Below are 57671 nucleotides of genomic sequence, written 5' to 3'. Positions count from 1 at the left end.
CCTGGACCCCAGCACCGCAGGCTATTCGGCCCTGGTGGTGCAACGCGCCAAGGATGCCGCCCAGGCCCAATTGAACTGGATCCCCGGCTCACTGAAATTCTTGCCCGGCTATATCACCGCCACCTACACCAATAATTTGCTGACAGTGAAGATCACCTACCCCTCGGCCAATATCAAAGCGGTCTTGCCGGCCCTGGTATTGCCCGGGGTGGGCACCGTACCCAACCTGCCCACCAACCTCACTGCTACCTCGAGCCTTCAGTTTTGACGACGGGGGATAAATTGTTCGCACGCCTGCGCGGACGCAGCAGCGCCCTGGCCTTGGACGCGCCAGCAACACCCGCGCCGGGCCTGCAAGTGCAATTGGACAACCTGGGTCGGGTGCTGAGCATCTCAGGCACCTTGAGGCCTTTGCTTGCCCAGCATCTTGCCAACGCGCCCAACCCGCCCTTGCAGACCTTGCTGTGTGCCGATAGCGCACTGAGTGTCGAGGGCACGCCGCAGGAGTGGCAACGACACGGCCTGGACCTCGACTTTCAGGGCGCTGCCGGCCAGGTCCTGCATACCCGCGGCTGGATCGAGCCGGAGGGTGACGGCTGGGCCCTGCACCTGCTGGACATCACTGACCTGCTGGCCGACCGAGTACGGGTGCAGCAACGCGAACAGAACCACCAACTCGCCGCCCTGATGAGCGAACAGCTGCGCGTGTGCAGCCTCAACCGCTTACCCCAGGTGTTCAGCGAACACCTGCGCAGCGTGGCCCAGCGCTGGCGCATCCCCTGCGTCGCCATGGCACTGCTCGACGAAGATGACCAGGGCTGGCGCATCTACAGCCACTACGCCGCCCACGACGCCCCGGCCTTATGGCAAACCGGGCAACACCTGGGCACCAGCCTGGACAGCATCAACGGCAACACGCCACTGAGCCTGGACATTGTCCAGGGGCGCAGCGACAACCCGCGCCTGCACGGTGTATTTGGCAATGCCGACGGCTTCCTGGTGCCGTACCGCGACAGCCATGGCGCCGCCGCGTGGCTGCTGTGTGGTTTTTATAACGGCCAGGCACACCACACCGGCGAGCGTGACTGGCTGAACCTGTGCGCAGCACTCGCCGCGCCGCTGCTGGGCCGCCTGCGCGAACAGCGTCACCACCAGCAACTGGAACGGGTTGAAGCCCTGCAAGGCCTGCTCGGCACTGGCTGGTGGGAACTGTTGCCCGCCACCCAGGAGATCCAACTGGCGCCACAATTGCTGCGCAACCTGAGCCTGGACGAAGGCCCCACCCGCCAACCCCTCGGCACCTGGCTCGAACTTATCCACCCCGCCGACCGCCAGGCCCTCAACAGCCGCCTGCAAGACCTGCAAGCCCTGGGCAAGCCACTGCTGACCAGCGTGCGCCTGCAACGCACCGAAGCTGAACAGGCGCCCCTGTGGTACCGCATACAAGGCCAAGTGCTGGGCGTCGGCAATGAACGGCGCTGGATCGGCTTCATGCTCGACATCAGCGACATCCAGAACCAGCAACTGCAAGCCGCCGCCGCCCATGCGCGCCTGGACAACCTGATCGCCAGCTCACCGGCCGTCATCTATGTGCAGCGCTACGTCAACGGCGCGCTGCACCCGGCGTTTTTCAGCGCCAGCCTGTTGCCGCTGCTGGGCTGGACCTTGGCCGATTGCAACCACGACACCCTGGCGGCGCTGATTCACCCCGACGACCGAGAACGCTACTTCGAACGCACCCGCCAACTGCTGCGCGAAGGCAACGTGCGCAGCCGCTACCGCCTGCGCGATAAACAAGGCAACTACCACTGGCTGCTCGACGAAGCCAAGCTTTTGCGCGACGACCTCGGCCTGCCGGTGGAAGCCGTAGGCCTGTGGCTGGACGTCACCGAAGCGACCCTGGCCGCCGAGCAGGTGCGCCAAAGTGAAGAACGCTACCGCATCCTGGTAGAAGACTCGCCAGCGATGATCTGTCGCTACCGCCCCGACCTGATCCTCACCTTCGGCAACACGCCGCTGGCCAATTACCTGGAATGTCGGCCCGAGCAATTGCCAGGCATCGACCTGGGCCAGTGGCTGTCGGATGAACAACGCGCCGCCTTTGTACAGCGCATCCAGCAACTGACCCCGGAATTCCCGGTGAGCACGGCGGAAATCAGCCTGCAACTGCCGGGGCGCGAACATGCCTGGTGGGTGTGGTCGGACCGTGGCGTCTTCGATGAACAAGGCGCCCTGATCGAGGTGCAGGCCGTGGGGCGCGACAACACCGAAGTACGCCGCTCCCAGCAGCAACTGACCCAAAGCGCGAAAATGGCCACCCTCGGCGAAATGGCCACCGGCCTGGCCCATGAGATCAACCAACCGCTGAACGTGATGCACATGGCCGTCGTCAACGTGCTCAAGCGCCTGGGCAATGGCGATGTGCAAATCGACTACCTCACGGAAAAACTCCAGCGCATCGACGCCCAGGTGCAACGTGCAGCACGGGTGGTCGACCATATGCGCGTGTTCGGCCGCCGCTCGGAAATCGAGCAGCAACCGTTCGACCCGGCGCAGGCGCTGGAGGGCACCCTGTCCCTGCTCAGCGAAGGCCTGCGCGGCAAAGGTGTGGACGTGCGCATCAGCCCTGCGGACTTCTCGGTGCAGGTCAAAGGCTATGTCGACCAGCTGGAGCAGGTGCTGATCAACCTGATGGTCAACGCCCGTGACGCCCTGCTCAGCCAGCGAGAAAAAGACCCTGCCCTGCGCCCCTGGATTGCCCTGCACAGCGAGCACGACAGCCGCCATGTGCGTATCTGGGTCGAAGACAACGCCGGCGGGATAGACCCGCGCTTGCTGGAGCGGATTTTCGAGCCCTTCTTTACCACCAAACCGATAGGCGTGGGCACCGGGCTGGGCCTCTCGGTGAGCTATGGGATTGTGGAAAACATGGGCGGACGCCTGAGCGTTACCAACAGCGAGGCCGGCGCGAAATTCTGCATCGAACTCCCCATCGCGCAGAACTAATTCAACGCTAACCACGATGCGAAGCGAGCTGCTCTTGATCTGCTTTTGATCTTGATCTTAAGCGCCCCGTCAAACCACGCTGGCCGGAATTCGCCAGGGATTTGGGGGGCAAACCGGCAGGGATGCCGGTTTAGCCGCCCCGCGCCATGGATGGCGCGTGGCGGCGGCCCCCCAAATCACTGGCGGATTACGGGCACACCGAGCCTGGGCGAGGTGCCGAGTGGTGGGGCAAGAGCGTTTTGCTTACTTTTGGGCTTTTCAAAAGTGAGCCGCTGTAAAAGCGGAACCATAAGTGGCCGTTACCGCAGGAATGGATATGTACTCGGTATACCTGTGTCGGCTGTCAGGCTGCTATCGCAGGCAAGCCAGCTCCCACATTTGGAACGCGGGGTGTCAGCCAGATCGGCGTCGGCTGTCAGGCCGCCATCGCAGGCAAGCCAGCTCCCACATTTGGAACGCGGGGTGTCAGCCAGATAGGCGTCGGCTGTCAGGCCGCCATCCCAGACAAGCCCCCACATTTGGAACGCGGCGCGTTAGATAGACCAACAGGCTAAATCACCAGATAAGCCCGGCCCATATGGCAAGAGAGATTGGCACCGACTTCGGCGTTACCCAGGTTGATGCCCAAGGCGCTGAGTAAAGTGTTGACGACAGGGTCGAGAATCGGCGACAGCACGTTCTGGATCAACCCCACCACCGCCGTAGTGATAGTCGCCAACAGCCCGGCAACCCCTGCCAGCGCACCATTGGAAACACTGCCGCTGGGCGGTGCATAAGTCACCTGCAAGCCATTAAGGGTCGCCGCCAGGCTGCCGACGATATTGGCGGTACCCGGCGCGAACTTGTAGGTGGGCGGCGCATTCATCTCGGCCACCGGCGCAAACACCATCGTGCTGGTTTGCGCGGCAATGGTGGAGTTGGCTTTCAACAGCAAACCGCCCCCCACATTAGGCGTACGGTTGGGGCTGCACAGCAGCGTCAGGACGACGCAGTAGCGCTCGCCAAAATCGATCAATCTGACGGGCTGTACATTGACTGCTGCGGAGGAAGAAAAAGCCGCCGCCGGATCCACCGTACCGACGGCCAAGGTAGCCAGGGACGTGGTGGTTTTCACTGTCAAGGACTTGGAAGCCGGCGAGTCGCAATTGAAATCCGTGACATTGGTTTGCGCACTGCCGGCTTCGATGTAAATGCCTAGCGATGTTGTGACATCGACGTCAGCCACATTGCAGGCCACCAGGCACAACACACCGCCAACCACCGCCGGCAGGTTGAGATTCAACAAGCCCTTGACCACCTGGGACACCGGCGTGCCCAGGCCTGTCAATATGGACGCCACGCCAGAAACCGCCTTGATGATCGGCGCCTGTACAGTCACCAACGTACGCACTTGCGCAGTGCGTACAAAAATCTGATCGGTCGGCGGGGTATTCAATAAGCCCTTCTTCGCCAACGCTGGATTGCCAATGGCCGACAGCTGCGGCGGTTCGATGACCTTGGTCTGGATCGACACATTGCCCACCAGCGGAATCGCGACCTGCGCCGCCGCGCTCACCGCATTCTTGCTACTGGACAACTGCGCCACCGCCTCCAGCAACTGAAACAACTGCACGTTACTGTTCAGCGCCGCCGTCGGCGTGCCGGTGGCGATGTCGATCAGGTCACCCACGGTCAACAGCTTGCTGTTCGGCGCAATCGCTTGAATCGAAATCACATCATTGATGACCGCCGTGGCCGCTGCGCCGTTTTTCTGCAAGACCTTCACCGCAGCGTCGATCAGTTGAGTAGCCGAGACTGCGGTACTGAGCAAGGCATCGTAGTCACCGGCCTTCACGTTCAGGTTGATCGCCAGTTGGTCCAGGTAACTGAGCAGGTTGACGTTGGTCTGCAGCAAACCGTTCCAACCCGCCGCCGTGAGCGACAGGTTACCGCCGAGCAGGTTGCCGATGACCAGGTTAAGTAGTGGGGATTTGCCTGAATCGACGCTGGCCAGGCTGCTGCGGATCGACAACTGCGCCACGGGCGGCGGTGTCGCCGCGACGGCGGTGGCGCTCAAGTTGATCTGCGGGTTGATCGGCGCGCCGCTGAACAGGTTCCACAGGCCATTGGCGATGCTGGTCAGGACGGTGCGCGAGGCCACCACGCGGATTGCGTCACTCTTGGTGGCATCGGCGCTGAACACACGGGTGTTGAGGGCGTTGGTCGCCAGGGTGCCGCATGTCACCGCCAGGGTGCTGCCATTACCGACCACAAAACCGTTGCGCGCCGCATTTTGCGTGGCATAGGCGTTCGCGGTGGTGTTGGTACCGCACTGGCCACCCAGACCAGCGGCTTCCAACGCCGAGGTGTCGGCGACGGATTGCAGCTTGCGCTTTTCCAGATACAAGCGCCCGCTGTCGACCGCCAGCAACGTGAACACCAGAGCCAAGGCCAAGGTGCCTGCCGCCATCAAGCCTATTGCACCACGCTGTCTGGAACCGAATCGGGGAGACATCGAAGCACTCCTGCGCTAACTCTCCGTTGCACTGGAGTGTAGACAAGGCTTCGACAGGTTGCTGGCAACTCGCCACATTGGCGACTGGCGGAGATGCCCTGAATGTCGGCCCCCTAATACAACTCAGCTAAGCGAACGCTATGCTCAAAACACTGAAGATCAAATGTGGGAGCTGGCTTGCCTGCGAAAGCGGTGTGTCAGTCACTGAAGCAGTGAGTGACACACCGCTTTCGCGAGCCAGCTCCCACAGGGGTGAGGGGGGGGTGATCAGCGCGGCGGGTAGTTGGAGAGGATCTTGGTCACAGTGCTGCGGATGGCCTTGTTGCGATCCTCGGGGTTTGGCGTGCTGGCCATCATTTGTTCGTCGCTGCCGCGCCACACCAGTTTGCCGTCCTTGCCGTCGAGCAGGTCGATCTGGATGGTCGCCACTTTGTAGGTGATATTGCGCGTTTCGTTGTACATCGGCGCGCCCCAATAACCATTCCACGGGCCGCCCCAGGCACCGCCATAGTTGGTGGTGACTTGCTGCTGGCGGTCTTCGACAATCAAATAGGCCTGCACATTCAGGTCTGCCTTGGTACCCGCCGCCGCAGGACGCAAACCGCGCTGATCCAGCTGTTCGCCCACGGCCTGGCGGATGCGTTGCTCGGTGAGGTCGCTCTTGATTCGCGGGTCATCGGGACGGTACTGCAACGCCGGGTCTTTCCAGGCCCAATTGCGATAGGCGCCGAAGTCTCGGCTGGCGTCGAAATCATGGTTGACCTGGTTGCTCTGGCAACCGCCCAGCAACATGACAACAGCGAGTGCAGCGATGCGACGAAGCATGGTGTTCTCCAAAAAACAACGTGGGCCTGTAATGAGAATAGCTGCTAACTGGGCGGATAGGCGGCCATTGCCTTCTGCATCGCCTTGCGCAAGCTATCGGCGCGTTCGCTCAGGCTGCCCTGGCTGGTGGTTTCGGCGCTGGTGCTCCACACCGGCTGGCGGGTGCGTGCATCGAACAGGCTGATACGCGCCACGGCCACTGTCACTTCATAGGTACGCACCACAGGCACGCTGTTGTACATGCCATAACCATTGCCATAACGGTTGTAGCCACCGTAGCCATACCCGTAATCATCCTGGACCTGGCGCAGGCGTTTTTCCAGGCGTACATCAGCGCTCACCAGCAGGTCGGGCGCACGCTTGTCATGCAAGGGACGCAAGCCACGCTGGTCGAGAGCGCTGCTGACCGCCTCGGCAATCTGCGCCGAATCGGCCCAGGCCGTACCCGCCGGCAACTGGCCGTTGAGCCAGCCCCAACTGCGGTAGGCGCCATAGTCGCGTACCGGCGCGGGGTAAGCGCTGGCATCAAAGGTAGTGGCTGCCTGGGCGGGCGCCGGCGGCATCGGTGCCGAACTGGCGACGTAAGGGTTGGGGCTCGAACAAGCCCCAAGACCTAAAGACAACAGGATTAAACCGAGACGACGCATGTCGACCTCCCACGCTGGGCCGCTTAAACCGGGCGGCAGATCCAGTGCAAATATCGCCCAAGCCCGGCAAAGCTTGGGTGACGACGGTGAGCGAGCTCCATCTCCAACAAGTCCTGCAGGTTGGCGCGCGCCTGGAATTCCACCGGCATATAGTCGTGGAACACCCGCACGCCACTTTGGCTTTCGACCTGCCACAGCCCTTCGAGTTGCGTCGCCAACTCCCGTGGGTCCAGGGGTTGTTGCGGCGTCAGGCTCTGCTTTTCGCCGGCCATGTCGTTCTTGCGCATTTTGCGGAAGTGGCCTTTGAGCAGGTTGCGGTAGATCAACGCATCACGGTTGTAGAAGGCCAGGGACAACCAGCCCCCCGGCAGCGTCAGTTGGTGCAGCACCGGCAGGATGGCGTGGGGCTCGGCCAACCACTCCAGCACGGCATGGCACAGCACCAGATCGTAAGGCTCGGTGAGTTGGCCGAGCAAGTCCTGCCACGGTGCATGAATAAAGGTCGCGGTCTGGCCGGCGTCAGCAAAGCGCTGACGCGCCCCTTCAAGCATCGGCGCAGCGGGTTCGGCCAGGGTTACCTCGTGGCCCTGCTCGGCCAGCCACAGCGACATATGCCCCAGGCCTGCACCGATATCCAGCACGCGCAATGGGCGTTGCGGCAAGGCTTCTACCAGGTCGGCCTGGAGCACCGCCAGGCGAATCGCGCCCTTGGCGCCGCCGTAGATTTTTTCGGCAAAGCGCGTGGCCAACTGGTCGAAATGACGATCACTCATGGGCAAACCGCCGTTCGCTATCGGCCAGTTTGGCGCGCACCACTTCGTTCATATCCAGGCCCAGTTCACTGCACAGCAACAGCAGGTACAGGACGATATCACCGACCTCCTGGCCCGCATGGGCGAGTTTATCGGCGGGCAGTTGGCGGGATTGGTCTTCGGTGAGCCATTGGAAGATTTCCACCAGCTCGGCCATTTCCACGCTGGCAGCCATGGCCAGGTTTTTCGGGCTGTGAAACTGTTTCCAGTCATTGGTATCGCGGATGCGGTGCAGCCGTTCGGTGAGGTGTTCGAGGTTCATGCGCGGGCTCCTGAATGGGTATAGCTTACCCCATGACGGGACGCGGAGCGTCCCAGGCGGCGTTCCCACGCAGAGCGTGGGAACGATCAGCAACGATCAGTCGACAACGCTGAATTCGAGCCTGGCGGTTTGACCGGCTTCATCCAATACGCTGAGCTGATAACGGCCCAGCCGTTCAAAACTGGCATTGATGCTGTCCTGATTGGCGCTGTCGCCCAACGGCGCACCATTGAGGAACCACCAACGCCGGCCACTGCCGCCCAGGGCGGAGATGTTCAGGCGCAAGGCTTGCTGACTGGCAGCGGGCAGACGCAATTGATCGCCCTCGCGTACGCCTACGATGGACAACGGCGATGACGCGGCCAGCGCCGGTGGCGGGCAGTCCGGGTCAGCCGCCGGGATGCGCGCTTCGCGGCGTTCAACCCTGGGTAACCAAGGCTCCAGCGGTGCCGGCCATAGGGCAATGCTTTTGGAGGTTGCGCCAGGACAATGGGCATCGACCCGCAAGCCTTTGGTGTTAACCCAGATGCTTTCCATCAAGCCCACACTCAAGGGTTGATCCAATGCCTGCAAGGTCGGCGGCGTGGTGTTGTCCAGGGTCCAGGCAAAACGCTGGCGGCGGCAGTTGGGGTCGCTGCGGCTCATGGGCTGGCCCAGCGGCCAACAGATCGCCGCCACGCCGATATTGGCAGGCACCGGTTTGACCGGCGCACTGATGCCGCGCTGGCTGTCGCGGTTGGTCAGCACGTCGTGCACCTGCAGCATCAACGGCGCTGCCGACGCCAGGCCGAATTGCCCGGGTACCGGCGTGCCATCGGGCCGGCCGATCCATACGCCGATCAGGTAACGCGGGCCTACGCCAATCGCCCAGGCATCGCGAAAGCCATAGCTGGTACCGGTCTTCCACGCCAGCACCGGGCGTTGGACCAGCTCGGCACGCGGGTCGCGGTCGGGCCGCGCCTGGCCGCTGAGGATGCGCCGCACAATCCAGGCGGCGCCGGGCGACAGCAAAGGCCGCTCCCTGAGCGCATCGTCCGGTTGCAACCGCAGGGTGGCGCTCTTGCCATCGCGGGCCAGGGCGCTGTAGCCACTCACCAGGTCCTCCAGGCGACTGCCCGCACCGCCGAGGATCAGCGCCAGGTTCGGCTCGGCCAATGCCGGCAACGCCAACGGCACGCCACCGATGCGCATCTGCGCGGCAAAGCGCTTGGGCCCGTAGGCTTCCAGCAGCTGCACCGCCGGCAGGTTCAACGAGCTGGACAACGCCGTGCTCGCCGGCACTGCCCCGGTAAAGCCCATGGAAAAGTTGCCAGGGCGGTAGTCACCATAACGTCGAGGCACGTCCTGCAACAGCGATTCGGAGTGAATCAGGCCGTCGTCCAACGCCATCCCGTAGAGAAAAGGTTTCAAGGTGGAACCGGGCGAACGCAGCGCGCTGATCATGTCCACATGGCCAAAGCGCTTGGTGTCGTTGATATCCACCGACCCCAGGTAGGCGCGCACCGCCATGCTTTCTTCTTCCACCACCAGGATGGCCGCCGAGGTGTGTTCCGGCAGGCGTGCGCGCCAGCCCAGCAACAGGTCTTCCAGACGGCGTTGCAAGGTGGCATCCAGGGTGGTGCGAATCAGCGGCGGGCTGTCGGGGCGGTTCAGCCGGCGTGCGAGCAGAGGCGCCAGGCTAGGTTCCAAGCGTGGGGCGAGCAGCAGGGGTTCTTCCAGGGCTTCATCAACCGCCGATTGCGGCCATACCTGAAACTCGGCCAGGCGGCGCAGCACTTTGTCGCGGGCGTCCTGGGCGCGCTGCGGATGACGGTCCGGGCGCAAACGGCTTGGCGCCTGGGGCAACACCGCGAGCAACGCGGCTTCGGCGTGAGTCAGCTGAGACGGTGACTTGCCCAGGTACGCCCAGCTTGCCGCCGCCACGCCCTGCAGCGTGCCGCCGAAAGGTGCGCGGTTCAGGTACAGGTTGAGGATTTCGTCCTTGGACAGGTGCCACTCCAGCTGCGCGGTACGCCACAGCTGGCGTAACTTGCCGTGCAGGGTGCGTGAATGTGGGTCGAGCAGGCGCGCAACCTGCATCGACAAAGTGCTGCCGCCGGACACCACCCGCGCGCCGCTCAGGTTTTGCCAGGTCGCACGCACCAGCGCCAACGGGTTTACGCCGGGGTGCTGGTAGAACCAACGGTCTTCATAGGTGAGCAACGCGTCGAGGTAATAAGGCGAAACTTCGCTGGTGTGTACCGGGTAGCGCCATACGCCATCGGCATCGGCGAATCGCCACAGTGGTGTGCCATCTTCGGCCAGCACTACCCGGGCCAGGCCGTCCTGGGGCAGGGGCAAGGGCCAGATACGATCGGCCAGCCATAGCAGGGCAACCACCAACACCACACAACCCAAAGCCCAGCGCAATAACTGTGGGAGCTGGCTTGCCTGCGATAGCGCAGGATCAGTCAACTTATCCACAACTGCCCCACCGCTATCGCCGGCAAGCCAACTCCCACATTGGGCCGCGTACATTCGGACGTGATTAAACTAAAACTCAAACGGGCAAACCTCTATGCTTGCAGGGAACTCGCCTGCGTTATCGACAACCAAAGGCACAGTTACGCCCACCTTCTCATCAGGACACGCACATGCAGGTAGAAAGCTTTTTCGAATGGTTGGGCCAGGCGCTCGGTTCCGTCATCCGTTTTATCGTCGACGGGCTCAGCGGTTTGTTCGGGGCATTGACCCACGCCGGCGGCAACTTTATCGACGGCCTGTCACGCACCTTGGGCATGGACACCTCGATCATCAGCATCATTACCCTGATTGTCGGGTTGTTGTTCCTCTACTCGGCGGTACGCGCCTTTATGCGGGCCTCGATTATCGTGGGGATCATCTGGCTGATGCTGGGGCTGTGGTTGCTGAGTTGGGTTGTGCACTGACGGGCAAACGCTCGATTCCCCCTGTAGGAGCGAGCTTGCTCGCTCCTACAGGGATTCAACCATTGTCTTTCAGCGGCCCTTGATCACCATATCCACCGGCGTCTCGCCCACCGCCTGCCAGTTCGGCCGATACATCGACTCTACCTGCGGCGGCGGCACGCGGTAGGTTCCCGGTGTCACCGCGCGCGCCAGGTACAGCAAGTGCGTGGTGCCATAGCCATCCAGATTCATCGCGGCCACATAGCGATCGTCCCTGAACTCCTGATGCTTGAGCGAGGCATTCTGCATCGACTCACGCCACTCCTTCACCTGGCTGCTGGCGTTCTCCAGGCTCGCCGCGCTTTGGGCCAGGTTCTGGTTTTCCAGTTCCAGGCCGGCAGGCAACAGGTCGACCACCAGGGCATCCGGCACCCGTTGCTTGGCGCTGACCGCCAAGTGCACCAGCACCAGATCACCGCTGTTGAGGTTACGCAGGTTCAACGGCTGGCCGTTCATGCCCAGGTATTCGCGGCGGATACTCAGGTTGTTGCCACCGGCCGCTGGCGGCACGTGTGGATAACCCGAGACCGTCAATTGCTGGTACACCGGCGCTTCACCCTGATTGCTCAAGGCCAGGTCGCTGGACAACAACTTACCGTCCAACTCCAACGTCGATTGCTGGTTGTTCAACTCGCGTACGCCACCGCTGCCGGTGAGCGACACTTGCCAGTTCGCTTGCGGCTTGGCGAACCCGAGGCGCCCGGCCAGGAACAGGGAATTACGCTCCTGGGTCGACAGGTACGGGCTGGCGGCCAATTGGTCCGACAGAGTGAACAACCGCTCCTCGCGCTGGCCCTTGGCCAAGTCGTTCTCCTCCAGCAACGCCAGGATCATCGCCTGGTCGCGCAGCGGGCTACCGTAGTCGGCCAGCCACTCATTGGCATTGCGCTGCGCCGCCAAGCCGGCCAACAACGCCTGATCCGCACGGGGCTGGTCACCCATTTTCTGCAGGGCAATGGCCAACTGCACCAGCGGTAAGCCGGAGCGTGCGTCGCTGCGCCGTTCAAACAGGCTGCGCAACGCGCCCAATGGCGCCTGCTGACTGCGCGCCAACACCATGCCGGCATACGCCTGCACGGCAAACCGGGTGTGTTCGGCGTTGTCGCTGTAATCCACCTCGATCAGATTACGTTCCTGCACATACCGCAACAGGCGCTCGCTGGCCTTTTTCAAGGCTTCAGGCGGGACGGCAAAACCCTGGTCGCGGGCGCGCAGCAGGAAGTCGGTGACATAGGCGGTCAGCCAATATTCTTCCTCGCCATCGGCGCCCCACAAACCAAAGCTGCCGTTGTAGCGCTGCATGCCCAGCAGGCGCTCAATGCCCAACTCGATCTTGCGCTTGCGCTCGGCATCCGGCTCGCCCTTGATACTCAGGCGCTTGAGCAGCGCGTCGTCGGCGTACAGCGACGGGTACAAGCCACTGGCGGTTTGCTCCAGGCAACCGTAGGGGTACGCCTTGAGTGCACTGATCTGCGCGCCCAGGTTCAACGGCGGCCGGCTCGACAGGCTCAACAACGCCTCACGTCCCGATGCATCGAATTGATCCAGTGCGCCCGACGGCAAGCTCCACGGCTGATCCTTGAGCACTGCGCGGTAATGCTTGAGCAAGGCCGGGTACGCCGGGCGTACGCCCAAGGTCCATTCGCGGCTGAACGGCGGCAGGTTTTCACCCGGCAAGTCCAGGCCGTTGACGGTGACCGTGACCTTGCCCTGGCCGAGCCCGCCCCAGGCTTGTACCGGAATACGCAGGGTGGTGCGCTGACCTTGCTTGAGCTCAACCGATTGCGCGCCACTGTTGACCAACTGCAGCTGACCTTGCGCGGTCAATTGCACATCGAGTTTCTGGGCCTTGCCCGACAGGTTGGAGAGGTCCAGGGCCAAGGTGGTCTGGTCGCCTCCTGCCAGGAAGCGCGGCGCCGACAACTCGGCAATCAGCGGGGCGGCGATCACGGTCTTGCCTTCGGCCATACCGTAGCGATCATCGCTCCAGGCTTGGGCCATCAGGCGCAGTTCGCCGTTGAAGTCGGGAATATTGACGCTGACTTCACCCTCGCCTTTGTCGTTCAGAGTCACCGGGGCGCTTTGCAGGGCAACGATGGTAACGCTGGTGTCCGGGCGCTTGCCGCCTTTGGCCAATGCCGCGTCGCCACCAAATGCCAGGCTGGCCAGGCGCCCTTGACCGGCTTCGATCAGTTGCCCATAGATGTCGAATTGGTCGACGCCATAGGCTTTGCGGCCAAACAGGCTGGCGTACGGATCGGGCGTTGGGTATTCGGTGATATTGAGGATGCCCACATCCACCGCCGCCAGCAGTACGTGCACCTGTTGGGGCACGCTGCCATCGGCGTTTTTGGCGGCGATCTTCACCGTCAGCGGTTGTTTGGGGCGCATTTTTTCTGGCGCGGTGAGGGTCAGGCCGAGTTTGCGCTGGGTACGATCCAGCGGCAGGTGCAGCAAGCCCACGGCGCGTTTAGGCGTGATGTTGGCTTTGCGCTCGCCCGGACGAATCACCAAGGCGCTTACATACAGATCGTGGCGCGACCATTTCGGATCGAGCTTCACCGCAAAGCTTTTGCCTTCGGCCGGCACGTCGATTTCCTGCCACCACAGCGGACCTTCGGCAGACTCCACCAACAGGTAGCCTTTACCGGCAGCCGGTGGCGTGACGGTGACGTTGGCGGTGTCGCCATCACCATAGGCGGGTTTGTCCAACGCCAGCTTGACCTGGTCGGGGCGCACGGCACCGCCTTCGGTGTTGTCCTGGGCCTGGTAGCCGGCCCAGAAACGCAGGCTGCTGACCAGCCCGGTCTGCGGGTCTTCGACCTCCACGCGGTAAGGGCCCCACTCCACCTGGAAGCTGACCTTGGCGGTGTCGCCAGCCTTGATGTTCAGGCTCTGCTCATCGAGATTGAGGAATTTCTCGTTGAAGTGGTAGCTCCAGCCGTCATTCTCCGAGTAGTTCCAGTAGTAGTCGCGGCGCTCACGCACCAGGCGCACCTTGAGGTCTTGTGCGGCCAGTTTCTGACCGTCCTGGTTGGCCACCAGCACTTCGAATTCCACCGGGCCATCGCCGTTGGTTTCCTTGCCATCAAACAGGCCACGCAGGCCCGGCAACTGCTCGGCCGGCCAGATCGGCTGCACCAGGCGCCGGGTAATCGGCCGCCCGCCGGACTCTTGCAGGCTGGCTTGCACGATCAGTTGCAACGGCGATTTGGCCTCGGCCCACTTGCTTTCCAGGGTCAGCGCTTGCTCGCCATTGGCGTCGAGTACGCTTTCGTCCAGCTCGAAATCCTGGCTCAGCTCTTCTTCCGTGACGGAACCGAACTGGTAGCCCGGCAGGGATTTGACCGCCTCACGCAGTGGGCGCACGTACACCTGGCCACTGACGCGGTTACCGGACGCGGGCGCGCCGTAGAGGTAACGACCGTTGACCTGGATGACCGGGTTATCCGCCGGGCTCAACGCCGTGTCACTGCCCTTGAGTTCCAGCGCCAGGCGTTCGGGCAGGAAGTCTTCGACGAGAAATTCATACAGTTGCGGCTTGCCGTCACCGAGGTCGAATACCAACTGCCAGCGACCGGTCGGCGCCTCGCCGGCCAGTTGCAACGGGTATTGATACAGGCCGGACGCGTCGGCCTCCCACACGAACTTGCGGCTCACCTGTTCATCCGGGCGCCGTACTTCGACGCTGACCGGTTGCGGCTTTACCGCCTTGCCATCCTTGTCACGCAACAGCGCGTTGAGCAGCACGGTTTCGCCGGGGCGATACAGGTCACGCGGGCCGAACACAAAGAACTGCAACGGGTGGGAGGGCTGCCCGCCGATATCGAACTCGGCGAGGTCCAGCGCGGCGCTGTCCAGGCGCAGCAGGCTGGTTTGCTCGCCCTGCTTGGCCAGTAACACCTGGGCTTTTTTCGGCAGTGGCAACTCGGCGTGGCCACCGTCTTCGGTCTTGCCCTGGCCGAGCACGCGGCCTTCGGCATCGAGGATTTCCAGTTCGACGCCGTTGAGCGCCTTACCGCCTTCCAACGCCTGGGTAAACACATCCAGGCGATTGGCATAGCGGTGCACCGACAGACCGATATCACTCAAGGTGAACAGGGTGGCCGGTTGCGAATAGTTATAGGTGCCCGAAGCACGCATCACCGCCAGGTACACGCCCGGCTGCTGCAACTGCTTGAGGCCGGCAATCGGCAGCAGCAGGGTTTCGCGGGTATTGCGCGCCGGGTTCAGGTCGAAACGCCCGCCGTAGACCAGCTCGGCCATTGGCAGCAGTTCACGGGACTCATAGCTTTGCAGGCTGGTATTACGCCCCCACTGCGCCAGGAATGACGGCAGGGATTCGGGTTTGATCCGGAAGAATTCCACGTCGATCTTGTCGACGTTCAACGCGATCACCGGCAGGCCCTCGGCCAGGCGCGTCGGCAACAGGGTGCCGCGGCTGGCGAAGCCGACGGTGGCTTGCAGGTCGCGGGTTTCCAGGCGGGCGTTGTATTCGGCGGCGAGGGTGTTGCCGTTGACTGCCTTCACCCCGGCGTCCACGGTCAGCACCAGCTTGCGCTGCGGCTCAAGGTGGCGCAGGCGCAATTCCATCAGGTTATCGGACAGTTCCCAGGCGCCATCGACCTTGCCGGACTTGCTGTCTACCAGGTGCAGCTTGTCGGCGAACTTCTGATCCGGATCCAGAGGAATGGAAAAGCTCACCGACAAGGTGCTGGCCCCGTCCAACTGCACCTCGGACACGTCCACCACGCTCAGCTCGCGCCCGGCATAGCGTTGCTTCAACGCTGCCACGTCCACCGCCGCTTTCACCGGCTTCGGCGCTGCCGCCACAGTGGGCGCAGGCGGTGCAGCGGGTTTATCGGAAGAATCGCAAGCGCTCAGCAGGGCCAGCGCGCAGGCCAGGAACAGTCCTTTGTTAAGCATGGGGCACTCATAGTCAGAGGGAACCGAAGGGTGAACTATATATCAGCGCCGACCAAGCCGCTGCGGCACCGGTCACATTGACCGACGGAGGGGCGGTTGGTTCTTGGTGGGGCATGAAGCCAAGCCAAATCCCACAACCATTGGCGATCAAGATCAAAATGTGGGAGCTGGCTTGCCTGCGATAGCGGTGGGTCAGTCACCGGATGAGTTGGCAAAGAGTCCGTCATCGCAGGCAAGCCAGCTCCCACATTGGGCCTGCTGTACAACTGATGGCCGGGTACAATGCCGCTCCCCCGAAGGAGACTGCATGTCCACCTTATTGTCCGACTGGCGCCACCGCCCCACCCATCGCCGCGTCTGGGCCCTGGCCGCGCCGATGATCCTGTCGAATATCTCGGTGCCCTTGGTGGCCCTGGTGGACAGCATGGTCATCGGCCACCTGCCCCACGCCCATCAACTGGGCGCCGTGGCTGTCGGCGCCAGCCTGTATACCTTCCTCGCCTGGGCCATGGGCTTCCTGCGCATGGGCTCCACCGGCTTCGCCGCCCAAGCCGCCGGGCGCAACGATGGCGCGGCGTTGCGGCAGATCCTGTTGCAAGGCTTGTTGCTGGCGCTGGGCCTGGCGATGCTGCTGGGCACCGCGGGCATTCCCTTGAGCCATCTGGCCCTGGAATGGATGCAGCCTTCGCCAGAACTGAACCAACTGACCCGCGAGTTTTTCCACACCCGTCTGTTCGGTCTGCCAGCCGCCCTCGCCAGCTATGCGCTGGTCGGCTGGTTCCTCGGCACTCAGAATGCGCGGGCGCCGTTGGCGATTCTGCTGACCACCAACCTGGTCAACATTGCGCTTAACCTGTGGTTTGTACTTGGGCTGGACTGGGGCGTGGTCGGCTCCGCCCGAGCCTCGGTGATCGCAGAGTGGACCGGCGCCCTGCTCGGCCTGGCGCTCACGCAAAAAGCCCTGCGCGCCTATCCGGGGCATATCGCCTGGGCCGCGTTGAAACTGTGGCAAAGCTGGCGCCCGTTGCTGGCGGTCAACCGCGACATCTTCATCCGCAGCCTGGCGTTGCAGTCGGTGTTTTTCATGATCACCGTGCAAGGCGCAAGGTTGGGCGATGCCACCGTGGCAGCCAATGCGCTGCTGCTTAACGGCCTGTTACTGACGGCTCACGCATTGGATGGCTTGGCCCACGCGGTCGAAGCCCTCTGCGGCCACGCCATCGGCGCCCGTGACCGGCAGGCGTTGCGTCGCTCATTAGTCGTGGCCTGCGGTTGGTCACTGATCGCCAGCATCGGCTTCGCCCTGCTGTTCACCTTCGGCGGCCATCTATTTATCGCCATGCAAACCGATATCCCCAGCGTACGCGAAACCGCCGATATCTACCTGCCCTACCTTGCGGTATTGCCGTTGATTGCGGTGTGGAGTTATTTGCTCGATGGCTTGTTTATCGGCGCAACGCGCGCGCGGGAGATGCGCAATGGGATGTTGCTGACGGTGCTGCTGGTACTGCCGATTGCCTGGGCGTTGCAGGGCATGGGTAACCACGGATTGTGGATCACCTTCCTGCTGTTCATGGCGGTGCGCAGCCTGACGCTGTGGGCAATTGCCTGGCACTTGAATCGGCAAGGGCTGTGGCTGGGCGGGAACTGAAGGAACGCAGACCCAAATGTGGGAGCTGGCTTGCCTGCGATGGCGGTGGGTCAGCCCCCTAACGGTTGCCTGACACTCCGCCATCGCGGGCAAGCCCGCTCCCACATTTTTATTACGAGGACAGGTACGAAGAACGGGTCAGACCCAGGCGCAACGCGTCCAGAAACTGAGTGCGCTCCGAGGCCGAGATCTTCGCACTGGCGCACTTGTCCCGGTAATGAGTCATCAACTCCTCCGGCGACAAGTGCACATAGCGCAGCATGTCTTCGATGGTGTCGTGAGTCTCGATCCCGGCGCTGTACACCGAACCGTCTTCACGCTGGTAGATGTTCACCGAGTCGGTGTCACCGAACAGGTTGTGCATGTCGCCCAGGATTTCCTGATAGGCGCCGACCAGGAAGATCCCCAGCAGGTAATCTTCGCCTTCATTCAAGCCGTGAACCGGCAGGCTGGTTTCGATGCTTTGCTCGTCGACGTATTGCTTGATCTTGCCGTCGGAGTCGCAGGTCAGGTCTTGCAGCACGGCGCGGCGCAGCGGCTCTTCGTCGAGGCGGTGCAGCGGCAGAATAGGCAGGACCTGGCCGATGGCCCAGGTATCCGGCAAGCTCTGGAATACCGAGAAGTTGCAGATGTACTTGTCGGCCAGCTTGTCATTGAGTTCGTCCAGCACCTGGCGGTGCGAGCGCTGGCGGGCTTTCAACGAGTTGTGCAGGCGGCGGCACACCGCGAAGTAGCACTGTTCGGCCAGGGCTTTTTCGGCCAGGGTCAGCTTGCCGTCGGCGTACTGGGCCGCCACATCGCTCATGTAGTGGGTGGCGCGCCAGTAGGTTTCGGTGACCATCTCGATGTCGGTCGGGCCCAGCAGGTCCACCAGCCATTGCACGGTTTCGGGCAGGCTTTCCTTGTTTTCAATGGTCGGGATTTCGTCGTTGTGCTTCTCGACGTCAGTGACCTGTACCACCAGCATGGCGTGGTGAGCGGTCAGGGAACGGCCGCTTTCGGAGAAGATGTTCGGATGCGGCAGGCTCTGCGCGTCGCAGAATTCCTTGAGCATGCCCACTACCACGCCGGCGTAGTCGTCCATGTCGTAGTTGATCGAACTGGCGTTGCGCGAGTGGGTACCGTCGTAGTCCACGCCCAGGCCACCACCGACGTCGATGTGGTCCACCGGCAGGCCGAGGTTGCGCAGTTCGCCGTAGTAACGAATGGCTTCCTTGAACCCGTGCTGGTAGTCGGCCAGGTTGGCGATCTGCGAGCCCATGTGGAAGTGCAGCAGGCGGATGCCCTGGTCCAGGCCGGCCGCGCGGAAGCGCTCGACCACTGACAGCAGCTGCGCTGCGGATAAGCCGAATTTGGATTTCTCGCCACCGGTGTCCGCCCACTTGCTCGATGCCAGGGACGACAGGCGCACACGCAGGCCCACCTGCGGCTTGACCTTGAGGCTCGCCGCCTCTTCGATCACCAGCCCCACCTCGGACTCTTTCTCGATCACGATGAACACGTTGTGGCCGAGCTTCTGGCCCATCAGCGCCAGGCGGATGAACTCACGGTCTTTATAACCGTTGCAGACGATGGTGCCGCCCTTCGGCGCCAGGGCCAGCACGGCCAGCAGCTCAGGCTTGGAGCCGGCTTCCAGGCCGATGGAGACGTTCTGGGTGGCAATGATGTTCTCGATCACCGCTTCTTGCTGGTTCACCTTGATCGGGTACAGCGCGGTGTACTTGCTCTGGTATTCCAGGCGTTCGATGTTGGCATCGAAGGCACCGGTCAATTGGCGCACGCGGTCTTGCAGGATATCGGGGAAGCGTACCAACAGCGGCAACGACAGGCCGCTTTTGCGCAGCTCATCGACTTGCTCGTACAGGTCGACGGGCGTGCTGTTCGGGCCGTTCGGACGAACTTCTACGCGACCGGCTTCATTGATCGCGAAATACCCGGCCCCCCAATGGCGAATCCCGTAAACACTGCGGCTGTCCGCAACTGTCCATTGGCTGCCATCGTCTTTGCGTGTGCGTCGTACGGACATCGAAGTCCCCTATAAATGAAGGCGAAGGCGCCACCTCTCGCGGAGGCTGGCGCAGTCTAAAGAATGAAAATGACGATTTGCCTGCAAGGGAAGTAGACCCCACTGGCAGGACAGAGTTTAGCCACAGGTTGGGAAGAGGCTTTCAGCCGCCGGACTTCTTGGCCTTGTACCCGAGCTTGATCAGCTCGGCCAACAGCAACTCGACGTGATCGCCCTGGATCTCGATAACCCCGTCTTTCAACGCGCCACCGGTGCCACAGCGCTTTTTCAGCGAGGTGGCCAATTCCTTCAGGGCCTCTTCAGCCAGGGGCACGCCGGTGATGGTGGTCACCGTCTTGCCGCCACGGCCTTTGCTCTCGCGACGCACGCGGGCAATACCGTCGCCTTCAGGGATCAGAGTCTGTTTGCAGGTGCACGAATCCACGGGCTGACGACAGTCCGGGCAGTGTCGACCTGCGTCGGTGGAAAATACCAGGCCACCAAGGGCGGCGAAGGATGCGGCTTTTTTGGCCACCGGCAATCCTCTTGGGAGGATGAAGACTGATCGGCGCCGCACAAGGCGGTGACCGACCGCGAAGCCCCACTCAGGCAGGGGCAGCGCTACCGAACCGCTAATGTGGTTCGGGTGAAAAGGCGCGCAGTGTAACGGCAAAAAGCCGACTTGCTAAGAGCCAAATGGCGCCATTTTTTGCAACTTTAGCGACGCGAGGCCAGATAGCGCCGCAAGCCTTCCTGGGCGTCCGGGCAGTAGGGCTTTTGTTCGGCCTCTTGCTGGATGATTTCGATGCTTAAAAACCGCGCTTCCATGACCTCCTCGGGCTGCAGGCGCAGGGGGCCGTCCCAGACGGCAGAGTAGGATTTGCACCAAAGCCGACTGTCGCCATCCTCAAAATAGAAATGGTCATGTTCGGTCAAGGGCACACCGCTGACGCCCAATTCCTCTTCCAGCTCGCGGGCTGCCGAAACGGCATAGCTCTCACCTTCGGCCACCATCCCACCCGCCGCCGTATCCCAATACCCTGGATACAACGCCTTGCTGAGCGTGCGCCGGTGCACACACAACTCGCCTTTGGAATTGAACAGGAAGATAAACGTGCAGCGGCCAATCAAGCCGCGCTGGCGCAGGTCGGACCTGACCAGGTGGCCGAGCAGGTGGTCCTGCTCGTCGACCCAGCAGATCAGTTCAGCATCGGAAGCCGCTCGGTGTGCGGCCTCCTTTTGAGTAGCGTCCATCATCAACCCTGGTTGAGGAGCTGACGCAAGTCGATCACTGCAGCGTTTGCCCGGGAAATGTAGTTGGCCATCACCAGCGAATGGTTCGCCAGTACGCCGAAGCCACTGCCGTTAAGAATCATAGGACTCCATACCGGTTCCTGCGAGGCCTCTAGCTCACGAATGATCTGGCGCACGCTGACGGTGGCGTTTTTCTTGGCCAGTACGTCGGCAAAGTCGACTTCGATGGCACGCAACAGATGGGACAGGGCCCACGCCTGGCCGCGCGCTTCGTAGAACACGTTGTCGATTTGCATCCATGGGGTTTCCACCACTTCTTCATCAACCTGCGGCACTTCACCCGGCGCCAGCGCCTCGGTTTTCAGCGCAGTGTTCAACTTGACCCGGCCTACGCTGGCGGACAGACGCTGGGACAACGAACCCAAACGGGTGGCCACATCACCCAGCCAGTTGTTGAGGTTGTCGGCACGCGCATAAAACAGCGCGCCGCGCTGGTTCGGGTCAGACAGGCGCGCTTCGTAGCGGCTCAGGGAATTGATGCCTTCCTGATATTCCGACTCACTGGAAGGCAGCACCCAGCTCTTGTTATCGAAGTTGAAGCGCGGCTCGGCCTTGGCCAAGTCAGCGTCTTCAGCCGACTGCGACTGGGAGCGGGCGAAGTCTTTACGCAGGGCGCGGGTAAGGTCACGCACCTGCACCAGCACGCCGTACTCCCAGCTCGGCATATTGTCCATCCACAAGCCCGGAGGGAAACGGTCGTTGGAGATGTAGCCGCCTGGCTTGTTCAGCAAGGTGCCGACCACGGTCTTGAGTGTTTCAACGGTGGTGTAACCCACCACCATCTGCTTGCCTTCCTTCTCGGCGGCAAGCTGGGCGTTTTGCTGCACCGGAAACAGCGCCGGCTCCTGGCTCCAGTACCAACCCAGGCCACCGGTGACCAGCAGGTACAAGCCGATGATGCTGAGCAACGCCCGGCTCATCAGCAGGTTGCGAAAATAGCTGCGGTTGGCCGACTTGGGCTCAGGGGCGGGGCCTTTGGCACTGCCTTCGCGGTTTTTCCAGTCCAGCATGGCGATATCCTTTCAATCACTTGAGTTCATGCACGTCAATTGTCCGGGTGCGTTCAGACATTCCGACCACAACCCTACCCCATCGTGCCCATCGGTGCGGGGCTTTTACACGAAAGTGGCGCACCGGGCCGCTTGGACTATAAAGGATGCACACCTTTTACGCTGGGCGACCAGCCGGTCAATAACTGAATCTCTGGCATGCAGACTTAATTGACGTATGACACTCATCTATCAGAAAAGAGGTGCTAGCATAGAGCCATCAGTCGACCTCAGCATGCACCCTCACAGTAGTCAGGATATGACCGAGTCAGAAGACCCCAGCCGCGAGCGTCTCAAGCAGCACTTTGCCCAGCGGGTAATTCATCAGGCACGTCAAATTCTTGAGATCTGGCAGCGCCTGCAACGCAGCGAGTGGTCGAACGCCGACTTTTCCGAACTCAGCGAAGCCAACCTGCGCCTGCAGCGCTTCGCCGAACGCTTCGAACAGCCCGAACACACGCAACTGGCACGGCATATCAGTGAATCCCTGCAAGCCGTGGACGAGAACCGTGGCCGCCTGAGCAGCCAACTGATCACCGAGCTCAACCGCTTGATGCAACGCCTGTCCCGCACCGGCCTGCGCCAGGGCGACCAGCTTGAGCAAACCTTCCTGCCGCCGATGCGCAAGCCGATCTATGTGATGCTCGCCGACCATGACCGCGCCGAGCGCCTGGCCAAGCAGCTCGAATTCTTTGGCATGAGCGCCCACGCCCTGGACAGCGTCGCCGCCTTTCGCGCGGCCATGGCCGAGCGTTTGCCGTCGGCGATCGTGATGGACGTGGACTTCTGCGGCACAGGCCTGGGCCTGAAGCTCGCCGCAGAAGCCCAAGAGGGCCTGGAGCACAAGCTGCCACTGTTGTTTTTCAGCCTGCACGAAACCGACACCCCGACGCGCCTGGCCGCCGTGCGCGCCGGTGGCGAAGAGTTCCTGACCGGTACCCTGGAAGCCTCAAGCCTGCTGGAAAAGATCGAAGTGCTGACCTGCGCGGCCCAGTACGAACCGTACAAAGTGCTGATCATCGACGACTCGCGGGCCCAGGCGCTGCACACCGAACGCCTGCTCAACAGTGCCGGGATTATCACCCGCACCTTGATCGAACCGATCCAGGCCATGGCCGAGCTGGCGGATTTCCAACCCGACCTGATCATCCTCGACATGTACATGCCTGCCTGTACCGGCACCGAACTGGCCAAGGTGATTCGCCACAACGACCGCTACGTCAGCGTGCCGATCATCTACCTGTCGGCTGAGGACGACCTGGATAAGCAACTGGATGCGATGAGCGAGGGCGGTGACGATTTCCTCACCAAACCGATCAAACCGCGTCACCTGATCACCACTGTGCGCAACCGGGCGTCGCGTGCGCGCAACTTGAAGGCGCGGATGGTGCGCGACAGCCTCACCGGGCTGTACAACCACACGCATATCCTGCAACTGCTCGAAGATTGCAGCTTCCGCGCCCGCCGCGAGAACAAGCCTCTTAGCTTTGCCATGCTCGATATCGACCACTTCAAGCGCGTCAATGACAGCCACGGCCACCCCATGGGCGACCGGGTGATCAAGAGCCTGGCACTGTTTCTCAAGCAGCGTTTGCGCAAGACCGATTACATCGGCCGCTACGGCGGTGAAGAGTTCGCCATCGTGATGCCCGACACCGACCTGGAATCGGCCTGCAAGGTGCTAGACGACATTCGCCGGCGCTTTGCAGAAATCCACTACCCCGCCCAACCGCAGGATTTGTGGTGCACCTTCAGCGCCGGCCTGGTGGAGCTGTGCGACGATTCCGACAGCCTGATGATGGCCGCTCAGGCTGACGAAGCGCTCTACCGCGCCAAGGACGCCGGACGCAACCGCGTGCAAGCCGCTCGCACATCAAAGCAAAGTGCCATCTTTTCACCAGAATCCACCGATTCGGTCATAACGCTGTAATACAAACGCAATAAATTCAGGCGCTTATCTCTTGCCGTCGGTTGAAACCCCGCATGCGCCTGAAGCTGCTGACCAATCTCAATACCCTTCTGCTGGTGGCCGTGTGCCTGGCCCTCGGCGCGACGCTGTGGTGGTCGCAACGGGCGCTGGAGCGCCCGTACTTGTTGATGGAGCGCTACCTGGGGTTGTCCCAGATTTTTCAAAACCAGGCCGCCCGAAACATCGAGGACTACTTGGCCAGCGGGGATGCCCTGCGCCTGAGCAGTGCCACCCAGAGCCTGGAAAGCCTGCAGCTGCAACTGGGCGAACTGCCGCCCGAATTGGCGCAAAGCCTGCGGCCCAGCCTCGTGGAGTTGGAGACCTTCAGCAAGACTGACCTGTTGGCCGCCGGTAAATTGGCTGGCGACCCGCAAGCGCTGTTGCTGCAAGCCGAACGTGAACTGGGCGCAAACCTGGAACAACTGAGCCAGTACGCCAGCGGCGTCAATTCCGCGGAGGCTGCGCGCTATATGTCGCCGCTGCTCGCCGCCTCGCAACATTTGGGCAAACTGTCCCTGGCCCGCGACAAGCTGGTCAGCAGCGGGCGCGCCGAGTTGGCTGCTGATGTCGAGCGGGAGGTGACTAACCTGCGAACCCAGGCCGACCTGCTCGCGCAACTGCCCCTATTGGGAATAAAGGCCAGCGCTGAATCCAACACCGATGATTTTTCCGCGCTGATGGGGCTGGAAAACACCGAAAAAACCGAAGCTCAGGACACCGGCGTCGACCTCAAGCGCGAACTCAACAGCCTGCTGACCCGCTACCCCGCCGAGCTGCAGCGCACCCGTGAACAGATCCAGCAACGCGCCGATCTCGCCGCCAGCACCCACCTTAAAATCACTAACGTGCAACAAGCCATCGCCGGCCTGGAACCCGTGGTGCGCGCGCAACATGCCAGGATCCAGGGCGAAGTACGCGTGATGCAGGGCGTGATGATTGGCCTGATCCTGCTGATCGCATTGCTGATCGACACCCTGCAACGCCGCCTGGCGCGCGTACTGACCAACCTGGCACCCGCCTTGTCGACCTGGGCCGAAGGCGACTTCAGCCAACCGATTGCCCTGGGCAAGACCAACCGTGAACTGCACGATATCGAGGCCTCCCTCAACCGCCTGCGCGCCTATCTGGTGGATTTGGTAAGCACCATCCGCGGCAATGCCGAAGAAGTGGCGGGCAGCAGCCGCGCCCTGGCCGAACTGAGCAGCGGCCTGCACGACGGCGCCGAACGCCAGGCCGGCGACACCGCGCAAATCCGTGATTCCCTGGGTGAGTTGGAAGCCACCATCCAGCAAGTTGCCGGGGATGCCAGCCAGGCGGCCGGCGCCAGCCGCAGTGCGGGCCAGGCCGTGGAGCAAGGCCAGCGTGTGATCGGCCTGAGCCTCACCGGGCTGCATGCGCTGGTGGGCGAAGTGCAGCAAAACGCGCAGATGATCGAGAAACTTGCCGAAGAGTCCGCCACCATCGGCGGCGTGCTCACGGTGATTCGCTCGATTGCCGACCAGACCAACCTGCTTGCGCTCAACGCCGCCATCGAAGCCGCCCGCGCCGGTGAGGCCGGGCGTGGTTTCGCCGTGGTGGCCGACGAAGTGCGCTCCCTGGCCCAGCGTACCGCCGGTGCCACTGCCGAAATCCAGGGCCTGATCGCCGGCCTGCAAACCGCCGCGCACCAGTCGGTAGAAGGCATGCGCGCCCAGGTCGAACACGCCGAAGCCACCGCCCAGCAGGCCCAGGCGGCGGATGGCGCGCTGGATGAAATCGTCGGCGCGATCCAGACCATCTCGGATACCGCCGTACGCATTGCCGATGTGACCGCGCAGCAAAGTGGAGCCGTGAGCGAGATTCGCGACAACAGTGAACGGATACATCAATTGGGTGAGGATAATTTACTGCGCATTGGCCAGGGCCGTAGCCAGGGCGAACACCTGCTGGTACTGGGCGGGCAACTGACTACCGCCGTGCAAGCCTTCCGCGTCTGACCCGATATCCCGACCGGTGTGGACCAAATGTGGGAGCGGGCTTGCTCGCGAATGCGGTGTGTCAGTCAATGCATCTTTAGCTGATCCACCGCATTCGCGAGCAAGCCCGCTCCCACAATGAGTCTCCAGCGATCTCAGTGCCGTATTAGCGATGACTGGATCTAAGACCACAGTCACAAATTTTGCGCAATCCTCGCTAATCGTGCCGGCTACTGCATAGAACTGGACAGTCACAAAGGCTTTGCGGCATAGTCGCCGGGTTCTGACGCACCCACACCAATAACAAGGAACAGCCAATGGCGACCTTACTGGTTCTTCACGGACCCAACCTGAACCTGCTTGGCACCCGCGAACCGGGCGTCTACGGGGCAGTAACCCTCGATCAGATCAACCTCGACCTGGAACGACGGGCACGTGAAGCCGGCCACCATTTGCTCTACCTGCAAAGCAATGCCGAGTATGAATTGATTGATCGTATCCATGCCGCGCGCGGCGAAGGCGTGGACTTTATTCTGATCAACCCCGCCGCTTTTACGCATACAAGCGTTGCATTACGTGACGCGCTGCTGGCGGTGAGCATCCCATTCATCGAAGTGCATTTATCGAACGTGCACAAACGCGAAGCTTTCCGCCATCACTCTTACTTCTCCGACGTAGCGGTAGGAGTGATCTGCGGCCTTGGCGCCAGCGGTTACCGACTGGCCCTGGAGGCCGCCCTGGAACACATTGAAGAACAGGCTAAACGCCCCTGACCGACCCTTGGGAGTTGATGATTCATGGATATCCGTAAAGTTAAGAAACTGATCGAACTGCTGGAAGAATCCGGTATCGACGAGCTGGAAATCAAGGAAGGCGAAGAGTCCGTACGGATCAGCCGTCACAGCAAGACCCCGGCCCAACAGTTCTACGCGCCACAGATGCAAGCGCCGGCTCCAGCCGCTGCTGCTCCGGCTGCCGCGCCTGCCGCCGCCACTGCACCTGCCGCCCCAGCCGCGCCTGCGCTGAACGGCTTCGTGGTCAAGTCGCCAATGGTCGGTACGTTCTACCGCACCCCGGCACCGACCTCGCCAGCCTTCGTTGAAGTGGGCAAAACCGTGAAAGTGGGTGACACCATCTGCATCGTTGAAGCGATGAAAATGATGAACCACATCACCGCGGAAAAAGCCGGCGTCATCGAATCCATCCTGGTAGAAAACGGTCAGCCGGTTGAGTACGACCAGCCGCTGTTCACCATCGTTTGAACCGCGGAGCGCCTTCGATGTTGAAACCTGCGAAGAAACTGCAAAAAGTCCTGATCGCCAACCGCGGCGAGATCGCGCTGCGTATCCTGCGCGCCTGTAAGGAAGAGGGCATCAAGACCGTCGCTGTTTACTCGACGGCCGATACCGAATTGATGCACGTGAAGCTGGCGGACGAAAGCATCTGCATCGGCCCGCCACTGGCCACGAACTCGTACCTGAAAGTCTCGAACATCATCGCTGCGGCAGAAGTGACCGGCGCCGATGGCATCCACCCCGGCTACGGCTTCCTCGCGGAAAACGCCGATTTCGCCGAACAGGTGGAAAAATCCGGGTTTGCCTTCATCGGCCCGAAAGCCGAAACCATTCGCCTGATGGGCGACAAGGTCTCGGCCAAGGACGCCATGATCGCGGCCGGTGTGCCCACCGTTCCAGGCTCCGACGGCCCACTGCCTGAAGACGAGGAAACCGCTCTGCGCATTGGTCGCGAAGTCGGCTACCCGGTGATCATCAAGGCCGCCGGTGGCGGTGGTGGTCGCGGCATGCGCGTGGTGCACAAGGAAGAAGACCTGATCGAAGCCGCCAAGCAGACCCGCTCCGAAGCGGGCGCCTGGTTCGGCAACCCGATGGTCTACCTGGAGAAGTACCTGACCAACCCACGTCACGTGGAAGTCCAGGTACTGTCCGATGGCCAGGGCCACGCTATCCACCTGGGCGACCGCGATTGCTCGCTGCAACGTCGCCACCAGAAAGTCCTGGAAGAAGCTCCGGCTCCGGGCCTGGATGAAAAGGCGCGTCAGGAAGTCCTGGCACGCTGCGTCAAGGCTTGCATCGATATCAACTACCGTGGTGCCGGCACCTTCGAGTTCCTCTACGAGAACGGCCGTTTCTACTTCATCGAGATGAACACTCGTGTGCAGGTAGAGCACCCGGTATCGGAGATGGTCACCGGTATCGACATCGTCAAGGAGATGCTGAGCATCGCCGCCGGTAACGTGCTGTCGTTCACCCAGGACGACGTGAAGATGCACGGCCACTCGCTGGAGTGCCGCATCAACGCCGAAGACCCGAAAACCTTTATCCCAAGCCCTGGCCTGGTCAAGCATTTCCACGCGCCCGGCGGCAACGGCGTACGTGTGGATTCGCACCTGTACAGCGGCTACAAGGTTCCGTCCAACTACGACTCGCTGATCGGTAAGCTGATCACCTGGGGCGCCACTCGCGACGAGGCCATGGCCCGTATGCGCAACGCCCTGGACGAAATCGTGGTCGACGGCATCAAGACCAACATCCCGCTGCATCGGGATCTGGTTCGTGATGAAGGCTTCTGCGAAGGTGGTGTGAACATTCACTACCTGGAACACAAGCTGGCCAACCAGTAAGTGCTCCACCCAACAAAGCCGCCTTCGGGCGGTTTTGTTGTTTATGGGCCACCGACCCCCGATCGTTCCCACGCTCCGCGTGGGAACGATCGTCGGCGCAGTCGTCTTCTGGCTTGCTCTCGCGTAAACTTGCGCGCTTTCGCGGCCTGCCCGCCGCACATTCATTTTTTTCAAAGGTGCCCGCCATGCCTTGGCTGCAAGTCCGTCTCGCCATCAGCCCAGAACAAGCCGAAACCTACGAAGACGCGTTCCTCGAAGTGGGTGCTGTGTCGGTGACCTTCATGGACGCCGAAGACCAGCCGATCTTCGAGCCGGAACTCAATACCACGCCGCTGTGGTCCCACACCCACTTGCTGGCCCTGTTCGAAGACGGCACCGACGCCGCTGCCGTTCTGGCCCATATGGAACTGCTCACCGGCAGCCCGCTACCCGAGCATCACAGCGAAGTCATCGAAGACCAGGACTGGGAACGCAGCTGGATGGATAACTTCCAGCCCATGCGCTTCGGCCAGCGCTTGTGGATCGTGCCAAGCTGGCACGCTGCTCCCGAGCCAGACGCCGTCAACCTGCTGCTGGACCCGGGCCTTGCGTTCGGTACCGGCACGCACCCGACCACCGCCCTGTGCCTGGAATGGCTGGACGGCCAGGACCTGACCGACAGCAACGTACTGGACTTCGGCTGCGGCTCGGGGATCCTGGCCATCGCCGCCCTGCTGCTGGGCGCCAAGGAGGCCGTGGGTACCGATATCGACGTGCAGGCCCTGGAAGCCTCCCGCGATAACGCCGGGCGCAACAACATTGCCGAAGGCAAATTCCCACTCTACCTGCCTGAGGACCTGCCCCAGGTTCAGGCCGATGTGCTGGTGGCCAATATCCTCGCCGGGCCACTGGTGTCGCTGGCGCCGCAACTGTCGAGCCTGGTCAAGCCGGGCGGGCGCCTGGCGCTGTCGGGCATCCTCGCCGAGCAAGGTGAAGACGTGGCTGCGGCCTACGCCAAGGACTTCGAGCTGGACCCGATCGCCAACCGTGATGGCTGGGTACGCATCAGCGGTCGTCGGCGCTAGAATGAGCGCTTGCCTGAATCGGATGGCCGCATGACCGACAGTTTCGTCACCCAGTGCCCACATTGCCAATCGCGTTTTCGCGTCAACCACGCTCAGTTGAGCGTGGCTCGCGGCGTGGTGCGTTGCGGCTCGTGCCTGCAAGTATTCAACGCCGCTCGCCAGTTGCTGGAGCAACGGGCCCAGGCGTCTGCGCCGGAGCCTGAAGTGCCGACCACCGCCGAGCCGGCCGCCGAACCGACTGTCGAAATGCCTCCCCCGCCACCGCGGGCCATCAGCCAGAAGCAGTGGACGGCCGAAGAGCTGGACCTGGATAACCTGGACAAGGAACTGGCCAGGCTGGAACGTCGCGAGATCCAGCACACCCAGGCAGTGGGCGCAGAACGTCGCCAGCCAGGCGCCGACCGTCGGCAAAAGGAAGAGTCCTTCAGTGCCAGCCGCGACACGGTCAAGGCCGAGGAAGAAAAATGGGCGGCCAGCCTGTTCAGTGAGCCACCCGAAGAGCGTGCACAGGCACCAGAAGAAGAGCCCGAGCCGGTTAAGGCACCTGCGTCCAAACAGCGCACCGAACCGTCCATGTCTGCCCACGTCGACGAACTCGCTGACGAACCAGCTCTGCACGCCACTACCGTGGATGACGACCTCGACCCGCCGCTGACACCCACCCGCGACGAGCACGATGAGCCTGAACCCGAAGACCGCGCGTTCGCGCGACGCAAGCGCGCGCGAACGGAGGCCGGTGTACACGACGAGTTGCTCCAGGACCTGGAAGACGACCCCCTGCACCTGTATGCGCAGAAGCGTCCGTCAGGCTGGGGTCGCCGTCTGCTCTGGATATTGTTGGTCGTACTCGCCGCCGCCGGCCTGGCCGGCCAGTACATCGCCTACCAGTTCGACGACCTGGCCCGCCAGGACGCCTATCGCCCGTGGTTCCAGACGCTATGCCCGAAACTGGGGTGCACCGTGCCATCGCGGGTCGACATTACCCATATCAAGAGCAGCAACCTGGTGGTGCGCAGCCACCCCGAGTTCGCCGGGGCACTGGTGGTGGATGCCATCCTCTATAACCGCGCGACCTTCTCCCAGCCCTTCCCACTGCTGGAGCTGCGCTTTGCGGACTTGAACGGCGGCCTGATTGCCAGTCGTCGCTTCAAGCCCGCCGAATACCTGAGCGGCGAGTTGGCCGGCGTGAGCGAAATGCCCTCCCAGACGCCAATCCACATCTCCCTGGACATCCTGGACCCCGGCAACAAAGCCGTGAATTACAGCCTGAGCTTCCATTCACCCGAGTGAAACGGCGCGCCCACCGAGGTTTGACGGCGGATTATTGACTTGGCCATCGTCAACCAAACCGATGGCGATAAAAAAATAACTGTTCAGATTTTATCCAATTCAGCCTTTAACCCGTCATCGAGAGCGGGTATCATGCCAACCCTTTTTCGAACTCTAATGATCCGGCCCCACAACAGGGAAGTCCTATGTCGGCGGTACGCATCGGCCCATACACATTGCAGAACGGCTTGATCCTCGCCCCGATGGCGGGTGTCACCGACCAGCCCTTTCGTCAGCTGTGCAAGCGTTTGGGCGCGGGTCTAGTAGTCTCTGAAATGGTTACCAGCGACATGAGTTTGTGGAACACCCGCAAGTCGCGGATGCGCATGATCCACGAAGGTGATCCCGAGCCACGCTCGGTGCAGATCGCCGGTGGCGATGCGCAGATGCTGGCGGATGCAGCCCGGGCCAATGTGGAGCTGGGTGCACAGATCATCGATATCAACATGGGCTGCCCGGCCAAAAAGGTCTGCAACAAGGCCGCCGGTTCCGCGCTGTTGAAAGATGAGCAGTTGGTCGCCGAGATCCTGCAGGCCGTTGTCGGCGCAGTAGATGTACCGGTGACCCTGAAGATTCGTACCGGTTGGGACCGGGACAACAAGAATGGCCTGACGGTGGCGAAGATCGCTGAACAGGCTGGTATTGCAGCGCTGGCGGTGCATGGCCGCACCCGCGCCGACCTTTACACCGGTGAAGCCGAGTACGACACCATTGCCGCGATCAAGCAGGCCGTGTCGATGCCCGTCTTTGCCAATGGCGACATCGACAGTGCCGAGAAAGCCCGGCGCGTGCTGCACGCGACCGGTGCCGATGGTTTGTTGATTGGCCGGGCCGCCCAGGGGCGGCCGTGGATTTTTCGTGAAATCGAGCATTTCCTGCGTACTGGTGAAGTCTTGCCGGCACCAGAGTTGGTCGAGGTGGAACGTATTCTGCTAGAGCATCTGGCCGCCCTGCACGCCTTCTATGGGGACGTGATGGGAGTACGCATTGCTCGCAAGCATGTCGGCTGGTATCTCGCCACCTTGCCGGGCGCCAAGGAATTCCGCGCTCAGTTCAATCGTTTGGATGAAACGCAGGCACAGGTCGCCACCGTTCGTGAGTTCTTCGCCGGACGCGACAAGAGCCTGGGAACAGGGGATGGAGAAGGGGTGGCCGCATGACGATGATGACCGAGACTTTAGTGAGTGGAACAACACCCGTGAGCGACAACGTCAATTTGAAACAGCACCTCAACACGCCGAGCGAAGAAGGCCAGACCCTTCGCGGGAGTGTCGAGAAGGCGCTGCACAATTATTTCGCCCACCTTGAGGGCGCTTCCGTCACGGATGTGTACAACCTGGTGCTCTCCGAAGTCGAGGCGCCCTTGCTCGAAAGCGTGATGAACTACGTCAAGGGCAACCAGACCAAAGCCAGTGAGCTGCTGGGCCTCAACCGTGGCACCTTGCGCAAAAAGCTCAAGCAGTACGATTTGCTGTAAGCATTCAATCAAACCAGAAAGGCGCCCGCGTAAAACCGGTCGCCTTTTTTGCTGACTTCCTTTGCTTTTGATGGAAATTGAGATGACCGACCAGACCACCCGCCTGCCGATCCGCCGTGCCTTGATCAGTGTTTCCGACAAGACCGGGATCCTTGAATTTGCCCGGGAGCTGGAAGCCCTGGGTGTGGAAATCCTCTCCACGGGCGGGACCTTCAAACTGCTGCAGGACAACGGCGTGGCCGCAGTGGAAGTCGCGGACTACACCGGTTTCGCAGAAATGATGGACGGTCGCGTCAAGACCCTGCACCCGAAAATCCACGGCGGCATCCTTGGCCGTCGCGGCATCGACGACGCCATCATGACCGAGCACGGCATCAAGCCGATCGACCTGGTGGCCGTTAACCTCTACCCGTTCGAAGCCACCATCAACAAGCCAGGCTGCGACCTGCCGACCGCCATCGAAAACATCGATATCGGCGGCCCGACCATGGTGCGCTCGGCGGCCAAGAACCACAAAGACGTGGCCATCGTGGTCAACGCCAGTGACTACGCCAACGTCCTGGAAAACCTCAAGGCCGGTGGCCTGACCTACGCCCAGCGCTTCGACCTGATGCTCAAGGCGTTCGAACACACCGCCGCCTACGACGGCATGATCGCCAACTACATGGGCACCGTGAACCAGGCGGCTGACACCCTCAGCACCGAAGGCCGCAGCCAGTTCCCGCGCACCTTCAACAGCCAGTTCATCAAGGCCCAGGAAATGCGCTACGGTGAGAACCCGCACCAGAGCGCGGCGTTCTACGTGGAAGCCAAGCCTGCCGAAGTGGGCATTGCCACCGCGACCCAACTGCAAGGCAAAGAACTTTCCTACAACAACGTGGCCGATACCGACGCCGCGCTGGAATGCGTGAAGAGCTTCGTCAAACCGGCCTGCGTGATCGTCAAGCACGCCAACCCGTGCGGCGTGGCCGTCAGCCCGGACGCTGAAGGCGGTATCCGCCAGGCGTACGAACTGGCCTACGCCACCGACACCGAATCCGCATTCGGCGGCATCATTGCCTTCAACCGCGAACTGGATGCCGAGACCGCCAAGGCCATCGTCGAGCGCCAGTTCGTCGAAGTGATCATCGCCCCAAGCGTCAGCGAAGAAGCCCGCGCCATCGTCGCCGCCAAAGCCAACGTGCGCCTGCTGGCCTGTGGCGAGTGGTCGGCAGACCGCGCCGCGGCCTGGGACTACAAGCGCGTCAATGGCGGCCTGCTGGTACAGAGCCGCGACATCGGCATGATCGGCAGCCAGGACCTGAAAGTCGTGACCAAGCGCGCGCCGACCGAGCAAGAGATCAACGACCTGATCTTCGCCTGGAAAGTGGCCAAATACGTCAAGTCCAACGCCATCGTCTACGCCAAGAACCGCCAGACCATCGGTGTCGGCGCTGGCCAGATGAGCCGCGTGAACTCGGCGCGTATCGCCGCGATCAAGGCTGAGCACGCCGGTTTGCAGGTGGTGGGTTCGGTGATGGCTTCCGATGCGTTCTTCCCGTTCCGTGACGGCCTGGACAACGCTGCAAAAGCCGGCGTGACCGCCGTGATCCAACCGGGCGGTTCGATGCGTGATGCAGAAGTCATCGCCGCCGCTGATGAAGCTGGCATTGCGATGGTCTTCACCGGCATGCGCCACTTCCGCCACTGATTGATCGTTCCCACGCTCTGCGTGGGAACGCAGCCAGGGACGCTCCGCGTCCCTCGGACGCAGAGCGTCCGTAGAGGCATTCCCACGCAGAGCGTGGGAACGATCATCCTAACGAGGTTTTTGAAATGAATGTTTTGATCATTGGCAGCGGTGGCCGTGAACACGCCCTGGCCTGGAAAGTAGCCCAGGACCCACGCGTGCAGAAAGTCTTCGTGGCCCCCGGCAACGCCGGCACCGCCATCGAAGCCAAGTGCGAAAACGTCGCCATCGACGTGCTGGCCCTGGAGCAACTGGCAGATTTTGCCGAGAAGAATGTTTCCCTGACCATCGTCGGCCCGGAAGTGCCACTGGTGGCAGGCGTCGTCGATCTGTTTCGCAGCCGTGGCCTGGACTGCTTCGGGCCTACCGCGGGCGCCGCCCAGCTGGAAGGCTCGAAAGCCTTCACCAAGGACTTCCTGGCTCGCCACAAGATCCCCACGGCCGACTACCAGAACTTCACCGAGATCGAGCCGGCCCTGGCTTACCTGCGTGAGAAAGGTGCACCGATCGTGATCAAGGCCGATGGCCTGGCTGCCGGTAAAGGCGTGATCGTCGCCATGACCCTGCAGGAAGCCGAAGACGCCGTGCGCGACATGCTCGCCGGCAATGCCTTTGGTGACGCCGGCTCGCGGGTGGTCATCGAGGAATTCCTCGATGGCGAAGAAGCCAGCTTTATCGTGATGGTCGACGGCAAGAACGTATTGCCGATGGCCACCAGCCAGGACCACAAGCGCGTCGGCAACGGCGACAGCGGCCCGAACACCGGCGGCATGGGTGCCTACTCCCCGGCACCCGTCGTAACCGCCGACGTGCACCAGCGCGTCATGGACCTGGTGATCTGGCCAACCGTGCGCGGCATGGCGGATGAAGGCAACGTATACACCGGTTTCCTCTATGCCGGCCTGATGATCGACAAAGCAGGTAACCCCAAAGTCATCGAGTTCAACTGCCGCTTCGGCGATCCGGAAACCCAACCGGTGATGCTGCGTCTGCAATCGAGCCTGGTGCTGCTGGTGGAAGCCGCCCTCGCCCAGGCCCTGGACAAGGTCGAAGCGCAGTGGGACCCACGTCCTAGTGTTGGGATTGTGCTGGCGGCCGGTGGCTACCCTGCCGACTACGCCAAGGGCGATGTGATCGAAGGCCTCGACGCCGCCGCTGCGCTGGAAGGCAAGGTGTTCCATGCGGGCACCGCGCTCAAGGACGGCAAAGTTGTAACCGCCGGTGGCCGCGTATTGTGCGCCACCGCGATGGGTGCCAGTGTCGATGCCGCGCAACAACAGGCCTACAAACTGGCGGCGAAAATCGACTGGAAAGGCTGCTTCTACCGCACCGACATTGGCTACCGTGCCATTGCCCGCGAACGTGGTGAGAACAACTGAGCAGCTACACTTGCAGTAGCTATCCGTTCGGTTAGGTAAGGGCCTTTGGCCCTTGCCGTACCCTGTCGCCCCGCGCATAGTTAACCCGTGCATCCACCTACCGAAGGGATTTCGCCGTGCGCTGGCTCAGGATCGCCATAGGTTTCACAATCAGTCTACTGACCCTGCTCTGCTTGCTACCGGCCCAGGCCGCCGCACAAGGCAGTGGCTGGGCGGTATTGCTTGATGAACAGGCCGACCTGCAACTGAGCGACATCCGTTCCGCCCGCTATACCAATCAATTCAGCCCCATCGAACTGGACCGGATCACTGCCGCGCAGCCGGACGGTGCGTTGTGGGTGCGCTTCAGGCTGCAACCCGGCAAGCACGAACAAGTGCTGCGGGTGTTTGCCCCGGACCTGTCCAGCCTGAGCCTGTATGTACTGGACGGCGACACCCTGGTGGAGCAGCAAATCACCGGCACTCGCCAACCCCAGGCTGAGCGCCCGTTGCCCAGCAGTGACTTCATGTTACCGATGCCCCAGAGCCCGCGGCCCCTGGAGGTGTATTTGCGCCTGGTCTCGGAACACGAACTGCGCCCTTACATCACCCTGGAACCGGCGGTGCTGGCCGCTGCCAACCAGAACCAGACATTGATCTACGGTCTGCTGTTCGGCGTGCTGTCGATGCTGATCCTGCACAACCTCACGCGCTTCGCCTACCACCGCTCGCGCAGTAGCCTGTGGCTGGCCGCGTGCGAATTCCTGTTGATGCTCAGCCTGGCGCTACTGCTCAACCTGGTGGGGCCGTGGCTGCCGAACTGGCACGCGATCCAGACCCCTGGCGCCTACCTGGCCCTGCTGCTGACCGCACCCTGCGGGTTGATGTTTGCCTACCGCTTTTTCATGCCACTGGGCCCGCATCCGCTGAACAAAGTGTTGATGGCGGACATCCTGCTGATCGTCCTGTGCGGCTTGCTGTTGTTGTTCGTCAACACCTTGCCGCTGAACATCATCACCTATGCCCTGGTCGCGCTGGCGGGCCTGAGCATGCTGTTCGTCTCGGCCTATCACTGGCAAAAAGGCTACCGCCCGGCGCGCTTGTTCGTGGCGGCCATGGTGGTGTTCAACATCGGCACGCTGATCATCCTGCCCGCCCTGCTCGGCCTCACCCTGGTGGCGCCACAAGGCCTGATCGTCACCCTGCTGAGCTTTATCTGCCTCAGCGGCCTGCTGATGAGCCTGGCCCTCGGCGAGCGCCAGCGCGCCATTGTCGAAACCCGCTTCAGCCTGAGCCGCGACCTGGCGGCCAGCAACGCCGAAATCGCCGCCAAGGCCGAGTTCCTGGCGAAGATCAGCCACGAAATCCGCACGCCCATGAACGGTGTGCTGGGCATGACCGAGTTACTGCTGGGCACGCCGTTGTCGGTGAAGCAACGCGACTATGTGCAGACCATCCACAGCGCCGGTAACGAGTTGCTCACCCTGATCAACGAAATTCTCGACATTTCCAAGCTCGAATCCGGTCAGATCGAACTGGATGATGTGCAGTTCGACCTCAATGCATTGATCGACGACTGCCTGAGCATCTTCCGCGCCAAGGCCGAGCAGCAGAATGTCGAGCTGATCAGCTTTATCCAGCCTCAGGTGCCACGGGTGATCAGCGGTGATCCGACGCGGCTGCGCCAGGCGCTGCTGAGCCTTTTGGAAAACGCCCTGCACAAAACCGATGAAGGCGAAGTGCTGATCGTCGTCGCCCTGGATGAGCGCAGCCCCAAGCCACGCCTGCGCATTGCCGTGCAAGACAGCGGCGTGCCCATGGAAGCCGCCGAACGCGACGCCCTGCTGCACAGCGAACTGCACAGCAAGAACTTCCTCTCGGCGACGCGTTTGAGCGGCCACCTGGGCCTGGTCATTGCCCGCCAATTGATCCTGTTGATGAACGGCGAGTTCGGCATCAAAAGCGGCAGTCACCAGGGCAGCACCCTGTGGCTGACCCTGCCCCTGGACCCGGAACGCCTGGAGCATCCGACCAGCGACCTCGACGGCCCGCTCAAGGACGCCCGCGTACTGGTGGTGGACGATAACGACACCTGCCGCAAAGTGCTGGTTCAGCAGTGCACGGCCTGGGGCCTGAACGTCAGCGCCGCGCCTTCGGGCAAGGAGGCCCTGGCGCTGCTGCGTACCAAAGCGCACCTGCGTGATTACTTCGACGTGGTGCTGCTGGACCAGAACATGCCCGGCATGACCGGCATGCAACTGGCGGCGAAGATCAAGGAAGATCCGAGCCTGAACCACGACATACTGCTGATCATGCTCACCGGCATCAGTAACGCGCCGAGCAAGATCATTGCGCGCAACTGTGGGATCAAGCGCATTCTCGCCAAGCCAGTAGCGGGTTATACCCTCAAGACCACCCTGGCCGATGAGCTGACCCAGCGCAGCAAAGGCGCCCTCGTTGCACGCCCGGCCCCCAGCGCACCGGCAGCCATTACCGTGCCCAGCGATTTCCGCATCCTGGTAGCCGAAGACAACAGCATCTCCACCAAAGTGATTCGCGGCATGCTCGGCAAGCTCAACCTCAACCCGGACACCGCCAGCAACGGCGAAGAAGCGCTGCAGGCAATGAAAGCCCAGCGTTATGACCTGGTATTGATGGACTGTGAGATGCCGATCCTCGATGGTTTCTCCGCCACGCAGCAACTGCGGGCGTGGGAAATCAGCCATCAACGCGTGCGCACGCCGGTGGTGGCGCTTACCGCGCATATCCTGTCGGAACACAAAGAACGCGCACGCCAGGCGGGCATGGACGGGCATATGGCCAAGCCGGTGGAACTGTCGCAACTGCGCGAGCTGGTGGACTACTGGGTGGCGCAGCGCCAACAGCGCCCTGAGCACAGCACCCTTTCCTGATGATCGTTCCCACGCTCCGCGTGGCAACGCCGCCCGGTAAGCTCCGCGTCCTGCTTGAACGCGACGCAGAGCGTCACTGGATGCATTCCCACGCAGAGCGTGGGAACGATCAGCAGAGCGCGGGAACGATCAGCCAGCTCCCACATTTGATCTGTGTCGGATAGACTCCTCCACACTTTCCCCGCCCGCGAGCCGCCCCCATGCTCCATGTGTTGTTCAGCGTTTACCTGAAGATGCTGGTGCTCTACAGCCCGTTCTTTGTGCTGTCCTGCTTTATCAGCCTGACCCGTGGCTACTCCAGCAAGGAGCGTCGGCGCCTGGCGTGGAAAGTTGCACTGGCCACCCTGGTATCGAGCGTGTTGCTCTACCTGTTCGGTCGGGTAATTTTCAGCGTGTTCGGCATTACCGTGGATGCGTTCCGTATCGGCGCCGGCAGCGTGTTGTTTATCTCCGCATTAGGCATGGCTCAGGGCAAGTCGGCGGTGCAGACCGACAACGTGCAGCAGGACGTGACCATCGTGCCGCTGACCATCCCGCTCACCGTCGGCCCCGGCACCATTGGCGCCTTACTGGTGATGGGCGTCAGCCAACCGCACTGGGACGATAAGCTCACCGCCATCCTCAGTATTGCCCTGGCCAGCCTGACAGTGGGCGTGGTGCTGTACCTGTCCAACCGTATCGAACGCATTCTCGGCGACCAGGGCTTGCAGATTGTCAGCCGGTTGATGGGCCTGTTCGTCTGCGCCCTGGCCGCGCAAATCATTTTTACCGGGGTACGCGGCTACCTGGTGCCCTAGATCCGGTATTTGGCGATAGCCATTTCCACTTTGTCACCGGCGCTTTCGCGCATCAGTTGGATGGTTTTCTCGTTGACCATCGAGGTACTGAGCACCAGGCAAGTCTGCCCGCTGAAGGCCTCGAACGAGGAGCTGTCCCACTCCAGGAAGGGCAGGCCCACCTGTTTATCCACACCATGGGTGCTGTAGGTCACCAGCACCATGATCAACTCGCCGTCTGTTTCAGCGCAGGAGGCCAGGCCGAAATCGCCGCCCTCACGCACTGCGCAATTGCGCTTGAACAGCTCGAAAGATGCTGGCTGGCGCTTCAGTGCGTCCAGCGCATCGGCAGCCAGCTTTGGCAATGCGCTGAGCAGTGGCCCGGACAGCGCCGTCGACGTCAGCATCGAGGCGATGATATTCAGCGCCGCCAGTTGCACCGTCAGGCCCTTGCCCGCACGCGAGACTCGCTCAAAGCGACTGCGCAGCGGCAGCCACCCCAGGCTGACCATCACCTTGATAAATTCCTCGTACCACGCCTCGCTGCCTCGCTGGACGTTCAGCACATCGCTCACATAACTGCTGGCCAGCAGATAGCTTTTGCGCACGTATTCCCGATTCAACGCCGACAAGCCTTCGGCAAACGAAATCACGCCGTTGTTGACCACGGCCGCATTGCAATCATCCTCGCTATCCAACACTGCCGTGGCCTGCCTGGCAGGTGCGCCCGGTAACTTGTAGGCGGCAATCAACTTGCGCCTTTTTTTGCTGTTGATCCTTTTGTGACGTCGCTCCATTTTCTGTTCTCCACAAGCACCCCACATGGGGCTTGCTTCCACACTAGTCCAGGGAGCGGCGGGGTTTCCATGCGACAAACATCCCTTGGCCTGCCCCGCCCAAAACCAGCGTCCAGCAATGACAAGGCGCGGCGGGCAGGCGTGCGGTTTTCATCGCATAAAAAAGAAAAAGCTCCGAACAACGCCAGGGGAATCCCTGGGATATTCGGAGCTTTCCGGCAGCCAACGGGGCTGTTTCAGGAGTTGGGTTTGTTGCCATACCAACGTGGCGTGTACACCCACTCGCCGCCACCCGCACGCGGGAACACACAAGTGGTGGATGAACCGATCAGTACCATGGTGCGCATGTCCACCTGCTCGGGCGTCAGTTGCCCCAAGGTGGTGACGCGCAGTGTCTGGCCTGGGCGGCCGATGTCACGGCCCAGCACCACTGGCGTCTGTGGCGTGCGATGCAGCGCGACGATTTCCAGGGCGCGCCCCAGTTGCCAAGGCCGCGACCGCGAGATCGGGTTGTAGAACGCCAAGGCCAGGTCGGCCTGGGAAGCCAGGTCCAGGCGTTTTTCGATGATCGACCAAGGCTTGAGGTTATCCGACAGCGACATCACACAGAAGTCATGCCCAAGCGGCGCGCCTGCCTGGGCGGCGGTGGCCAGCGAGGCGGAGACCCCTGGCAGGATTTCCAGGTCGACCTGATGCCAGGCCGGCTCGCTGGACTCGTGCAGCGCCTCGATCACCGCCGCGGCCATGGCGAATACACCCGGGTCACCAGAGGACACCACCACCACCGAGCGGCCTTGCGCAGCTAGCTCGAAGGCGTGGCGGGCGCGCTGCATTTCTTCGCGGTTGTCGGTGCAGTGTTGCACTTGATCGTCACGGAATGGCCCGGCCATGCGCACGTAGGTTTCATAGCCCAGCACATCGGTGCAACGCGCCAGTTCCGCCTTCACCGCCGGCACCATCAGTTCTGCGGCGCCGGGGCCCAGGCCAATCACCGCCAGCCGCCCGCGCGGGCGCCCAACCTGTGACAGGTCCAAGGGCTGCTCGGCCACGGTAATACTGATGTCCGCAACGGGTGTCAGCGCGGCAAAGCGCAACGGTACACCCAAGGCCGACGCGGCCTCATGCAAGGACGCGTCAGCCATCTGCAGGTCGCTGGCCAGCAGGCAGGCCAGGGATTGCACGGCCACGCCCGCCTCCTGCAACGCCGTGCGCACACGCTCGGCCAACTGCGCACCCGGCCGGCAGGTGACGTAGACATTCTGCGGGTAAATCAGCAACTCGTTGGCTGTCGGTGTGCGCTCGGCACTGCCCACATGAATCGCCAGGCGCGCCTGTTGATCCTGAGGCAGGTTAGCCTCCTCCAGCCATGGCGCCGCGCCTTCGATGCGCACGCTTTCGCCGGCCAGAAGGTCGGAGACAAAGCGTTTGCCCAACTCGATGTCGGCCAGTTGATAGCCCGCTGGCGGGTTGAGCAGGCAGGTGCCAAAACGCAACTCGCCGCTGGTGGTGATGGCGGCAGACACGCCGAGTGCTGCGCCAATGTCGCGCGCCATCAGGTTCACGCCACCCAGGCCACCGAGCAACGGCACCACCGCGCTGCCGTCTTCGGCCACGGCCAGCACGGCGGGCTCTTCGCCCTTTTCCAGCAGCAACGGCGCCAGGGTGCGGATCACAATGCCCGCGGCGCACAGGGCAATCAGTGGCGTGCCCTGCTGATAAAGCTGACGCAAGGTCGCGCCGAATTCGCTGTAGGTGCGGTCTGCACCTTCAACCCGTGTGGCCAAACCGTGGATCAACGCGCCGGGGTAAACCTGCTGAAGCTTGCGCGCAGTCGTCAGGCTGCCCTGGCCCAGAATCACAATCGCCGGGGTCATCAACCTTGCCACCGTTCACCGGGCACGATGATCAGTGAGAAATACGGCGACGACATCGGCTCCACCTGATCCAGCGGCACGATCTTCTGGTTGGCCATGGTCGCGCGCTCCACGTACAACGCCCGCTCGGCGAGACCCAGTTCTTCCAACACCTGGCGCACTTTCGGAAAGTTGCGCCCCAGCTTCATGATCACTGCGGCATCGGCATCCGCCAAGCGGCGCTTGAGATCCTCGTGGGGCAACACGCCCGAGAGCACCGACAAGCTCTGGTTGCGATACACCAACGGCGCGCCGAGTACCGAGGCACCACCGAGCATCGAGCACACGCCTGGAATCACCTCGGCGTCGTAGCGCTCGGCCAGGCGGTCATGCAGGTACATGTAGGAGCCGTAGAAAAACGGGTCACCTTCGCAGATCACCGCCACGTCGCGGCCCGCGTCCAGGTGCGCGGCCACGTCGAGGCTGGCGCTGTCGTAGAAGTCGCTGATCACTTGCTCGTAGGACAGCGGCGCGGGCAGCACTTCGGTGGTCACCGGGTACACCAGCGGCATCAGGGTCTGTTGCGGCACCAGGTGGTCCTCGATGATGCCGAAGGCGTTGCCCTTCTTGCCCTTGGCCACGAAGTACGCCACCACCGGCGATTCACGCAGCAAGCGCAGAGCCTTGACGGTGATCAGTTCCGGGTCGCCGGGGCCTACGCCCAGGCCAAGCAAACGTCCGCGCACCTGCATTATTCGACCTCCGTGGCCAGGGCATTGACGGCGGCGGCAGCCATGGCGCTGCCGCCCAGGCGACCTTGCATGATCACGAACGGCACCCCACGGCTGTCAGCGGCGAGCATGGCCTTGGATTCGGCGGCGCCGACAAAACCCACCGGGAAACCGAGGATCAGCGCCGGTTTCGGCGCGCCGGCGTCGAGCATTTCCAGCAGGTAGAACAACGCGGTCGGCGCGTTGCCGATCACCACCACACTGCCCTCCAGGTGCGGGCGCCACAGCTCAAGGGCGGCGGCGGAACGGGTGTTGCCCAGCTCCCGCGCCAGCTCCGGCACGCTGTCGTCACGCAGGGTGCAGATCACCTGGTTATTGGCCGGCAGGCGTGTGCGAGTCACGCCTTCGGAGACCATCCGCGCATCGCACAGAATCGGCGCGCCAGCGGCCAACGCGTCACGCCCGGCCTTGCCGGCCCCTTCGGAGAATTGCAGGCCGTCGATGGCTTCGACCATGCCGCACGCATGGATCACCCGCACCGCGAGTTTTTCCAAATCAGCCGGGATGCGGTCCAACTTGGCTTCCGCGCGAATAATGGCGAAGGAGTTGCGATAGATCTCCTGACCGTCGCGGATGTAATCAATCATCGGTGTTGCTCCGTGGACGAGCGCGCAACAGGGCGCCCGCCGCTTCAATGGAAAGAGTGCGCGCGTGCAGCCGGCCAAAACCAGGCTGGGCTGCATCGCGAAAATAGAGGTCGTAGTGGCCGGGGCTCACCGCCAGCAAGGTGACTGGCGCGGTGTGCGCGGCAGCACAGGAGCGCGGGCAGCCGGACAGATGCACCTCAACGCCCGATTGCAGAGCGGCCAGTTGCACGGCGTCGGCCTTGGTGTCGGCCAGGCCTTTTGCGCAGCCGCTGGAACCGGTGCAGGCAATCATGCGCGCCAGCGGGTGGCCGAGCGAGCAGATAAAGCCCAGTTGCGCCAGGCGCTCGGTCACGGCGTGAGGCTTTTCGACGTTGGGCACCAGCACACCTTGCCAGGGGGTGAAGCGCAAGGTGCCGTCCCCATAGTCGCTGGCCAGTTGTGCGGCGCCCTTGAGCATCGTCGGGTCCAGGCGGCCCAAGGGCGCGAGGGCGGCGACGTAGAACTGATTCTTTTGCACTTGTGGATAAGTGCCCACCTGGAGCGACGGGTCGCTGGGCGGGCGCTCGAAGCCGTCGATTGGCAGCAACGGCAAGCGCAAATGGCTCAGTACGTTATCCACAGGCAAATGACGCATACGCGTTTGCTCTGGGGTGGCGAGGTCCAGAAAGGTTTCCAGCACAGCCACTACCAACTCAAGGCCTTGGCCCAATGGCACGGCGGCCAGGGGCGCATCCAGGCCCGGACAACCGGCCAGGCCGAACGCGAGCAGGGTTTCGCCGTGGCGTACGAAGGCCGATAACCACAGGTCGTGGTGATGTTCGAGCATCGCCAGGTCCTCGCCACCATCGAGTTGCACCGCGAACTTGGCCGACAATTCATGGAAACGCGGATGGTTCTCCAGAGTGGCGAGGATCTGTGCGGCCAGCGGGCGGGTGTCGAACAGCATCTGCGGGTCGATGCCGGCGCTGGGGCTGAGCATCAGGTTGCGCACGTCGTCACCGCCCGCGTTGCTGGGGCCCAGGCCCGCCGCCAGCAGCCGGGCGATCAACGCCTCCTGCTCGGCGCCGATGCCGCGGATCTGCAGGTTGGCGCGGTTGGTCGCCTCGATCACCCCGCCCGCATACGCCTGGGCCGCGTCCGCCACGGCGTGGGCCTGGGCGGCAGTGATCGCGCCGCCCGCCAATTTGACTCGGCAAATGCCGCCGTCCAACGCCTGCACAATACGCAGCAACCCCGGACAAGCCGAGGGGCGCAAGGTATTCACAGCGGGCGTTGGGTTCACGGGGCTACCGGTTGACGGGTAAAGGCGCGGTATTATGCCTGCTTTGTCCGGCGGCATGAAAAGCCTGCCCGTCGGATGTCGTTCAAGGAATTGATATGTCGCCCTGGCTGACGGTTGTAGGCATCGGTGAAGACGGCTTCAAAGGCCTGGGCAGGAATGCCCGGCATGCCTTGCTGCGCGCCACGCGGATTATAGGTGCTCAGCGCCAGTTGGACCTGCTGCCGCAGTGTATTGGTGGCGAGCGCCAGCTGTGGCCGAGCCCGTTTTCCCTGGAGCCGGTGTTGTCGCGGCGTGGAGAGCCTGTGTGCGTATTGGCCAGTGGCGACCCGATGTTCTATGGCGTCGGCGCCAGCCTGGCCCGGCAAGTGGCGGCTGAGGAGTTGACGATTTTGCCAGCGCCCTCGTCGGTATCCCTGGCGGCGGCGCGCGTGGGCTGGCCGTTGCAGGAGGTGGTGACATTGTCGGTAGTGGCGCGGCCATTGGCGGCAATCAACGCGCATTTGGCCAGTGGTGTGCGCTTGTTGGTACTGAGCAATGATGGCAGCAGTCCCGCCTTGATTGCTGCGTTGTTAACCGAGCGCGGTTTTGGCCCCAGCCGCATCAGTGTGTTTGAACACCTGGGCGGCCCGGCTGAACGGCGTATCGACGGGCACGCGCAAGCGTGGGAGCACATTACGGTTGCCGATTTGAACCTGGTCGCCATCGACTGCCTGGCGGATGCGAACGCACCGCGTCTGTCGCGTCTTGCCGGCTTGCCGGACTCAGCCTTCAAACACGATGGCCAACTGACCAAGCGCGATGTGCGCGCCATGACCCTCGCCCGCCTCGCGCCCATGCCGGGCGAACTGTTATGGGACGTGGGCGCGGGCAGTGGCTCCATCGGTATTGAATGGATGCGCACCCATCCCAGCTGTCGTGCCTTGGCGATTGAAGCCGACACCGGCCGCCAAGGCCTGATCGAACACAACCGCGACGCCCTCGGGGTGCCCGGTCTGCAACTGATTCGCGGCAAGGCGCCGGAGGCGTTAAGCGGCCTGGAAACACCAGACGCCATCTTCATCGGCGGCGGCGTCACCCGCGACGGCGTGCTCGATACCTGCTGGCAACACCTGCGCCCCGGTGGCCGCCTGGTTGCCAATGCCGTGACCCTGCAAAGCGAAATGACCTTGATGAACTGGCGTGCCGAGCATGGCGGCGAACTGACCCGCATCCATGTGGCCCAGGCGCAGCCCTTGGGCGAGTTCGATACCTGGCGCCAGGCGCTGCCGATCACGTTGCTGGAAGTGATCAAGCCGCTATGAAAAGAATTCTGCTGCTGGGCGGCGTCACGGAAGCGCTGGCCATCGCCCGCACCTTGGGGCCTGAACACGTCTACAGCCTGGCCGGCGTGGGCCGCGTACCCACCGACCTCACCTGCCAGGTGCGGGTCGGCGGCTACGGCGGTAGTGAAGGCCTGGCGCAGTTTGTACGTGCCGAACGCATCAGCCTGATCCTTGATGCTACGCACCCGTATGCGGCGCAGATCAGCCGCAACGCGGCCGAGGCTGCAAGGGCATGCGGCGTACCTTGCTGGGCATTGCGACGCCCGGCGTGGCAGCCACAGCCGGGGGATGACTGGCGGGAGGTCGACGACTGGGCCGAACTGGTCGAAGCGCTCAAACCCTTCAAGCGCCCGCTGTTCACCTTGGGTCGCGAACCCTTGCAGCACCTCGACGAAATCCCCGCCGAGCAGTTCTGGACCTTGCGCGCGCTGGATGTGTATCCGGGCAACAAGCGCTGTGACGTGATCGGCGCACGCGGGCCGTTCCTCATCGAGGACGAGCGGGCGTTATTCGAAGAACGGCGAATTGATGTGCTGATCAGCAAGAACAGCGGCAGCACCGCCACCGAGCCGAAGCTGGAAGTGGCGCGTGAGCGGGGGGTGCCGGTGTTGGTGTTGAAGCGGCCGATGTTGGCTCAAGTAGATAGGGAATTCCTGTCGTCTGAAGAAACACTCAGCGCGTTGGCAAACTTCACTCGATGAGTCAGGATCGCTCGCTTGCTTGATTAGTAACCTATTTGTTACCTTCAGGACGGCTAATGATTGAGATCGAAGAATACCAACGCGACAACGATTCCAGTCCGTTCGATGAGTGGTTTTCATCCTTGAGTGTCCCAGCGGCAACTCGAGTTTCAACCGCTTTAGTTCGGCTTGAAACAGGCAACACCAGCAACATCAAGTGGTTCGATGGGCTAGGCGAATACCGTATCGACTGGGGACCCGGCTTGCGAATCTATTTGATACGAGAAGGACATCGATTAATCATCCTGTTCGGTGGTGGTGATAAGTCCAGTCAAAAGCGCGATATCAAGGTCGTAAAGTCGCTGATTAACGAGTATCAGCGTGACAAGAAATTGAAACAAAAGAGGTGACCAGCATGGCGCTTACCCGTAGCTACAAACACACCATCGCTGAACGTGCCCAGCGAGACCCTGCATTCGCCCAAGCGCTTCTCGACGAGGCCGCTACGCTATTTCTCAATGGCGAGCCGGAAATCTCTCGCGTGATCCTGCGTGATTTAGTCAACGCCACAGTAGGCTTTGAAGGCCTTGCGAAACAAACCGCCAAACCTAGTAAAAGCCTGCACCGAATGCTTTCGGCCAGCGGCAACCCCAGCATGGATAACCTTGCGGCGATTTTTGCCGTGATTAGAAAAGCCCTGGGTGTCGATATGCAGGTCCACGGCGTACCCGCTGCATAATTTGGGAGCGGGCTCGCTCGCGAAGGCAGTGTGTCGGCCAAAACATCCAGCGACTGACACACCGCTTTGCGAGCAAGCCCGCACACACTTTGGAATTGCGTTATCAAATGACGGTAGTGGATCAGCCAGCCAAGGCGCTAGCTCAATCAACTGCGCAACCATTGGCTGGAAAAAGCCCTATACCTGACTTGATCGTTCCCACGCTCCGCGTGGGAATGCATCCTGTGACGCTCCGCGTCACGGCTTTAAAAGCGGACGCAGAGCGTCCAACGCGGCATTCCCACGCAGAGCGTGGGAACGATCAGCCCGCCTGGTACGCTGCGTCCCTTCTGCAAAATTGGCAAGCGGCCGTTCTCGTCTATCCTCAAACCCACCACTGCGACACCAAACCACACCCGCCCTTTTTACTTATCCCCCCCGATCAGGCTAAATACCCGCCTGATCGTTTAACCCTACGGATTATCCGCCATGGCCCGTCAACGCTTTGCAATTGCCTGGATCGCCTGCCTTGCAGTGCTGTTCAATGCGTTTGCCATGCCGTTGGCCAGTGCGATGCAGCAGACGGATGACCCGATCAAGCGTCTGATGTGGGGCGGGTTCTGTTCGTCCAATGGCGCGAGCCTCAAGGCGATTGCCCTGGGCAAGCTGGAAATCCCGGCGCCGCCGGATGATCACTCGGCTATGCAGCATTGCTGGTGTTGCTCGGGTTCGGCGCCGTTGGTGGCGTTGCCAGGGCATGTGCCGCAGTTGTATGTGACGCGCTTCGAGGCGGTGCAGAGCCTGCCGCCGCGCTTATTGCGCAATCCCACCCCGCGCCAGCAATGGCCAAGCCTTAACCCCCGCGCCTCTCCAACGGTCTGAGCTTCTTCGCAAGTGAACTGCGTTTAGAACCGTTCTGGAGAACTGCCATGCTTAAATCTTCCCTGCTTCTGGCCGCGTTGCTGCTGCCGGTGTTCAGTGCTGCCAATGCCGATGACTACAAGGCCGGCGACTTGGAGGTCAGCAATCCCTGGTCCCAGGAATTGCCGCCGAATGCGCCCACCGTCGCGGCGTACTTTGTGATTCACAATACTGGGGAGACGGCAGATCGCCTGCTCAGTGCCGAGACGCCCTTGGCGGAGAAAGCCGAATTGCATGAGCACGTAATGCAAGGCGACCTGATGAAGATGCAACAGGTGCCCAACGTGGACGTACCAGCCAAGGGTGAACTGACCTTCGCGCCAATGGCCTATCACGTCATGCTGCTGGGCCTCAAGGACCGCAGCCTGCTCGCCGATGGCAAGCAATTCCCGCTGACCCTCACCTTCGAGAAAGCCGGCAAGGTCGAGGTGCAAGTGTCGGTGCATAAAGCGCCACCGATGGCTGGCCACGAGCATATGCACGCTCAGTAAGCCAACCTCGATGGGCGCTCCTCGCGCCAGGTTGTCTCCCCACTACCGCGTGAAGCGCGGCAGTTGGATCAGCCTGTTCGCCATGCTGATGATCTTTATCGGTCCGCTGATTTCCCAGGCGATGCCGATGGATCATCACGCCGGTATGTCCATGGAAATGCCCATGGATATGCCGAGCGACCACGGTGAATCCCATCACACCCAAGCTCCAGCCGAACACCACGCACTCTGGGCCAAGTGCGGCTATTGCGACCTGCTATTCAGCTGCCCGGCCCTGCCCGGCAGTGTGTCGTTCGTGGCCCTCGGCACCCCGCCGCCCGCCAACGCCCTCACACCCGCCACGCGCCTGGGCCATGCCCGGCAGAGCATCTTCCCCGGCGCCCGTAGCCGTGCGCCGCCCATCGTTTCGTAAGCCCTTCACAGCGTTACTTCACCCCGGCCGACTTTAGACAGACAGCCGCAGGCTGCTGGCCGTGTTGTTTACGATTGATTGATGGAATTTGTCATGTCCAGGTTTTCTGCTGACACCCGTTTGGGAAGTACTGCCCTGCTCACCGCCTTATGCGGCGCACTATTGGCTGCCCACGCTCACGCCGACGAGCATGAGCTGAGCCCCACCGTCATCACCGCGATCGCCCCCAGCTCACCGCTGACCGTGGTCACCAACCCCAAAGACCCTCGCCAACCGGTGCCCGCCAGCGATGGCGGCGACTACCTCAAGACCATCCCCGGCTTCGCCCTGGTGCGCAACGGCGGCACCAACGGCGACCCGGTGCTGCGCGGCATGTTCGGCTCGCGCCTGAATATCCTCACCAACGGCGGCATGATGCTCGGCGCCTGCCCGGGCCGCATGGATGCGCCAACTTCGTATATTTCGCCGGAAACCTACGACAAGCTCACCGTGATCAAAGGCCCGCAAACCGTGCTCTGGGGCCCGGGCGCGTCTGCCGGCACCATCCTGTTCGAGCGTGAGCCGGAGCAGTTCGGCGAGCTGGGCACACGGGTCAACGCCAGCGTATTGGCCGGCTCCAACGGGCGTTTCGACAAGGTCATCGATGCCGCTGCCGGCGGGCCATTGGGCTACGTGCGGGTGATCGGCAACCAGGCCCATGCCGACGATTACAAGGACGGCAACAACGACACCGTCGCCTCGCGCTATGACAAGTGGAACGGTGACGTGGCCGTGGGTTTCACGCCCGACGCCGACACCCTGCTGGAACTCACCGCCGGGCGTGGCGACGGCGAGGCGCGCTACGCCGGGCGCGGCATGGACGGCTCGCAGTTTCTGCGCGAAAGCCTGGGGCTGCGTTTCGAAAAGTCCAATATCGGTGAGGTGCTGGATAAGGTCGAGGCCCAGGTCTACTACAACTACGCCGATCATGTGATGGACAACTACAGCCTGCGTGTCCCTTCGGGCACCGGCATGATGGCGGGCCCCATGGCGTCCAACGTCGACCGCCGCACCCTTGGCGCACGCATCAAGGCCACCTGGCGCTGGGCGGATGTGCAATTGATCAGCGGCCTGGATGCGCAGACCAATGAACACCGTGCGCGCAGCAGCATGGGCATCGACACGTATAAGGATTTGCCGCGCAACAAGGACGCCAATTTCCACAACTACGGTGTGTTCGGCGAACTGACCTGGTACGCCGCCGACAACGATCGCCTGATCACCGGCGCGCGCTTGGACCGCGCCTCGGCCAAGGACTTCCGTCAACGCACCGGCTCGGGAATGATGTCGCGCCCGAACCCGACCGCCGGCGACACCCGCGCCGATACATTGCCCTCGGGCTTTGTGCGTTATGAGCACGACCTGGCGGACAGCCCCACCACGCTGTATGCCGGCCTGGGCCACGCGGAACGTTTCCCGGATTACTGGGAGCTGTTTTCCCCCAACACCGGCGCGGCCGGTTCGGTGAATGCCTTCGACGGCGTGAAGCCCGAGAAAACCACCCAGCTCGACTTCGGTGCCCAGTACAAGAGCGCCGACCTGGAAGCCTGGGTGTCGGGCTATGTCGGCCAGGTGCGCGACTTCATCCTGTTCGACTACAGGCCCGGCATGATGGGCACCACCTCCCAGGCGCGCAATGTGGACGCACGCATCATGGGCGGCGAACTGGGCGCAGCGTACAAGCTGAGCCAACACTGGAAAGCCGACGCCAGCCTCGCCTATGCCTGGGGCAAGAACAGCAGCGACGGCAAGGCCCTGCCACAAATGCCACCGCTGGACACGCGCCTGGGCCTGACCTACAGCGAAGACGATTGGAGCGCTGGTGCGTTGTGGAGGGTGGTCGCGGCGCAACACCGTATCGATCCAAACAAAGGCAACGTGGTCGGCAAGGACTACGACAAGAGCGGCGGCTTCGGCGTGTTCTCGCTGAACGCGGCATACCGCATCAACAAGCACTTCAAGGTCAGTACCGGGGTCGACAACCTGTTCGGCAAGGCTTATGCCGAGCATCTGAATCTGGCCGGTAACGCAGGCTTCGGTTACCCAGCCAACGACCCGCAGGCCATCAAGGAGCCGGGGCGTACGCTCTGGACCAAGGTGGACATGAGCTTCTAAAAGCATCGCAGGCAAGCCAGCTTCCACAGGTGGATTACAGTCCCCTGTGGGAGCTGGCTTGCCTGCGATGACGGTGTAACAGACCAAGAAAAATCAAAAGCCTTATGCGGAGCAGCCGATGACCACACAAAAAATTTCCTTCTACAACCTGGCCTGGCGCTGGCACTTCTACGCCGGCCTCTTCGTCGCCCCCTTCATGGTGCTGCTGGCCCTCACCGGCATCATCTACCTGTTCAAACCCCAGCTCGACCCGCTGATGTACGGCCATCTGCTCACCGTGCCCGCCGCCGAACACGCGCTGAGCGCCGACGAGCAACTGCAGCGCGTCCAGGCCGCCTACCCCCACGCCGCGATCAGCAAATACCTGCCCCCTGCCGACGCCACTCGCAGCGCGCAGTTCGTGACGCGCAACGATGCCCACGAAGTGACGGTGTTCATCGACCCCTATCGCGGCACCGTCCTCGGTGAGCAGGACGCAAACAACAACCTGCAAGCCATCGTCCGCGCCCTGCACGGCGAACTGATGATCGGCACCGTGGGCGATCGCCTGATCGAATTGGCCGCTGGCTGGGGCGTGATGCTGGTGGTGTCCGGCCTGTACCTGTGGTGGCCGCGGGGCAAGTCCTCGGCCGGCGTGTTATGGCCGCGCTTCGGCAGCCGTGGCCGCTTGTTCTGGCGCGACCTGCACGCTGTCGCCGGGTTCTGGGGCGCGGCGTTCCTGCTGGTGATGCTGCTCAGCGGCATGACCTGGACCGGCTTCTGGGGCAAGCAATACGCCGACCTGTGGAACACCTTCCCAGCCGCGATGTGGAACAGCGTGCCGCAGTCCGACCAGCAGGCCCGTGTGCTCAACACGGCCACCCAGCAAACCGTGCCCTGGGCCCTGGAAAACACGCCGATGCCAATGTCCGGCGACCACGCCGAGCATATGAATCACGGCGCAATGCACACAGGTCCGGCCGCACCCACGGTGCGCCTGCAACAGGTGGTCGACCTGGCCAACGCACGCAAGGTCGAACCCGGCTACAGCATCACCTTCCCCACCACTGCCACCGGTGTATTCACCGTCGCGGTGTTCGCCGACGACCCGCGCAACGACGCCACCCTGCACGTGGACCAGTACACCGGCAAGGTCCTGGCCGATGTACGCTGGGATCATTACAACCTGGTCGCACGCGCCACCGAGACCGGCGTGATGCTGCACGAAGGCAAGATGTTCGGCTGGGTCAACCAACTGATCGTGCTGGTGATCTGCCTGATGATTCTGCTCAGTGCGGTCAGCGGCGTGGTGATCTGGTGGAAGCGCCGGCCCCAGGGTGGACTGGGTGTACCGCCGCTGCGCCACGACCTGCCCAAGTGGAAAACCGCGATGGCGATCATGCTCGGGCTGGCGATCATTTTCCCGTTGGTAGGGGCTTCGTTGGTCCTGGTGTGGGCGCTGGATCGCTTGCTGCTGTCACGCATTAGCGCAAACGCCTGAAGCATTGTCGCCCAACGCCCTCTTTTGAAGCCTGCCGTGCACCCAACGGCCTCCGTGGCGCCAACCTGGTGCGCCACGGAGCGGCTTTACCTCCCGAACCCGCCGGTAAACCCGTGTCTGGCGTAGCAGGCACAGCCCTTGCAAAGCCCTGTGTATCTGCCCCACAACAATTATCGGTACACGGAGATCGCACCATGAAGCGTCGCAGCTTGATCAAGGCTTTCACTTTGTCGGCATCCATTGCCGCCATGGGTTTGACCTGGACCGTCCAGGCCGCCGAGACCATCAAGGTCGGCATCCTGCACTCGTTGTCCGGGACCATGGCGATCTCCGAAACCTCGCTCAAAGACATGGCGCTGATGACCATCGACGAGATCAACGCCAAAGGCGGGGTGAACGGCAAGATGCTCGAACCGGTGGTGGTAGACCCAGCGTCCAACTGGCCGCTGTTCGCCGAGAAAGGCCGCCAACTGCTGACCCAGGACAAGGTCGCCGTGGTGTTCGGCTGCTGGACCTCAGTGTCGCGTAAATCGGTGTTGCCGGTGTTTGAAGAACTCAACGGTTTGCTGTTCTACCCGGTGCAGTACGAAGGTGAAGAGATGTCGCCCAACGTGTTCTATACCGGTGCGGCGCCGAACCAGCAGGCGATCCCGGCGGTGGAATACCTGATGAGCGAAGAAGGCGGCAGCGCCAAGCGTTTCTTCCTGCTCGGCACCGACTATGTGTACCCGCGCACCACCAACAAGATCCTGCGCTCGTTCCTGCATTCCAAAGGCGTGGCGGATAAAGACATCGAAGAGGTCTACACCCCGTTCGGCCACGCCGATTACCAGACCATCGTCGCCAACATCAAGAAGTTCTCCGCCGGTGGCAAGACGGCTGTGGTCTCCACCGTCAATGGCGACTCCAACGTGCCGTTCTACAAAGAACTGGCCAACCAAGGCTTGAAAGCCACCGAGGTACCGGTGGTGGCGTTCTCGGTGGGTGAAGAAGAACTGCGTGGCATCGACACCAAGCCGTTGGTGGGCAACCTCGCGGCCTGGAACTACTTCCAGTCGGTGGAAAACCCGGTGAACCAGAAGTTCGTGGCCGACTGGAAAGCCTACGCCAAGAAACACAACCTGCCGGGCGCCGACAAAGCCGTGACCAACGACCCGATGGAAGCCACCTATGTGGGCATCCATATGTGGGCGCAGGCGGCGGAAAAAGCCAAGTCCACCGACGTCGACAAAGTGCGTGAAGCCCTGGGCGGCCAGACCTTCGCCGCGCCGTCGGGCTTCACCCTGACCATGGACAAGACCAACCACCACCTGCACAAGCCGGTGATGATCGGTGAGATCCAGGCCGACGGGCAGTTCTCGGTGGTGTGGCAGACCGAAGCGCCGATTCGTGCACAGCCGTGGAGCCCCTACATCCCGGGCAATGACAAAAAGCCGGACTATGCCGTGAAGAGCAACTAACGCCCCCACAGCTCGAATGTGGGACATGGTCACTGTGGGAGCTGGCTTGCCTGCGATGCAAACAACTCGGTGTGCCTGACACACCGCAGCGATGCCATCGCAGGCAAGCCAGCCCCCACACAGCCTGCTCCCACACTGTCCCCGCATGATCAGGACATTTTGCTATGCCCACTGCCCTCCACCGCCTCATCCTCGCCGTGCTGCTGGTGCTGCCCTTTGGCGCACACGCCAGCGACGCCGAAGACTTCCTTGCCGCCAACCCGGTGCAGCAAGCCAAACTCCTGCAGGACTGGGCCGCCCACCCCGACCCAACGCGTATCGAGTTGGTGGACGCCCTTGAGCAAGGTCAACTCATGCTCAACGGCGAAACCAAGACCGTGCGCCTGAACAACCGCCTGCGCGGCTTGATCAATAACGTGCAAGCCAGCCAGCAACTGCTCGCCGCCGACCCCAAGGTGCGCCTGGACGCAGCGCGCACCCTGCAAAAAAGCGCGGTGCCTGCACAACTTAAATTCCTCGACCAGCAGGTCGCCGCCGAAACGGATGAGCAGGTGCACAGCGCCCTGAGCCTGGCCCTGGCCAACCTGCAATTGGTCGACCCCGACCCGGTGGTGCGCCTGGCAGCCGTGCGCTTGCTCGGCAGCACCGGCGACCCGCTGGCCCGCACGCGCCTTGAAGCGCTGCTGGCGCCAGGCGTGGAAGCCGACGCCGCCGTGCACACCGCCGCTGAAACCAGCCTGGCCCAGGTCAAACGCAAACTGATGATGGGTGAAATCCTCGGCCAGGCGTTCAGCGGCATGTCCCTGGGCTCGATCCTGCTGTTGGCGGCCCTGGGCCTGGCGATCACCTTCGGCCTGCTCGGCGTGATCAACATGGCTCACGGCGAGATGCTGATGCTCGGCGCCTACTCCACCTATGTGGTGCAGTTGATGATGCAGCGCTATGTGCCCCAGGCCATCGAGTTCTACCCGTTGATCGCGTTGCCGGTGGCGTTTTTTGTCACCGCGGCCATCGGCATGGCGCTGGAACGCACAGTCATCCGTCACTTGTATGGCCGCCCACTGGAAACCCTGCTCGCCACCTGGGGCATCAGCCTGATGCTGATCCAGCTGGTGCGCCTGGTGTTCGGCGCGCAGAACGTCGAAGTGTCGAACCCGGCCTGGCTGTCTGGCGGCATCCAGGTACTGCCCAACCTGGTGCTGCCGTACAACCGCATCGTGATCATCGCCTTTGCGCTGTTCGTGGTGGTGCTCACCTGGCTGCTGCTGAACAAGACGCGCCTGGGTCTGAACGTGCGCGCCGTCACCCAGAACCGCAACATGGCCGCCTGCTGCGGCGTGCCCACCGGGCGCGTGGACATGCTCGCCTTTGGCCTCGGCTCCGGTATCGCAGGTTTGGGCGGCGTGGCGCTGAGCCAGATCGGCAACGTCGGCCCGGACCTGGGCCAGAGCTACATCATCGACTCGTTCCTGGTGGTGGTGCTCGGCGGCGTCGGCCAGTTGGCCGGCAGTGTCATGGCCGCCTTTGGCCTGGGGATCGCCAACAAGATCCTCGAACCCCAGATCGGCGCCGTGCTCGGCAAGATCCTGATCCTCGCGCTGATCATTCTGTTTATCCAGAAACGCCCGCAAGGACTCTTCGCACTGAAAGGACGGGTGATCGACTGATGAACCAGCCATTGATGCTTACGGCCACGCAAAAGGCCGGCCCCAAGGTCACGATTGCAGTCGGTGCAGTCATCCTGCTCCTGCTGCTGGCGTTGCCCCTGTGCTCGCTCTTGTCTGCCGACAACCCGCTGCATGTGTCGGCCTACACCTTGACCCTGGTGGGCAAGATTCTCTGTTACGCCATCGTCGCCCTGGCGCTGGACCTGGTGTGGGGTTACGCCGGGATGTTGTCCCTGGGCCACGGTTTGTTCTTCGCCCTGGGCGGCTACGCCATGGGCATGTACTTGATGCGCCAGGCGGCAGGCAGCGAGTTGCCGGCGTTCATGACCTTTTTGTCCTGGACCGAATTGCCCTGGTACTGGGCCGGCACCGACCACTTCCTGTGGGCGTTGTGCCTGGTGGTACTGGCCCCCGGGGTGCTGGCGTTGGTGTTCGGTTTCTTCGCCTTCCGCTCGCGAATCAAGGGCGTGTATTTCTCGATCATGACCCAGGCCCTGACGTTCGCGGGGATGCTGTTGTTCTTTCGCAACGAGACCGGGTTCGGCGGCAACAACGGCTTTACCAACTTCCGCAGCATCTTAGGTTTTGGCATCACTGAACCGGGCACGCGGGCGGTGTTGTTTTTCGCCACGGTGTTGTTGCTGGTGGCCAGCCTCTACATCGGCTGGCGCCTGGCGAAGAGCAAGTTCGGGCGCGTGCTCACCGCCCTGCGCGATGCCGAGAACCGCCTGATGTTCTGCGGTTACGACCCACGCGGTTTCAAGCTGTTCGTGTGGGTCTTGAGCGCAGTGTTGTGCGGCCTTGCCGGTGCGCTGTATGTGCCGCAAGTGGGCATCATCAACCCCAGCGAAATGTCACCGACCAACTCCATCGAAGCCGCCGTGTGGGTAGCGCTGGGCGGGCGTGGCACGCTGATCGGGCCGCTGCTCGGCGCCGGTGTGGTCAATGGCATGAAGAGTTGGTTCACCGTGGCCTTCCCCGAGTACTGGCTGTTCTTCCTGGGGGCGCTGTTCATTATCGTCACCCTGTACCTGCCCAAGGGCGTTATCGGCCTGCTGAAGAAATGAGGAACGTCATGCTTGAACCTATTTTCGACGCAGGCAGCGGCCGCGATGCGATTGGCATCGGCCAGGTCGCGGGCAAAGGGCTCAACACCCGCCACGGTACCATTCTGACCCTGGAAGATATCAGCGTCAGCTTTGACGGTTTCAAGGCCCTCAACGACCTGAACCTGTACATCGGCGTTGGCGAATTGCGCTGCATCATCGGCCCCAACGGCGCGGGCAAGACCACGCTGATGGACGTGATCACCGGCAAGACCCGGCCCAGCCACGGCAAGGCCTGGTTTGGCGAAACCCTGGACCTGACGCGCATGAGCGAAGTGCAAATCGCCCAGGCCGGCATCGGGCGCAAATTCCAGAAGCCCACGGTGTTCGAAGCCCTCAGCGTGTTCGAAAACCTGGAGCTGGCGCAGAAGACCGACAAGTCGGTGTGGGCCAGCTTGCGAGCGCGCCTCAACGGCGAGCAAAAAGACCGCATCGAGGAAGTGCTCGACACCATCCGCCTCACCGCCTCGGTGCATCGCCCAGCCGGTTTGCTGTCCCACGGCCAGAAGCAGTTCCTGGAAATCGGCATGTTGCTGATGCAAGACCCGCAACTGTTGCTGCTCGATGAACCAGTGGCGGGCATGACCGACGCCGAGACCGAGTTCACCGCCGAACTGTTCAAGCGCCTGGCCGGCAAGCACTCGTTGATGGTGGTGGAACACGACATGGGGTTTGTCGGCTCGATTGCCGACCATGTGACTGTGTTGCACCAGGGCAGCGTGCTGGCCGAAGGGTCGCTGGAACAGGTGCAGGAAAATGAGCGGGTGATCGAGGTTTACCTCG

General features: G+C 62.3%; 45 protein-coding genes and 1 pseudogene (2 of these 46 running past the window's edge). 30 read left to right on the top strand and 16 right to left on the bottom strand.

Going from position 1 to position 57671, the window contains the following annotated elements:
• Together JMV15_RS13980 and JMV15_RS13975 are read left to right on the top strand one after the other, a co-directional pair.
• Positions 1 to 268, top strand: the 3' portion of a protein-coding gene (locus JMV15_RS13980; protein WP_003188217.1) for a TadE/TadG family type IV pilus assembly protein. The gene continues 170 nt to the left of window position 1, outside the view; only the last 268 of its 438 coding nucleotides appear in the window; the start codon falls outside the window, past its left edge; its stop codon occupies positions 266 to 268.
• Positions 265 to 3006, top strand: coding sequence for a PAS domain-containing sensor histidine kinase (locus JMV15_RS13975; protein WP_201491604.1), 2742 nt, complete (start codon positions 265 to 267; stop codon positions 3004 to 3006). Before JMV15_RS13980 ends, JMV15_RS13975 begins: the two co-directional genes overlap by 4 nt.
• Positions 3007 to 3556: 550 nt before the next feature.
• Here the strand turns inward: JMV15_RS13975 and JMV15_RS13970 are convergent.
• The 6 genes from JMV15_RS13970 to pbpC form a co-directional block, all read right to left on the bottom strand.
• Positions 3557 to 5500 carry a pilus assembly protein TadG-related protein gene (locus JMV15_RS13970; RefSeq protein WP_038448724.1) on the bottom strand — a complete coding sequence of 648 codons (1944 nt, stop codon included), beginning with the start codon at positions 5498 to 5500 and terminating at the stop codon, positions 3557 to 3559.
• Between the two features lie 267 nt (positions 5501 to 5767).
• Positions 5768 to 6325 (bottom strand): DUF4136 domain-containing protein, encoded by a 558-nt coding sequence (locus JMV15_RS13965; RefSeq protein ID WP_014716741.1) that lies wholly within the window; start codon positions 6323 to 6325, stop codon positions 5768 to 5770.
• Positions 6326 to 6369: 44 nt separating this feature from the next.
• Positions 6370 to 6972 carry a DUF4136 domain-containing protein gene (locus JMV15_RS13960; RefSeq protein ID WP_014716740.1) on the bottom strand — a complete coding sequence of 201 codons (603 nt, stop codon included), beginning with the start codon at positions 6970 to 6972 and terminating at the stop codon, positions 6370 to 6372.
• Positions 6973 to 6995: 23 nt separating this feature from the next.
• On the bottom strand, positions 6996 to 7745 hold the full coding sequence (locus JMV15_RS13955; protein WP_014716739.1) for a methyltransferase: 750 nt from the start codon (positions 7743 to 7745) through the stop codon (positions 6996 to 6998).
• Positions 7738 to 8046, bottom strand: coding sequence for a MazG-like family protein (locus JMV15_RS13950; RefSeq protein WP_003188211.1), 309 nt, complete (start codon positions 8044 to 8046; stop codon positions 7738 to 7740). The genes JMV15_RS13955 and JMV15_RS13950 overlap by 8 nt, the downstream gene beginning before the upstream one ends.
• Positions 8047 to 8142: 96 nt before the next feature.
• Positions 8143 to 10455, bottom strand: coding sequence for a peptidoglycan glycosyltransferase PbpC (gene pbpC / locus JMV15_RS13945; protein ID WP_201491645.1), 2313 nt, complete (start codon positions 10453 to 10455; stop codon positions 8143 to 8145).
• Positions 10456 to 10679: 224 nt separating this feature from the next.
• Between pbpC and JMV15_RS13940 the strand changes: the two genes are divergently transcribed.
• Positions 10680 to 10973, top strand: a complete 294-nt coding sequence (locus JMV15_RS13940) for a hypothetical protein (RefSeq protein ID WP_003188208.1) — start codon at positions 10680 to 10682, stop codon at positions 10971 to 10973.
• A gap of 69 nt (positions 10974 to 11042) precedes the next feature.
• On the opposite strand, the gene JMV15_RS13935 is transcribed toward JMV15_RS13940, so the two are convergent.
• Entirely contained in the window at positions 11043 to 15938 is a 4896-nt protein-coding gene (locus JMV15_RS13935) for an alpha-2-macroglobulin family protein (RefSeq protein ID WP_073843479.1), read from the bottom strand.
• A 307-nt stretch (positions 15939 to 16245) separates the two neighbouring features.
• Here JMV15_RS13935 and JMV15_RS13930 point away from each other — a divergent pair, with 307 nt between their 5' ends.
• Positions 16246 to 17589, top strand: a complete 1344-nt coding sequence (locus tag JMV15_RS13930) for an MATE family efflux transporter (protein ID WP_038448719.1) — start codon at positions 16246 to 16248, stop codon at positions 17587 to 17589.
• A 112-nt stretch (positions 17590 to 17701) separates the two neighbouring features.
• Here JMV15_RS13930 and speA read toward each other — a convergent pair whose 3' ends face one another.
• The 4 genes from speA to JMV15_RS13910 all read right to left on the bottom strand — a co-directional run bounded on the left by speA (position 17702) and on the right by JMV15_RS13910 (position 21918).
• Positions 17702 to 19615: an arginine decarboxylase gene (gene speA, locus JMV15_RS13925; protein WP_003188203.1), complete on the bottom strand. Its 1914-nt coding sequence runs from the start codon at positions 19613 to 19615 to the stop codon at positions 17702 to 17704.
• A 142-nt stretch (positions 19616 to 19757) separates the two neighbouring features.
• Positions 19758 to 20129, bottom strand: a complete 372-nt coding sequence (locus JMV15_RS13920) for a translation initiation factor Sui1 (protein ID WP_003188201.1) — start codon at positions 20127 to 20129, stop codon at positions 19758 to 19760.
• A 182-nt stretch (positions 20130 to 20311) separates the two neighbouring features.
• Positions 20312 to 20848 carry an NUDIX hydrolase gene (locus JMV15_RS13915; protein ID WP_014716735.1) on the bottom strand — a complete coding sequence of 179 codons (537 nt, stop codon included), beginning with the start codon at positions 20846 to 20848 and terminating at the stop codon, positions 20312 to 20314.
• Positions 20849 to 20850: 2 nt separating this feature from the next.
• A complete protein-coding gene (locus JMV15_RS13910; RefSeq protein WP_003188197.1) occupies positions 20851 to 21918 on the bottom strand; it encodes a DUF2333 family protein in 1068 nt (355 codons plus the stop codon).
• A gap of 298 nt (positions 21919 to 22216) precedes the next feature.
• Between JMV15_RS13910 and JMV15_RS13905 the strand changes: the two genes are divergently transcribed.
• The 13 genes and pseudogenes from JMV15_RS13905 (at position 22217) to JMV15_RS13845 (ending at position 39188) form a co-directional block, all read left to right on the top strand.
• Positions 22217 to 23887 (top strand): response regulator, encoded by a 1671-nt coding sequence (locus tag JMV15_RS13905; protein WP_019818274.1) that lies wholly within the window; start codon positions 22217 to 22219, stop codon positions 23885 to 23887.
• Positions 23888 to 25386: 1499 nt separating this feature from the next.
• Positions 25387 to 25902 (top strand): annotated as a pseudogene (locus tag JMV15_RS28700) (methyl-accepting chemotaxis protein); the annotation flags it as partial.
• A gap of 296 nt (positions 25903 to 26198) precedes the next feature.
• Positions 26199 to 26654, top strand: a complete 456-nt coding sequence (aroQ, locus tag JMV15_RS13895; protein WP_014716732.1) for a type II 3-dehydroquinate dehydratase — start codon at positions 26199 to 26201, stop codon at positions 26652 to 26654.
• A gap of 24 nt (positions 26655 to 26678) precedes the next feature.
• Entirely contained in the window at positions 26679 to 27143 is a 465-nt protein-coding gene (gene accB, locus JMV15_RS13890) for an acetyl-CoA carboxylase biotin carboxyl carrier protein (RefSeq protein ID WP_014716731.1), read from the top strand.
• A gap of 17 nt (positions 27144 to 27160) precedes the next feature.
• Positions 27161 to 28522: an acetyl-CoA carboxylase biotin carboxylase subunit gene (gene accC, locus JMV15_RS13885; protein ID WP_003188188.1), complete on the top strand. Its 1362-nt coding sequence runs from the start codon at positions 27161 to 27163 to the stop codon at positions 28520 to 28522.
• A 185-nt stretch (positions 28523 to 28707) separates the two neighbouring features.
• Entirely contained in the window at positions 28708 to 29586 is an 879-nt protein-coding gene (gene prmA, locus JMV15_RS13880) for a 50S ribosomal protein L11 methyltransferase (protein WP_034126418.1), read from the top strand.
• A 30-nt stretch (positions 29587 to 29616) separates the two neighbouring features.
• Complete coding sequence (locus JMV15_RS13875; protein ID WP_038448716.1) at positions 29617 to 30876, top strand: DUF3426 domain-containing protein; 1260 nt, start codon at positions 29617 to 29619, stop codon at positions 30874 to 30876.
• A 185-nt stretch (positions 30877 to 31061) separates the two neighbouring features.
• Positions 31062 to 32075 (top strand): tRNA dihydrouridine synthase DusB, encoded by a 1014-nt coding sequence (gene dusB, locus JMV15_RS13870; RefSeq protein ID WP_003188182.1) that lies wholly within the window; start codon positions 31062 to 31064, stop codon positions 32073 to 32075.
• Positions 32072 to 32392 carry a DNA-binding transcriptional regulator Fis gene (fis, locus tag JMV15_RS13865; RefSeq protein WP_002555375.1) on the top strand — a complete coding sequence of 107 codons (321 nt, stop codon included), beginning with the start codon at positions 32072 to 32074 and terminating at the stop codon, positions 32390 to 32392. Before dusB ends, fis begins: the two co-directional genes overlap by 4 nt.
• 82 nt (positions 32393 to 32474) lie before the next feature.
• Complete coding sequence (gene purH, locus JMV15_RS13860; protein ID WP_014716728.1) at positions 32475 to 34082, top strand: bifunctional phosphoribosylaminoimidazolecarboxamide formyltransferase/IMP cyclohydrolase; 1608 nt, start codon at positions 32475 to 32477, stop codon at positions 34080 to 34082.
• A 125-nt stretch (positions 34083 to 34207) separates the two neighbouring features.
• Positions 34208 to 35500: a phosphoribosylamine--glycine ligase gene (purD, locus tag JMV15_RS13855; RefSeq protein ID WP_014716727.1), complete on the top strand. Its 1293-nt coding sequence runs from the start codon at positions 34208 to 34210 to the stop codon at positions 35498 to 35500.
• 116 nt (positions 35501 to 35616) lie between these two features.
• Complete coding sequence (locus tag JMV15_RS13850; RefSeq protein WP_019818278.1) at positions 35617 to 38391, top strand: hybrid sensor histidine kinase/response regulator; 2775 nt, start codon at positions 35617 to 35619, stop codon at positions 38389 to 38391.
• Positions 38392 to 38591: 200 nt separating this feature from the next.
• Positions 38592 to 39188: a MarC family protein gene (locus JMV15_RS13845; protein WP_003171467.1), complete on the top strand. Its 597-nt coding sequence runs from the start codon at positions 38592 to 38594 to the stop codon at positions 39186 to 39188.
• Here JMV15_RS13845 and JMV15_RS13840 read toward each other — a convergent pair.
• The 5 genes from JMV15_RS13840 to cobG form a co-directional block, all read right to left on the bottom strand.
• On the bottom strand, positions 39185 to 39964 hold the full coding sequence (locus tag JMV15_RS13840) for a hypothetical protein (RefSeq protein ID WP_038448714.1): 780 nt from the start codon (positions 39962 to 39964) through the stop codon (positions 39185 to 39187). The genes JMV15_RS13845 and JMV15_RS13840 overlap by 4 nt on opposite strands.
• A 236-nt stretch (positions 39965 to 40200) precedes the next feature.
• Positions 40201 to 41838 carry a precorrin-3B C(17)-methyltransferase gene (cobJ, locus tag JMV15_RS13835; protein WP_038448712.1) on the bottom strand — a complete coding sequence of 546 codons (1638 nt, stop codon included), beginning with the start codon at positions 41836 to 41838 and terminating at the stop codon, positions 40201 to 40203.
• Entirely contained in the window at positions 41838 to 42569 is a 732-nt protein-coding gene (locus JMV15_RS13830; RefSeq protein WP_038448709.1) for a precorrin-2 C(20)-methyltransferase, read from the bottom strand. The genes cobJ and JMV15_RS13830 overlap by 1 nt, the downstream gene beginning before the upstream one ends.
• A complete protein-coding gene (locus tag JMV15_RS13825; RefSeq protein WP_014716722.1) occupies positions 42569 to 43195 on the bottom strand; it encodes a precorrin-8X methylmutase in 627 nt (208 codons plus the stop codon). Before JMV15_RS13825 ends, JMV15_RS13830 begins: the two co-directional genes overlap by 1 nt.
• Complete coding sequence (cobG, locus tag JMV15_RS13820; protein WP_032904724.1) at positions 43188 to 44534, bottom strand: precorrin-3B synthase; 1347 nt, start codon at positions 44532 to 44534, stop codon at positions 43188 to 43190. The genes JMV15_RS13825 and cobG overlap by 8 nt, the downstream gene beginning before the upstream one ends.
• A gap of 38 nt (positions 44535 to 44572) precedes the next feature.
• On the opposite strand from cobG, the gene JMV15_RS13815 reads away from it, so the two are divergent.
• From JMV15_RS13815 to urtD, 13 genes are all read left to right on the top strand, one after another.
• Positions 44573 to 45778: a bifunctional cobalt-precorrin-7 (C(5))-methyltransferase/cobalt-precorrin-6B (C(15))-methyltransferase gene (locus JMV15_RS13815; protein ID WP_019818283.1), complete on the top strand. Its 1206-nt coding sequence runs from the start codon at positions 44573 to 44575 to the stop codon at positions 45776 to 45778.
• Positions 45775 to 46500 carry a cobalt-precorrin-6A reductase gene (locus JMV15_RS13810; protein ID WP_038448707.1) on the top strand — a complete coding sequence of 242 codons (726 nt, stop codon included), beginning with the start codon at positions 45775 to 45777 and terminating at the stop codon, positions 46498 to 46500. The genes JMV15_RS13815 and JMV15_RS13810 overlap by 4 nt, the downstream gene beginning before the upstream one ends.
• Positions 46501 to 46556: 56 nt before the next feature.
• On the top strand, positions 46557 to 46889 hold the full coding sequence (locus tag JMV15_RS13805) for a type II toxin-antitoxin system RelE/ParE family toxin (RefSeq protein ID WP_019818285.1): 333 nt from the start codon (positions 46557 to 46559) through the stop codon (positions 46887 to 46889).
• Positions 46890 to 46894: 5 nt separating this feature from the next.
• Positions 46895 to 47218, top strand: coding sequence for a helix-turn-helix domain-containing transcriptional regulator (locus JMV15_RS13800; RefSeq protein ID WP_014716718.1), 324 nt, complete (start codon positions 46895 to 46897; stop codon positions 47216 to 47218).
• A gap of 468 nt (positions 47219 to 47686) precedes the next feature.
• Positions 47687 to 48079 (top strand): DUF2946 domain-containing protein, encoded by a 393-nt coding sequence (locus tag JMV15_RS13795; RefSeq protein WP_003188156.1) that lies wholly within the window; start codon positions 47687 to 47689, stop codon positions 48077 to 48079.
• Positions 48080 to 48126: 47 nt separating this feature from the next.
• On the top strand, positions 48127 to 48609 hold the full coding sequence (locus tag JMV15_RS13790; RefSeq protein ID WP_032904022.1) for a copper chaperone PCu(A)C: 483 nt from the start codon (positions 48127 to 48129) through the stop codon (positions 48607 to 48609).
• Between the two features lie 10 nt (positions 48610 to 48619).
• Positions 48620 to 49021, top strand: a complete 402-nt coding sequence (locus tag JMV15_RS13785) for a DUF2946 domain-containing protein (protein ID WP_032873444.1) — start codon at positions 48620 to 48622, stop codon at positions 49019 to 49021.
• Positions 49022 to 49114: 93 nt separating this feature from the next.
• Complete coding sequence (locus tag JMV15_RS13780) at positions 49115 to 51175, top strand: TonB-dependent copper receptor (RefSeq protein WP_038448703.1); 2061 nt, start codon at positions 49115 to 49117, stop codon at positions 51173 to 51175.
• A gap of 118 nt (positions 51176 to 51293) precedes the next feature.
• Entirely contained in the window at positions 51294 to 52655 is a 1362-nt protein-coding gene (locus JMV15_RS13775; protein WP_038448701.1) for a PepSY-associated TM helix domain-containing protein, read from the top strand.
• A gap of 194 nt (positions 52656 to 52849) precedes the next feature.
• Positions 52850 to 54115: an urea ABC transporter substrate-binding protein gene (gene urtA / locus JMV15_RS13770; protein WP_003188149.1), complete on the top strand. Its 1266-nt coding sequence runs from the start codon at positions 52850 to 52852 to the stop codon at positions 54113 to 54115.
• 164 nt (positions 54116 to 54279) lie between these two features.
• Complete coding sequence (gene urtB, locus JMV15_RS13765) at positions 54280 to 55782, top strand: urea ABC transporter permease subunit UrtB (RefSeq protein ID WP_032904025.1); 1503 nt, start codon at positions 54280 to 54282, stop codon at positions 55780 to 55782.
• Positions 55782 to 56849, top strand: a complete 1068-nt coding sequence (urtC, locus tag JMV15_RS13760; protein WP_034126400.1) for an urea ABC transporter permease subunit UrtC — start codon at positions 55782 to 55784, stop codon at positions 56847 to 56849. The genes urtB and urtC overlap by 1 nt, the downstream gene beginning before the upstream one ends.
• A protein-coding gene (gene urtD, locus JMV15_RS13755; protein ID WP_014716710.1) for an urea ABC transporter ATP-binding protein UrtD crosses the window boundary here: on the top strand, positions 56846 to 57671 show its 5' portion. The gene runs 8 nt beyond the window's last position; only the first 826 of its 834 coding nucleotides appear in the window; it begins with the start codon at positions 56846 to 56848; its stop codon lies off the right edge, out of view. Before urtC ends, urtD begins: the two co-directional genes overlap by 4 nt.

The sequence above is a fragment of the Pseudomonas paracarnis genome (genome assembly GCF_904063055.1).
Classification (GTDB): Bacteria; Pseudomonadota; Gammaproteobacteria; order Pseudomonadales; family Pseudomonadaceae; genus Aquipseudomonas; species Aquipseudomonas paracarnis.
The sequence above is the reverse complement of the archived record's forward strand: the minus strand, read 5'-3'. Positions and strand labels throughout refer to the sequence as shown.

Bases quoted from the DNA above. Each gene is read 5' to 3' on its own strand.
- JMV15_RS13970 (WP_038448724.1), bottom strand. From the start codon at position 5,500: ATGTCTCCCCGATTCGGTTCCAGACAGCGTGGTGCAATAGGCTTGATG.
- JMV15_RS13965 (WP_014716741.1), bottom strand. From the start codon at position 6,325: ATGCTTCGTCGCATCGCTGCACTCGCTGTTGTCATGTTGCTGGGCGGT.
- JMV15_RS13960 (WP_014716740.1), bottom strand. From the start codon at position 6,972: ATGCGTCGTCTCGGTTTAATCCTGTTGTCTTTAGGTCTTGGGGCTTGT.
- JMV15_RS13955 (WP_014716739.1), bottom strand. From the start codon at position 7,745: ATGAGTGATCGTCATTTCGACCAGTTGGCCACGCGCTTTGCCGAAAAA.
- JMV15_RS13950 (WP_003188211.1), bottom strand. From the start codon at position 8,046: ATGAACCTCGAACACCTCACCGAACGGCTGCACCGCATCCGCGATACC.
- JMV15_RS13940 (WP_003188208.1), top strand. From the start codon at position 10,680: ATGCAGGTAGAAAGCTTTTTCGAATGGTTGGGCCAGGCGCTCGGTTCC.
- JMV15_RS13935 (WP_073843479.1), bottom strand. From the start codon at position 15,938: ATGCTTAACAAAGGACTGTTCCTGGCCTGCGCGCTGGCCCTGCTGAGC.
- JMV15_RS13930 (WP_038448719.1), top strand. From the start codon at position 16,246: ATGTCCACCTTATTGTCCGACTGGCGCCACCGCCCCACCCATCGCCGC.
- speA (WP_003188203.1), bottom strand. From the start codon at position 19,615: ATGTCCGTACGACGCACACGCAAAGACGATGGCAGCCAATGGACAGTT.
- JMV15_RS13915 (WP_014716735.1), bottom strand. From the start codon at position 20,848: ATGGACGCTACTCAAAAGGAGGCCGCACACCGAGCGGCTTCCGATGCT.
- JMV15_RS13910 (WP_003188197.1), bottom strand. From the start codon at position 21,918: ATGCTGGACTGGAAAAACCGCGAAGGCAGTGCCAAAGGCCCCGCCCCT.
- JMV15_RS13905 (WP_019818274.1), top strand. From the start codon at position 22,217: ATGACCGAGTCAGAAGACCCCAGCCGCGAGCGTCTCAAGCAGCACTTT.
- aroQ (WP_014716732.1), top strand. From the start codon at position 26,199: ATGGCGACCTTACTGGTTCTTCACGGACCCAACCTGAACCTGCTTGGC.
- accB (WP_014716731.1), top strand. From the start codon at position 26,679: ATGGATATCCGTAAAGTTAAGAAACTGATCGAACTGCTGGAAGAATCC.
- accC (WP_003188188.1), top strand. From the start codon at position 27,161: ATGTTGAAACCTGCGAAGAAACTGCAAAAAGTCCTGATCGCCAACCGC.
- prmA (WP_034126418.1), top strand. From the start codon at position 28,708: ATGCCTTGGCTGCAAGTCCGTCTCGCCATCAGCCCAGAACAAGCCGAA.
- JMV15_RS13875 (WP_038448716.1), top strand. From the start codon at position 29,617: ATGACCGACAGTTTCGTCACCCAGTGCCCACATTGCCAATCGCGTTTT.
- dusB (WP_003188182.1), top strand. From the start codon at position 31,062: ATGTCGGCGGTACGCATCGGCCCATACACATTGCAGAACGGCTTGATC.
- fis (WP_002555375.1), top strand. From the start codon at position 32,072: ATGACGATGATGACCGAGACTTTAGTGAGTGGAACAACACCCGTGAGC.
- purH (WP_014716728.1), top strand. From the start codon at position 32,475: ATGACCGACCAGACCACCCGCCTGCCGATCCGCCGTGCCTTGATCAGT.
- purD (WP_014716727.1), top strand. From the start codon at position 34,208: ATGAATGTTTTGATCATTGGCAGCGGTGGCCGTGAACACGCCCTGGCC.
- JMV15_RS13845 (WP_003171467.1), top strand. From the start codon at position 38,592: ATGCTCCATGTGTTGTTCAGCGTTTACCTGAAGATGCTGGTGCTCTAC.
- JMV15_RS13840 (WP_038448714.1), bottom strand. From the start codon at position 39,964: ATGGAGCGACGTCACAAAAGGATCAACAGCAAAAAAAGGCGCAAGTTG.
- cobJ (WP_038448712.1), bottom strand. From the start codon at position 41,838: ATGACCCCGGCGATTGTGATTCTGGGCCAGGGCAGCCTGACGACTGCG.
- JMV15_RS13830 (WP_038448709.1), bottom strand. From the start codon at position 42,569: ATGCAGGTGCGCGGACGTTTGCTTGGCCTGGGCGTAGGCCCCGGCGAC.
- JMV15_RS13825 (WP_014716722.1), bottom strand. From the start codon at position 43,195: ATGATTGATTACATCCGCGACGGTCAGGAGATCTATCGCAACTCCTTC.
- cobG (WP_032904724.1), bottom strand. From the start codon at position 44,534: ATGCCGCCGGACAAAGCAGGCATAATACCGCGCCTTTACCCGTCAACC.
- JMV15_RS13815 (WP_019818283.1), top strand. From the start codon at position 44,573: ATGTCGCCCTGGCTGACGGTTGTAGGCATCGGTGAAGACGGCTTCAAA.
- JMV15_RS13810 (WP_038448707.1), top strand. From the start codon at position 45,775: ATGAAAAGAATTCTGCTGCTGGGCGGCGTCACGGAAGCGCTGGCCATC.
- JMV15_RS13805 (WP_019818285.1), top strand. From the start codon at position 46,557: ATGATTGAGATCGAAGAATACCAACGCGACAACGATTCCAGTCCGTTC.
- JMV15_RS13800 (WP_014716718.1), top strand. From the start codon at position 46,895: ATGGCGCTTACCCGTAGCTACAAACACACCATCGCTGAACGTGCCCAG.
- JMV15_RS13795 (WP_003188156.1), top strand. From the start codon at position 47,687: ATGGCCCGTCAACGCTTTGCAATTGCCTGGATCGCCTGCCTTGCAGTG.
- JMV15_RS13790 (WP_032904022.1), top strand. From the start codon at position 48,127: ATGCTTAAATCTTCCCTGCTTCTGGCCGCGTTGCTGCTGCCGGTGTTC.
- JMV15_RS13785 (WP_032873444.1), top strand. From the start codon at position 48,620: ATGGGCGCTCCTCGCGCCAGGTTGTCTCCCCACTACCGCGTGAAGCGC.
- JMV15_RS13780 (WP_038448703.1), top strand. From the start codon at position 49,115: ATGTCCAGGTTTTCTGCTGACACCCGTTTGGGAAGTACTGCCCTGCTC.
- JMV15_RS13775 (WP_038448701.1), top strand. From the start codon at position 51,294: ATGACCACACAAAAAATTTCCTTCTACAACCTGGCCTGGCGCTGGCAC.
- urtA (WP_003188149.1), top strand. From the start codon at position 52,850: ATGAAGCGTCGCAGCTTGATCAAGGCTTTCACTTTGTCGGCATCCATT.
- urtB (WP_032904025.1), top strand. From the start codon at position 54,280: ATGCCCACTGCCCTCCACCGCCTCATCCTCGCCGTGCTGCTGGTGCTG.
- urtC (WP_034126400.1), top strand. From the start codon at position 55,782: ATGAACCAGCCATTGATGCTTACGGCCACGCAAAAGGCCGGCCCCAAG.